The organism is Paenarthrobacter sp. 10L420 (genome assembly GCF_056395385.1).
On sequence record NZ_JBFTJK010000011.1, the window covers coordinates 114,435 to 171,957 of the forward strand.

52 protein-coding genes and 1 pseudogene (2 of these 53 only partly in view) are annotated in these 57,523 nt (G+C 61.6%); 32 read left to right on the top strand and 21 right to left on the bottom strand.

Annotated elements, in window-relative coordinates:
* Positions 1–442 carry the 5' portion of an ArsR/SmtB family transcription factor gene (locus AC1DD5_RS16375; RefSeq protein WP_477522132.1) on the bottom strand. It extends 194 nt beyond the left edge of the window, so only the first 442 of its 636 coding nucleotides appear in the window; the start codon lies at positions 440–442; its stop codon lies beyond the left edge, outside the window.
* A 95-nt stretch (positions 443–537) separates the two neighbouring features.
* Between AC1DD5_RS16375 and AC1DD5_RS16380 the strand changes: the two genes are divergently transcribed.
* The gene (locus tag AC1DD5_RS16380; RefSeq protein WP_477522146.1) at positions 538–1,467 is read left to right on the top strand and encodes a pseudouridine synthase; all 930 of its coding nucleotides are present in this window, start codon (positions 538–540) and stop codon (positions 1,465–1,467) included.
* Positions 1,468–1,546: 79 nt separating this feature from the next.
* On the opposite strand, the gene AC1DD5_RS16385 is transcribed toward AC1DD5_RS16380, so the two are convergent.
* Complete coding sequence (locus AC1DD5_RS16385) at positions 1,547–2,041, bottom strand: Lrp/AsnC family transcriptional regulator (RefSeq protein WP_477522133.1); 495 nt, start codon at positions 2,039–2,041, stop codon at positions 1,547–1,549.
* Between the two features lie 173 nt (positions 2,042–2,214).
* On the opposite strand from AC1DD5_RS16385, the pseudogene AC1DD5_RS16390 reads away from it, so the two are divergent.
* Positions 2,215–3,417, top strand: a pseudogene (locus AC1DD5_RS16390) (amino acid permease); the annotation flags it as partial.
* 86 nt (positions 3,418–3,503) lie between these two features.
* On the opposite strand, the gene AC1DD5_RS16395 reads toward AC1DD5_RS16390, so the two are convergent.
* Positions 3,504–4,073: an O-acetyl-ADP-ribose deacetylase gene (locus AC1DD5_RS16395; RefSeq protein ID WP_477522134.1), complete on the bottom strand. Its 570-nt coding sequence runs from the start codon at positions 4,071–4,073 to the stop codon at positions 3,504–3,506.
* A gap of 53 nt (positions 4,074–4,126) precedes the next feature.
* On the opposite strand from AC1DD5_RS16395, the gene AC1DD5_RS16400 reads away from it, so the two are divergent.
* Positions 4,127–4,759, top strand: a complete 633-nt coding sequence (locus AC1DD5_RS16400; protein WP_431118258.1) for a DedA family protein — start codon at positions 4,127–4,129, stop codon at positions 4,757–4,759.
* 7 nt (positions 4,760–4,766) lie between these two features.
* Here the strand turns inward: AC1DD5_RS16400 and AC1DD5_RS16405 are convergent, their stop codons facing one another.
* The 8 genes from AC1DD5_RS16405 to AC1DD5_RS16440 form a co-directional block, all read right to left on the bottom strand.
* Positions 4,767–5,072: a hypothetical protein gene (locus tag AC1DD5_RS16405; protein ID WP_477522135.1), complete on the bottom strand. Its 306-nt coding sequence runs from the start codon at positions 5,070–5,072 to the stop codon at positions 4,767–4,769.
* A 115-nt stretch (positions 5,073–5,187) separates the two neighbouring features.
* Complete coding sequence (gene ppc / locus AC1DD5_RS16410) at positions 5,188–7,986, bottom strand: phosphoenolpyruvate carboxylase (RefSeq protein ID WP_477522136.1); 2,799 nt, start codon at positions 7,984–7,986, stop codon at positions 5,188–5,190.
* 117 nt (positions 7,987–8,103) lie between these two features.
* Complete coding sequence (locus tag AC1DD5_RS16415) at positions 8,104–8,433, bottom strand: hypothetical protein (protein ID WP_477522137.1); 330 nt, start codon at positions 8,431–8,433, stop codon at positions 8,104–8,106.
* Between the two features lie 44 nt (positions 8,434–8,477).
* Positions 8,478–9,608 carry a hypothetical protein gene (locus AC1DD5_RS16420; protein ID WP_477522138.1) on the bottom strand — a complete coding sequence of 377 codons (1,131 nt, stop codon included), beginning with the start codon at positions 9,606–9,608 and terminating at the stop codon, positions 8,478–8,480.
* Positions 9,605–10,882, bottom strand: coding sequence for a glycosyltransferase family 2 protein (locus AC1DD5_RS16425; RefSeq protein ID WP_477522139.1), 1,278 nt, complete (start codon positions 10,880–10,882; stop codon positions 9,605–9,607). Before AC1DD5_RS16425 ends, AC1DD5_RS16420 begins: the two co-directional genes overlap by 4 nt.
* Positions 10,879–11,802, bottom strand: coding sequence for an ATP-grasp domain-containing protein (locus AC1DD5_RS16430; protein ID WP_477522140.1), 924 nt, complete (start codon positions 11,800–11,802; stop codon positions 10,879–10,881). Before AC1DD5_RS16430 ends, AC1DD5_RS16425 begins: the two co-directional genes overlap by 4 nt.
* Complete coding sequence (locus AC1DD5_RS16435; protein ID WP_442017392.1) at positions 11,802–12,716, bottom strand: PIG-L deacetylase family protein; 915 nt, start codon at positions 12,714–12,716, stop codon at positions 11,802–11,804. Before AC1DD5_RS16435 ends, AC1DD5_RS16430 begins: the two co-directional genes overlap by 1 nt.
* Positions 12,717–12,827: 111 nt before the next feature.
* Positions 12,828–14,423: an RNA polymerase sigma factor gene (locus AC1DD5_RS16440; RefSeq protein ID WP_442004682.1), complete on the bottom strand. Its 1,596-nt coding sequence runs from the start codon at positions 14,421–14,423 to the stop codon at positions 12,828–12,830.
* Between the two features lie 209 nt (positions 14,424–14,632).
* Here AC1DD5_RS16440 and AC1DD5_RS16445 point away from each other — a divergent pair, with 209 nt between their 5' ends.
* The 3 genes from AC1DD5_RS16445 (at position 14,633) to AC1DD5_RS16455 (ending at position 18,077) form a co-directional block, all read left to right on the top strand.
* Entirely contained in the window at positions 14,633–15,328 is a 696-nt protein-coding gene (locus AC1DD5_RS16445; protein WP_442004681.1) for a hypothetical protein, read from the top strand.
* Positions 15,329–15,419: 91 nt separating this feature from the next.
* Positions 15,420–16,958: an Ig-like domain-containing protein gene (locus AC1DD5_RS16450; RefSeq protein WP_477522141.1), complete on the top strand. Its 1,539-nt coding sequence runs from the start codon at positions 15,420–15,422 to the stop codon at positions 16,956–16,958.
* Between the two features lie 291 nt (positions 16,959–17,249).
* Positions 17,250–18,077 carry a DUF1684 domain-containing protein gene (locus tag AC1DD5_RS16455; RefSeq protein ID WP_442017396.1) on the top strand — a complete coding sequence of 276 codons (828 nt, stop codon included), beginning with the start codon at positions 17,250–17,252 and terminating at the stop codon, positions 18,075–18,077.
* Positions 18,078–18,104: 27 nt separating this feature from the next.
* Here AC1DD5_RS16455 and AC1DD5_RS16460 read toward each other — a convergent pair whose 3' ends face one another.
* Together AC1DD5_RS16460 and AC1DD5_RS16465 are read right to left on the bottom strand one after the other, a co-directional pair.
* Entirely contained in the window at positions 18,105–19,376 is a 1,272-nt protein-coding gene (locus AC1DD5_RS16460; RefSeq protein WP_442017447.1) for an acyl-CoA dehydrogenase family protein, read from the bottom strand.
* Positions 19,376–20,224, bottom strand: coding sequence for an SDR family NAD(P)-dependent oxidoreductase (locus AC1DD5_RS16465; protein WP_477522142.1), 849 nt, complete (start codon positions 20,222–20,224; stop codon positions 19,376–19,378). The genes AC1DD5_RS16460 and AC1DD5_RS16465 overlap by 1 nt, the downstream gene beginning before the upstream one ends.
* Positions 20,225–20,315: 91 nt before the next feature.
* Between AC1DD5_RS16465 and AC1DD5_RS16470 the strand changes: the two genes are divergently transcribed.
* The 4 genes from AC1DD5_RS16470 to AC1DD5_RS16485 all read left to right on the top strand — a co-directional run bounded on the left by AC1DD5_RS16470 (position 20,316) and on the right by AC1DD5_RS16485 (position 25,484).
* A complete protein-coding gene (locus tag AC1DD5_RS16470; protein WP_477522143.1) occupies positions 20,316–21,473 on the top strand; it encodes a glycoside hydrolase family 76 protein in 1,158 nt (385 codons plus the stop codon).
* A 183-nt stretch (positions 21,474–21,656) separates the two neighbouring features.
* Positions 21,657–22,715, top strand: a complete 1,059-nt coding sequence (locus tag AC1DD5_RS16475; protein WP_442017399.1) for an iron ABC transporter substrate-binding protein — start codon at positions 21,657–21,659, stop codon at positions 22,713–22,715.
* Positions 22,716–22,719: 4 nt separating this feature from the next.
* A complete protein-coding gene (locus AC1DD5_RS16480; RefSeq protein WP_477522144.1) occupies positions 22,720–24,321 on the top strand; it encodes an ABC transporter permease in 1,602 nt (533 codons plus the stop codon).
* A complete protein-coding gene (locus tag AC1DD5_RS16485; RefSeq protein WP_442004674.1) occupies positions 24,318–25,484 on the top strand; it encodes an ABC transporter ATP-binding protein in 1,167 nt (388 codons plus the stop codon). The genes AC1DD5_RS16480 and AC1DD5_RS16485 overlap by 4 nt, the downstream gene beginning before the upstream one ends.
* Position 25,485: 1 nt before the next feature.
* Here the strand turns inward: AC1DD5_RS16485 and AC1DD5_RS16490 are convergent, their stop codons facing one another.
* Positions 25,486–26,109 (bottom strand): YdeI/OmpD-associated family protein, encoded by a 624-nt coding sequence (locus tag AC1DD5_RS16490; protein WP_442017401.1) that lies wholly within the window; start codon positions 26,107–26,109, stop codon positions 25,486–25,488.
* A gap of 81 nt (positions 26,110–26,190) precedes the next feature.
* Here AC1DD5_RS16490 and AC1DD5_RS16495 point away from each other — a divergent pair, with 81 nt between their 5' ends.
* The 5 genes from AC1DD5_RS16495 (at position 26,191) to tgt (ending at position 30,805) form a co-directional block, all read left to right on the top strand.
* A complete protein-coding gene (locus AC1DD5_RS16495; RefSeq protein WP_442017402.1) occupies positions 26,191–26,904 on the top strand; it encodes a hypothetical protein in 714 nt (237 codons plus the stop codon).
* A 77-nt stretch (positions 26,905–26,981) separates the two neighbouring features.
* Entirely contained in the window at positions 26,982–27,521 is a 540-nt protein-coding gene (locus tag AC1DD5_RS16500; protein ID WP_442017403.1) for an NUDIX hydrolase family protein, read from the top strand.
* Between the two features lie 110 nt (positions 27,522–27,631).
* Positions 27,632–28,639: a DUF6707 family protein gene (locus AC1DD5_RS16505; RefSeq protein ID WP_477519205.1), complete on the top strand. Its 1,008-nt coding sequence runs from the start codon at positions 27,632–27,634 to the stop codon at positions 28,637–28,639.
* 91 nt (positions 28,640–28,730) lie between these two features.
* Positions 28,731–29,441 carry an SRPBCC family protein gene (locus AC1DD5_RS16510; protein WP_477519206.1) on the top strand — a complete coding sequence of 237 codons (711 nt, stop codon included), beginning with the start codon at positions 28,731–28,733 and terminating at the stop codon, positions 29,439–29,441.
* A 47-nt stretch (positions 29,442–29,488) separates the two neighbouring features.
* Positions 29,489–30,805: a tRNA guanosine(34) transglycosylase Tgt gene (gene tgt, locus AC1DD5_RS16515; RefSeq protein ID WP_477519207.1), complete on the top strand. Its 1,317-nt coding sequence runs from the start codon at positions 29,489–29,491 to the stop codon at positions 30,803–30,805.
* Positions 30,806–30,838: 33 nt separating this feature from the next.
* Here the strand turns inward: tgt and AC1DD5_RS16520 are convergent, their stop codons facing one another.
* On the bottom strand, positions 30,839–31,549 hold the full coding sequence (locus AC1DD5_RS16520) for a queuosine precursor transporter (RefSeq protein ID WP_477519208.1): 711 nt from the start codon (positions 31,547–31,549) through the stop codon (positions 30,839–30,841).
* Between the two features lie 291 nt (positions 31,550–31,840).
* Here AC1DD5_RS16520 and AC1DD5_RS16525 point away from each other — a divergent pair, with 291 nt between their 5' ends.
* Genes AC1DD5_RS16525 through AC1DD5_RS16535 form a run of 3 tightly spaced genes read left to right on the top strand, consistent with a single transcriptional unit; the run spans position 31,841 to position 33,812 of the window.
* Positions 31,841–32,503 carry a TetR/AcrR family transcriptional regulator gene (locus AC1DD5_RS16525; protein WP_477519209.1) on the top strand — a complete coding sequence of 221 codons (663 nt, stop codon included), beginning with the start codon at positions 31,841–31,843 and terminating at the stop codon, positions 32,501–32,503.
* Positions 32,503–33,399: a TIGR01777 family oxidoreductase gene (locus AC1DD5_RS16530; RefSeq protein WP_477519212.1), complete on the top strand. Its 897-nt coding sequence runs from the start codon at positions 32,503–32,505 to the stop codon at positions 33,397–33,399. The genes AC1DD5_RS16525 and AC1DD5_RS16530 overlap by 1 nt, the downstream gene beginning before the upstream one ends.
* Complete coding sequence (locus AC1DD5_RS16535) at positions 33,399–33,812, top strand: hypothetical protein (protein ID WP_442017409.1); 414 nt, start codon at positions 33,399–33,401, stop codon at positions 33,810–33,812. Before AC1DD5_RS16530 ends, AC1DD5_RS16535 begins: the two co-directional genes overlap by 1 nt.
* 25 nt (positions 33,813–33,837) lie before the next feature.
* Here the strand turns inward: AC1DD5_RS16535 and AC1DD5_RS16540 are convergent, their stop codons facing one another.
* Positions 33,838–34,092, bottom strand: a complete 255-nt coding sequence (locus AC1DD5_RS16540; RefSeq protein WP_477519213.1) for a hypothetical protein — start codon at positions 34,090–34,092, stop codon at positions 33,838–33,840.
* Positions 34,093–34,862: 770 nt separating this feature from the next.
* Here AC1DD5_RS16540 and AC1DD5_RS16545 point away from each other — a divergent pair.
* From AC1DD5_RS16545 to AC1DD5_RS16565, 5 genes are all read left to right on the top strand, one after another.
* A complete protein-coding gene (locus AC1DD5_RS16545; RefSeq protein ID WP_477519210.1) occupies positions 34,863–36,266 on the top strand; it encodes an MFS transporter in 1,404 nt (467 codons plus the stop codon).
* A 616-nt stretch (positions 36,267–36,882) separates the two neighbouring features.
* Positions 36,883–37,545: a response regulator transcription factor gene (locus tag AC1DD5_RS16550; RefSeq protein ID WP_477519879.1), complete on the top strand. Its 663-nt coding sequence runs from the start codon at positions 36,883–36,885 to the stop codon at positions 37,543–37,545.
* On the top strand, positions 37,542–38,957 hold the full coding sequence (locus tag AC1DD5_RS16555; RefSeq protein WP_477519880.1) for a sensor histidine kinase: 1,416 nt from the start codon (positions 37,542–37,544) through the stop codon (positions 38,955–38,957). Before AC1DD5_RS16550 ends, AC1DD5_RS16555 begins: the two co-directional genes overlap by 4 nt.
* Positions 38,950–39,915: a TAXI family TRAP transporter solute-binding subunit gene (locus AC1DD5_RS16560; protein WP_477519881.1), complete on the top strand. Its 966-nt coding sequence runs from the start codon at positions 38,950–38,952 to the stop codon at positions 39,913–39,915. The genes AC1DD5_RS16555 and AC1DD5_RS16560 overlap by 8 nt, the downstream gene beginning before the upstream one ends.
* Before the next feature lie 88 nt (positions 39,916–40,003).
* On the top strand, positions 40,004–40,837 hold the full coding sequence (locus AC1DD5_RS16565; RefSeq protein WP_477519882.1) for a hydroxymethylpyrimidine/phosphomethylpyrimidine kinase: 834 nt from the start codon (positions 40,004–40,006) through the stop codon (positions 40,835–40,837).
* On the opposite strand, the gene AC1DD5_RS16570 is transcribed toward AC1DD5_RS16565, so the two are convergent.
* A complete protein-coding gene (locus tag AC1DD5_RS16570; RefSeq protein ID WP_442017416.1) occupies positions 40,834–41,763 on the bottom strand; it encodes a cytochrome b/b6 domain-containing protein in 930 nt (309 codons plus the stop codon). The genes AC1DD5_RS16565 and AC1DD5_RS16570 overlap by 4 nt on opposite strands.
* 308 nt (positions 41,764–42,071) lie before the next feature.
* Between AC1DD5_RS16570 and AC1DD5_RS16575 the strand changes: the two genes are divergently transcribed.
* Positions 42,072–42,686, top strand: a complete 615-nt coding sequence (locus AC1DD5_RS16575; protein ID WP_477519883.1) for a TetR/AcrR family transcriptional regulator — start codon at positions 42,072–42,074, stop codon at positions 42,684–42,686.
* Between the two features lie 162 nt (positions 42,687–42,848).
* Here AC1DD5_RS16575 and AC1DD5_RS16580 read toward each other — a convergent pair whose 3' ends face one another.
* Positions 42,849–43,343 carry a MarR family winged helix-turn-helix transcriptional regulator gene (locus AC1DD5_RS16580; protein ID WP_442004659.1) on the bottom strand — a complete coding sequence of 165 codons (495 nt, stop codon included), beginning with the start codon at positions 43,341–43,343 and terminating at the stop codon, positions 42,849–42,851.
* A 77-nt stretch (positions 43,344–43,420) separates the two neighbouring features.
* Between AC1DD5_RS16580 and AC1DD5_RS16585 the strand changes: the two genes are divergently transcribed.
* Positions 43,421–44,308 (top strand): SDR family NAD(P)-dependent oxidoreductase, encoded by an 888-nt coding sequence (locus AC1DD5_RS16585; protein ID WP_442004658.1) that lies wholly within the window; start codon positions 43,421–43,423, stop codon positions 44,306–44,308.
* Positions 44,309–44,443: 135 nt separating this feature from the next.
* Here AC1DD5_RS16585 and AC1DD5_RS16590 read toward each other — a convergent pair whose 3' ends face one another.
* The gene (locus tag AC1DD5_RS16590) at positions 44,444–45,958 is read right to left on the bottom strand and encodes a helix-turn-helix domain-containing protein (RefSeq protein ID WP_477514445.1); all 1,515 of its coding nucleotides are present in this window, start codon (positions 45,956–45,958) and stop codon (positions 44,444–44,446) included.
* Between the two features lie 154 nt (positions 45,959–46,112).
* On the opposite strand from AC1DD5_RS16590, the gene aceA reads away from it, so the two are divergent.
* Both aceA and aceB read left to right on the top strand, forming a co-directional pair.
* Positions 46,113–47,435, top strand: coding sequence for an isocitrate lyase (gene aceA / locus AC1DD5_RS16595; RefSeq protein ID WP_224094253.1), 1,323 nt, complete (start codon positions 46,113–46,115; stop codon positions 47,433–47,435).
* A 239-nt stretch (positions 47,436–47,674) separates the two neighbouring features.
* Positions 47,675–49,327: a malate synthase A gene (gene aceB / locus AC1DD5_RS16600; RefSeq protein ID WP_477514446.1), complete on the top strand. Its 1,653-nt coding sequence runs from the start codon at positions 47,675–47,677 to the stop codon at positions 49,325–49,327.
* A gap of 667 nt (positions 49,328–49,994) precedes the next feature.
* On the opposite strand, the gene AC1DD5_RS16605 is transcribed toward aceB, so the two are convergent.
* Both AC1DD5_RS16605 and AC1DD5_RS16610 read right to left on the bottom strand, forming a co-directional pair.
* Complete coding sequence (locus tag AC1DD5_RS16605; protein WP_477514447.1) at positions 49,995–51,188, bottom strand: MFS transporter; 1,194 nt, start codon at positions 51,186–51,188, stop codon at positions 49,995–49,997.
* A gap of 85 nt (positions 51,189–51,273) precedes the next feature.
* A complete protein-coding gene (locus tag AC1DD5_RS16610; RefSeq protein WP_477514448.1) occupies positions 51,274–52,494 on the bottom strand; it encodes an ROK family protein in 1,221 nt (406 codons plus the stop codon).
* Between the two features lie 183 nt (positions 52,495–52,677).
* On the opposite strand from AC1DD5_RS16610, the gene AC1DD5_RS16615 reads away from it, so the two are divergent.
* The 5 genes from AC1DD5_RS16615 to AC1DD5_RS16635 form a co-directional block, all read left to right on the top strand.
* Complete coding sequence (locus tag AC1DD5_RS16615; RefSeq protein ID WP_442017425.1) at positions 52,678–53,418, top strand: sugar phosphate isomerase/epimerase family protein; 741 nt, start codon at positions 52,678–52,680, stop codon at positions 53,416–53,418.
* 32 nt (positions 53,419–53,450) lie between these two features.
* Entirely contained in the window at positions 53,451–54,572 is a 1,122-nt protein-coding gene (locus AC1DD5_RS16620) for a Gfo/Idh/MocA family protein (RefSeq protein WP_477522147.1), read from the top strand.
* Positions 54,573–54,614: 42 nt separating this feature from the next.
* Entirely contained in the window at positions 54,615–55,940 is a 1,326-nt protein-coding gene (locus tag AC1DD5_RS16625) for an ABC transporter substrate-binding protein (RefSeq protein WP_442017426.1), read from the top strand.
* A 64-nt stretch (positions 55,941–56,004) separates the two neighbouring features.
* Positions 56,005–57,018, top strand: coding sequence for a carbohydrate ABC transporter permease (locus AC1DD5_RS16630; RefSeq protein ID WP_442017427.1), 1,014 nt, complete (start codon positions 56,005–56,007; stop codon positions 57,016–57,018).
* On the top strand, positions 57,011–57,523 hold the 5' portion of the coding sequence (locus tag AC1DD5_RS16635) for a carbohydrate ABC transporter permease (RefSeq protein ID WP_442017428.1). The gene runs 327 nt beyond the window's last position; the window shows 513 of its 840 coding nt (coding positions 1–513); its start codon is at positions 57,011–57,013; its stop codon lies off the right edge, out of view. Before AC1DD5_RS16630 ends, AC1DD5_RS16635 begins: the two co-directional genes overlap by 8 nt.

Here is a 57,523-nt window from a genome sequence, read left to right on the forward strand (position 1 = left end):
AGCGGAAGGTAATTTCGCCGTCGATCGCGAAGCTTGCGAGCTTCTTCTTGGCAGCGGCCGCACCGGAAATAAGCTTGCCCATTTCCTGGACTGTGCGGGAGGCGAGCGCCAGGAGCCAGAAGGCGGAGAACCTGTCGGAGAAACGCTGCGGATCCGGGGCCACCGAAGCCAACGCGACGGGCGAGATCAGGTACGAGGCCGCCGTCGCCTGAAGAACGCGCTCCGTGACGTTGCCTTTCCGGCGTTCTTCCACAAGCTCCACCAAGCCATGCCGCTCGAGGGCTTTGAGGTGATAGTTGACCTTTTGCCGGGGCAAACCCACCTTGGCGGCCAGTTGAGTGGCCGAGCCCGGCTCCGCCAGCTCTTGAAGTATGCGTGTGCGTATCGGGTCCAACGAGGCCTCTGCCGCCGCTGCGTCCTCAATCACTTCGATGTCCAACATGCTTCAAGTATGCTCACCGACAGTTTTTATTGTCAAGAACTATTTTATCGTCGGCTAGAGTTGCGTTGTGGCAGCCACAGTAGAATTGTCCAGTGATGCAATCCCCCCTTCCCGTGCGCGACGGCGTAAACGCGACCCGCCTGCGCCTCCCCGAAGAGGGGCCGTGGGACACTGCGATGGACTACATGATGCATCGTTGGGGACACATCGACCCGCAGGGCATCGAGGACCGTTTCGACGCCGGCGAAATCGTGGGCGAAGGCGGCGTACGCCTGAACAGGAGCACAAAGCTCGAGGACCACACCTTCATCTGGTACTACCGCACGCTCCCCCCGGAATCGCGCCTGCCGGTGGAAATCAACATCCTGCATCAAGACGAACACATCCTGGTGGTGGACAAACCGCATTTCCTGCCCACGACGCCCGGCGGTACGTACATCCAGGAGTCCGCGCTGGTCCGGCTGCGGAACCTGCTGAATCTGCCGGACCTCATCCCCATGCACCGCCTCGACCGAATGACCGCTGGCATTTTGCTGCTCTCAACCAACCCCGAGACCCGCGGCCGGTACCAGGTTCTCTTTGAGAAGCGACAGGTCCAGAAGGAATACGAGTGCGTGTCCGCCGCGGCACCTGCGAAGGGCTATCCCGCCGTCGAATTCCCCGTGGTGGTCCGCAACCGCATGACCAAGTCCCGCAGCTATCTGCTCGCCGAAGTTATCGATGGCGAACCGAACGCCGAAACGCGTATCGAACAGACAAAAACGTTCGACGCCGGGACTCACCAGCGCGCGCTGTATCGGCTGGAGCCGCACACCGGAAAGACACACCAACTCCGGGTGCACATGGCATCGCTGGGTCTGGGCATCGTCAACGACGCCTTCTATCCGGACCTGTTGGACAAGGCCCCGGACGACTACAGCAAACCGCTTCAATTGTTGGCCCGCGGTATCACTTTCGTGGATCCCATCACCAAGGAGCGCGTGGAATACCGTAGCCAACTGGAGCTCAGCGAAGCCCACGGCTGACCCTTCGCGGAGTCCGTTCCTTCCGCTAGCACAGGGACGTCAGACCCGATCCAGCCTGACGTCTGCCACGGGCGGCACATCACTCCCCCGGCATTAGGTGGTCGAATACCAGATTCGTCTGCGTGTTCGCGATCGCAGGATCCGACGCCAAGTGCACAGCAATAAAGTCACGCAACTCTTTGGGCGTCCCACAGGCGACGTGCATGAGGAAGTCCTGATCGCCGGCCAGCAGGAACACGCTCTGAACATTGGGCAGTGCACGCAAGCGTTGACCAATGGCCAGCATCTTGTTCCGCGCTTGGGAGTTGACGCGCACCGAGATCAGCGCGTACACGAGGAGGCCCAACGCTTCAAGGTCCACTGACGCGTGGAAGCCCCGGATGATCCCGGCATCCCGCAGCGCCCGGACGCGGCCCAGGCATGTGGAGGGTGCAATTCCTGCTTTGGAAGCCAACACGTTATTGGGAATCCGGGCATCATCTATCAGCTCCCTGAGGATCAGTCGGTCTGTTTCGTCCAGCCGAACCCGATTCGAAAGTGCTCTTTGAGTTCGAGTGCTGAGTGAATCTGACACTAAGACTCCCCTGTTCTTTTTGTGATTCTTCAAAATCCTTGGCAGCGCTTTGTGCTGGATTCTATCTTGAAGCGATTTGCAGAATCGACGAGGAGGTCGTGATGGGCAGTTTCGATAAGATCCAACAGCGGGAGGGCGGGCTCAAAAGGCGGCTCACGTCCCGGCAAATGACCATGATCGCCTTGGGCGGTGCGATCGGCACGGGGCTGTTCCTGGGAAGCAAGTTTGCCATCGGGCTGGCTGGCCCCAGCGTGATCATCAGCTACGCAGTTGGTGGCTTCATCGCCCTGCTCCTCATGGGGAGCTTGTCCGAGATGACAGTTGTCCATCCCACCTCGGGCTCCTTCGGCGCCTTCGCCGAGCACTACGTCAGCCCCTTGGCAGGCTTTCTGGTCAAGTACATGTACTGGTCCTGCATCGTGTTGGCCGTTGGAACTGAGGTGACGGCCGTCGGTGAGTATATGAAACTCTGGTTCCCGGACGTGCCATCCCTGCTGTGGGTCATCTTCTTCTCGGCTGTACTCATCGGTGTCAACACCATGAACGTCAAGGTGTTCGGTACGCTTGAATACTGGTTCTCCAGCGTAAAAGTCTTCGCCATTATGGCGTTCATCGTTCTCGGGTCGTATATCGTTTTCGGCGCCCGCACCGACGGCACAGGTTTCCAGAACTACACCGCTGATGGTGGTTTCTTCCCCAACGGGCTGTCGGGAACGTGGTTCGCAGTGATCGTGTCGATCTTCAGCTACCTCAGCATCGAAATGATTGCCATCGCAGCCGGTGAAGCCAAAGACCCCACCGCAGCAGTGAAGAAGGCCTTCCGCACCACCATCGCCCGGCTGCTCTTGTTCTACATCGTCACCCTGGCCCTCATTTTGGCTATCGCACCCGTCAGCCAGATCCTTGCCGGTGGCAGCCCCTTCGTCACAGTGATGCAGAACCTCGGTATCCCCTTCGCAGACAGTCTCCTCACGTTCGTGGTGATCATCGCGGCGCTCTCGGCCATGAACAGCCAGCTCTACATCTCCGCTCGCATGATCTTCAGCCTTTCCCGCAGTGGCGATGCACCATCGATGTTCGGGAAACTTCGCTCCAACGGGGCCCCTGTGAATGCCCTGATCCTGTCCACCACGGGCATCGCGATCGCCACCGTTGTCTACGCGATGTTCCCCGAGACTGCCTTCACCTTCATGATGGCCATCTCCATGTTCGGCGCCATGTTCACCTGGTTCATGATCTTCGTGACGCACTGGTTCTTCCGCCGCAGCATGAAACGCTCGGGCAAAGAACTCACATTCAAGACCAGGTTCTTCCCCGCGGGCACTATCCTTGGCGCAGTACTCATGCTGGCCATTGCCGTCAGCACCCTCGGCACCGAAGCATTCAACATGACACTGATCTTCGGCCTGCCATCCCTTGCCCTCGTGACTGTCCTCTACTTCGTGGTGCAGCGACGCAGGCGTCAGTCGTCCTGCCCTGATTCGAGCCCCAGCGATGATTCAAACACAGACCGGAAGACCGCCGTCGTGTCCTCCGAAAACAGCACGAACTCCACCAACTCAAGTCCGGTGGTGGTCGTGGCACCAGCTGAAGACTCAGATGAGAACGACCTCACGGCGTCGAGCGCTACTTCGGCGACCTCGCGGGCGTCCCAACCATAGATCCCGGCGCTGATCGCGGGAAAAGCGACGGACCGCGCACCCACCTCCACAGCGGCTTTCAGGCTTTCACGGAAGCACGAGGCTAGCAGCGCGGGATCGGTTTGCCCGGCGTGCCGGTTGGGGCCCACGGTATGAATCACCCAGCGCGCCGGGAGCCCGAATCCGGGCGTCACGACGGCGGCCCCAACAGGCAGCCCGTCCGGCAGTTTGCTGCGACGAACCTCGCGACAGGCCTCAAGCAGTTCTGGCCCGGCGGCCCGATGGATCGCTCCGTCCACTCCCCCTCCACCAAGCAGTGACGAGTTGGCGGCGTTGACGATCGCATCGACGTCGCGCATGGTGATGTCCCCGTGCAAGATTTCGATCTGCATTGCGCCAGTCTCCCGCCGAGCGGCCGGAGCGGCAAGTGCGGTACCTTGTGCCAATGGACTTCATCGCCCCCGAGACGTGGGGATCCGCAATTTATTTGTGGATCGTTCCCATGGTGCTGGGCGATGCCATCTTCCCGCCGATCCCGTCCGAAATGGTGGTCATCACCGGTGGAGCTCTGGCAGCCGACGGACACGCCAATTTCTGGCTCATCCTGCTGCTCGCGGCCTTCGCGTCCTGGCTCGGAGACATGGCTGTCTACTTACTGTTTAAGCGGCGGGTGAGCCATGTACTGGATCGCTGGGCATGGGGCAGGAAAGTCCACCGTGGAATCCATGAGGCCATCGCCAAGGCAGGCCGATCCTCCACTTATGGGGCTATCATCGGCGCCCGTTTCGTCCCTGGCGGCAGGCTGGCAACCTCGTCCGCAGCCGGAATCGCCAACGTCTCAGTCCGCGGTTTCAGCCTCTGCGCCGGCTTGGGCGCCGTGCTGTGGGCCGTGTGGCAGGTGGGCCTGGGCTACTTCACAGGCTCCGCGACCAAACTGCCATTCTGGGCCAGCTCATTGATTGGGGTGGGCGTCGGCTTGGTCATCGGTGTGGTGGTCGGACTGATTGTCACACGACGGCGCGGGAGCCGCTCCCCAGTGGATGAACCCTTCGATGGGGACGTGCCCCAACCGGAATGACGTTCGCCTAGATCGGCGCCCAACGTCCACGGCTGCGACGCAGCACGTAAAGGCTCCCGGTCAGCGCAACGCGTTCGACGGCGTCGCGCATCATGGCAGCCGAGGTCCGGGCTTCGTAGTTCTCACCGGTATAGTCGCGGTCGTTCACGGTGAAGCGCAGGCTGAGCTGCGGGACACCGCCCACAATGTCCAGCTGGTTCGATTCCACATGATGGCGGGTTTCCAAAGCTTCGATGGCCGCCGCCATGACCGATTCGGGAGGGTTGCCAGGCTTGAGGCCAGTGATCTTTAACTTGGTCTGGAACGACGGCATCCAACAACCTTAACGCCCAAGCGCAGCTGCTTTAAGCCGGAACGCTCCCCCGCCCCGTTGACGCTTCGTGGGGCGAGAGAGCGATCCGGAAAAACCAGCCGGATGTGAGAGAGCGTTAGCCGGTGTTCCGCAGGCCGGCGGCTACACCGTTGACGGTGATCAGCATGGCGCGCTGGAGCCGTTCATCGATCTCCGCGCCGGACACCGATTCCTCGCGCACGCGGCGAAGCAGTTCCACCTGCAGGTAACTGATCGGATCCAGGTACTGATCACGGATTTCCAGCGATCGCTTCAGGGTGGGCTGCGCGTCAAGGAGCTCGAGCTCCCCGGTCAGGCGCTCGATTTCAGCAACTGTGAGCTCGTACTCGTCCCGGATCATGTGGAACAAGCGGTGCAGTTCCTCTGGAACCAAGGAGGAAACGTAGTGTCCTGCAATCTCCATGTCCGTCTTGGCCAAGGTCATTTCGACGTTGGAAATCACCGAACGGAAGAAGTGCCAACGGTCCATCATTTCCATGAGCTGGTCAGCGTCACCGGCTTCGCGTGCAGCCTTCAGACCCGAGCCCACGCCGAACCAACCTGGAACGATTTGGCGCGACTGCGTCCAACCGAACACCCATGGGATGGCCCTGAGGCCGCCAAGGCCAGCCCCGGAATCGGGACGCTTGGAGGGACGTGACCCGATATTCAAGGAACCCAGCTGCTCCACCGGTGTGGACGCCAGGAAGTAGGCCGGAAGATCGGCGTCGTCGATCAATGCCCGGTAGCGTGCAAAGGCAGCATCGGAAATGGTTTCCATGACGTTGGCGTAGCGCACGCGCTCATCTTCCGAGGTACGCGGAGTCCGGTGCAAGGCAGAACCCTGCATGACAGCTGCCAAGGACAGCTCAAGGTTCTCGCGGGCAAGCTCGGGAAGGGAGTACTTATCCGAGATGACCTCGCCCTGCTCCGTGAACTTAATTTCGCCCTCAAGCACACCATTGGGCTGGGCCATGATGGCGTCATACGTCGGACCACCGCCACGGCCCACGGAACCACCACGGCCATGGAACAAGCGGACCCTCACGCCGTGCTTGGCAGCCACATCACGCAGCTTTCGCTGGGTCTTGTGGATCTCCCACTGGCTGGTCATGACACCGGATTCCTTGTTGGAATCGGAGTACCCGAGCATGATTTCCTGGACGTCGCCGCGGAGACGGACCAAGTCACGGTAGGACGGATCAGAGAGCAACTGATCCACAATCTCAGCGGAGGCGCGGAGCTCCTCCACGGTTTCCAGCAGTGGAGCAAAGCCAATCTTGGCGTGCGGCTTGGCCCCGAAGAGGTCAATCAAACCGGCCTCGCGTGCCAGCACAGCGGCGGCCAGGACGTCATCGGCGCCCCGGGTCATGGAAATGATGTACGTTTCCACGACGTCCGGACCGTAAGTGTGCAGGGCCTGGCGGATGCTCCGGAAGACGTCGTAGGTGCCGTCCGCAGTGCCTTCGAGCTTGATCGGATGGCCGGAGAGCGGACGGCGTGAGGCCAACTCGGCACCGAGGAATTCGAAACGTTCCTCGCGGGTCAAGGAGGCGTACGGCTTCTCGGTACCAAGACGGTCCACGAGCTGTCCGACGGCGTCGTGGTGGTAATCGGCATGTTCACGGATGTCCAGGGTTGCCAAGTGAAGGCCAAAGGCGGCGATCGCACGGCGGACACGGGCCAAGGCACCGTCGGCAACAAGGCCCGCAGCATGGTTCCGGAGCGACTCTTCGAGCAGGCCGAACTCGGCCAACAGCTCACTTGTGGTGGCGTAGTCGCGGCCGGGCTCGTGATACGTCGAGGCGGAAACTCGGCGGCCCGTGTTGATGAGCTTGGCTTTGATACACGTGAGCTTGAGTCGATAAGGCTCCTGGGCATTGAGCTCCAGGATGCGCTTGTCCAGACCGGGCAGGTTCTTGAGATCCACGTCGATCGAGTCCAACAGCTCCTGGTCGGCCCCGAACAAGGCGGTGGAGTTGGACAGGACCGAGATCAGCTCGTCGATCAACGCGATACTGATTCGAACTGCGTTCTGGTTCTGCAATTGCAGGATTTCGCGCGTAACTGCCGCGGTGACGTTGGGGTTTCCGTCGCGGTCGCCACCGATCCAGGAACCGAAACGCAGCGGCGCGCTGGCAGCGGGCAGCACCACGCCGTGCTCGGCAAGGAGTTCGGAAAGGTCAGTCAGCATCTCTGGCATGGCATCGGTGAGGATGCTGTTCAGGTAGTAGATCGCGTTACGCGCTTCATCCACGGGCGTTGGCCGGACCTGGCGAAGCTCATCCGTCTGCCACATTTGGTCGATGATTTCCGAGAGCTGGCGATCCTGCCGGCGCCGGGCAGACGTTCCCTCTTCAGTGGGCTGGGCCAGTACGTCGGAGAGTTTGCGGACCTTGTCCAGCACTGAACGTCGGGAGGCCTCGGTAGGGTGTGCCGTGAAAATGGGCCGAACATCCAGCTCATTCACAACGTCCTGAAGGACCTGCGGCCCAGCTTGGCCGGCGATTTCCGTGACAGCCTTCGCAAGCCAGCCGTCCTTCTCCTGCCTGGTCCGAAGCCCGCGGACGCGGTGGACCTGCTCGGCCGCATTGCTGAGGTGGAAATAGAACGCGAAGGCACGAACCAGATCCGTCGCCTGGTCCAGAGGCAGGGAGGCGAGCAACTCGCGGACCTGGGCAACGACGTCGTGCGCGCTCCATGGACCGGTCGCGTCGGCTCCGCCCCGTGCGGCCTCTTTGGATTCCTTGGTCAGCAGGCGGACCTGCTCCACGAGCTGCAGCAGTTCCGGGCCGTGTTGGCGCACCAGTGACTCACCCAACAGGGTGGAAACGCGGCGCACATCGGCCCGCAGTTCTGCAGCGAGATCGGTGTCTTGATGGGCAGTGTGAACCATAGATACTTACCTTCGGGATCTGGTTTGGCTCGTACACTGCGCTGGATACTGTGAGCCGGGTTACTAATGTTTCCTACGGGATCTTACCCGCACAGGACTCCAGTGCGGGAATACGTCTCAGATTTTGGCGTCACCGGATTGCTGCTTCGCGATCATGCCGGCCGACGGCGGCAGGACCACCTTCCCGGTGAACAGGGCGGCCTCTGCGGTGCCCGGGCCGGCTACCAATTTCTCGTGCCTTCGCTGCCGCATTTCCTCCCGGGCTGCCGCCGCCTCCATTTTGGTCGGCGCACCTGTGGCTGGCTCGATCGTGGAGAGGACACTCCCGAGTGTGCCCGTTGCCCCCTTCGCCGAAACACCCTTCTGCACCAGTCGCGTGCCAGCCCAAACCGATCCCACAATCAGTGCCAGGCTCACTACTGCCGCCATCACGGATTCCATGCCCATGCGCTCAGGGTACGCCCCCGGGGTGAGCACCGGACAGCCCATAATTACCGGGCCCAGGCTTTCCGCAAGACCTCCCAATGCCCGGCGTCCATGAGGCTTGCGGGTGTCACCGACACGGATGTTGCCCCGCCCCGAACAGCCTCATGCAACGCCGTTCCGAACCTTTCCGCAGAGATCGTGCCGTCATCGGACCACAGCCCGATAGACAACGACATGCGGGAGCCCGCGCGGCGGGTCAGGGCTTCAGCGAGGTCCTTCGTCTGCGGCGAGCGCTCTGCATTGAGTCCTACGTACTCCCAAACGTGGAGCCGGTAGAGCTGCTTGAGCAAGAGGTCGTAGTCATGGCCGCTGTCAGCGCGATCCGCCGACGGTGAATCCCGCGGCGAGCGGACGTCCATTTCCAGTCGTACACTATAGGGTTCGACGGCGGCTCCCACCCTCCGCACAATGTCCGCCATGGCTTCGCTCCGCCACGTGTTGATCCGGGCATCTGACTGATCAATGCCACCTTCATGGTTCCGGGGCCAGTCACCTTCACCGGTGGTGGCTTTGAAGTCATCGAAGTCTTCACTGCCAAAGGTGAAATCATCAAACATCAATTCCGTGAGATTCACGGCTGTGGGCCGGTACTTCTTCGCGACGGCGGCAGCCAAGGAAGCCAAGCGGGCGCCTGCCTTGCCGTGCCGCAGGGACGACACACTGGCGAAGGACTTGGATGGCTCTCCAGCGATATTTCGTCCTGCCAGGGAGGGGTCCTCACTCAGCGCACGGTCCAACAGGACATCGATCGTGAGGATCACATCACGTTGCGTGCCGTTTTTCGCCACCCCCAATGCTGAGATCGACTCCCCCACGAAGTCTCTTTTCGTGCTGGAAACCTCATAAGATCTGGCCTCTGCGTGGCCGGACCAGGGAAAAGCCGTCCAGTCTGTGCGTCCTACGGAAATCGACACAGCTGTTGCGTTCACTGCATCCAATCGCTCCGCCAAGTCAACAAGGTGCGAGGTGTCCTCGTTGACGACGTCCTCAAAGCCAAGATTTACCATGCGGTCCACGGGACGATGCTCCGGTTCTCGTGCGCAGGCGGTGACGCCCGAGAATGCAACAACGAGGACCGAGGCCACCAACGAAGCAGTTAGCCTGGCAATGAACGTCGAAGGTCCAATAGTCTTCATACCCCTGCCTCGTAACGGGGGCTGGCCTCAGCGGCAGTTACGGAGATCACGCCGGTCCGTTGCAACTTGTTCCACAGGGCAGGGCTGCCGCGGATCTCCTTGACGATTGCGCTGGCTAAAGCCAGTCCAACGAATACCGAGTACAGGGGCCACAGTGGCAACGTCCACAGAAAACGAAGATCCTTCCATGACCTGTTGAGGCCAATGGAGAAGACGATCAGCGCAAGGGATACAAACAATCCCAACCAACCAAGAATGGCGAGGACTTCAGCGGGTACGGGACCTGAACCAGCAAGGTACAGGAAAGGAAGCACCGCCAAGATGGCTAGTTGCAGCATAGGGATCACCACCATGGTGATGGCGTTGAACAAAAGGAACATGCCAAACAAGCCGTAACGCCGCCGCCCAAGCATGCCCATATGCATCCGGAGCGTCTGCAGCAAGCCCCGCGACCACCGAACGCGCTGCCGCCACAACCCGCCCATCGTTGACGGCGACTCGGCATAAACCAGCGCTGAGGGCTGGAACCTTACCCGGTAGCCGGCCTTATAGACACGCCAAGTAAGCTCAAGGTCCTCACCGAGCGTGTCCTCGTGAAAACCGCCTACCAGCTGGACTACGTCACGGCGGAAGGCACCTATGTTCCCGGAGACGATTGGCAGGCAATGCAACAAGGACAAGGCTCTGCGGACCAGGCCGGTCCCGACATGGCTTAGAACGGCAAGCATCATCGTTTGAACGCGATTCAGGTTAACCGGCCGGTCGTCGCCGCACACCGCTCCCACCTTGGTGTGATCAAAACCCTCGAGCATGCGCATCAGGGTGTCGGGGGCAAAAATTCCGTCGGCATCGACAAACATCAGGATGTCGCCATTGGCCTTAGCGATGCCATAGTTGAGCGCAGCTCCCTTCCCCGCGTTCGTTTGGGAGAGAAATCGCACCCGATCATATTGATCTGCAAGCCCGGCCATGATGCTGGCGGTGGAATCAGTGGAACCGTCGTCCACCAGAATCACTTCCAGACGAAGGTAGCGGCTGGCAAGGATCGACTCCACGCAACTGGTGATCACCACGGCCTCGTTGTAGCCGGGCACGATCACCGAGACCAACGGCCGGTCAGTGATGACGGAATAACGATGCTTGGCAGAGTTGGAACGGTAAAGCCGATTGAAATACAAGGCCAGTGGAACATAGACGATTTTGACCACACCGAAACCGAGAATCAGTACGCCTCCAATCTGGACAAATGCCAGGGCAGCATCAAGAGGTGTCACGCAGGCCTTCCGGTCAATCGACCGGCCACATATCGGCCAAGAACGTTCTCCAGGAGTTCGGGGGCGAACGCACTGTTTGCGCCAAACCTCGCGTTAATTTCCAGTACCACCGGACTTCCGTCCTGCAGACGGCGCACGTCCACGTCGACAGGTCCAGTCAATCCGAGCGCGGTCACGGCTGAATCAGCCAATTGAGCCACGTCGGCACTCTCGGCTCCCTCAATCCTCCTGACGGACACGGCGTTACCCACCCGCCCCTCTTTGAGTTCTGTCTTCTCCAACACCACCACAAGATCGTCCTGACCCGGCTCCGGCCTGCTGTGGAGGACCACGGGCGCGTACTCCGTTCCAGGCGCGAATCGTTGCACGATCCAGGAATCGTCCAAGGAGGACCAGACGCGGGCCGCGTTCCGGCCGCCGTCGCCAGTCTTTTCCAGGATCTGAACCCCGCGTCCACCGCGCGAAATCCGTGGCTTGACCACCAGGGACCCCCCTAACCGCGCCATCGCCTCGTTGACAGAGGCGAAATCGCCGGGGAGCCCGAAATCGGGGACAGCGACGCCTGCATTGGCAAGGCACCTCATGGTGAGGAACTTGTCATTCGCGATTCGAACGGGTGCGGGTTCGGCAATGAGGACCTCGACATTAGGAGCGAACCCTTGCCGGGCTTCGGAAACGAGCACGAGTTCATCGCTGACGGTTGGCACCACGAGCTCGATGCCATGGGCGCCCACGAGTCCCCGCAATTCCCACAGGTAGTCGGGAGAACTGGAGGCCGATACCAAGGAGACCATGTCAGCCGCTGAACCGTGGACCGGTTGCATATCAACGCCCAGGACCCAGTGTCCCAGTTCCCTCAGCTGATCCGCCAAGGAGGAGCCAGCTGGCCCTCCAACGCCTGTTACCAGTACCCGGACCATCAGAACTCCCCTACCGCAGAGCCAAGTAGTCGAACAGGTTCGAAACCCTCTGCATATGTCGTCTTCACTTGCGAGCCCCTGAACGCTGCGAGGCTGCGGACTCTTTCTGCACTCATATATGGCTTGCCCTTTTGGTTCCGGTGCATGGCAACGGCGTGAATCTTCACGTCCACATACCCCGCGATATCCACGAAGACACTGGGATCGAACTGCCGTGTGGATGAAGGACTCTCGAAGCACAGGATGGAGGAGTGCTGGCGGGCGGCCCGCATAGTCGCACTGTGTACGGCCTGATGGTCCTGGTGGTAGTCGTTACGGGAATGGGTAATCACAACGTCAGGGCGAAAATCGGCCATCACGGCTTCAATCGCTTGGACCATTTCATCCCCATGTTCCGCGAGGCTGGTGTCCGTAAAGTCGTGGACATGGACCTTGGACGCACCCATGAAATCCGAGCCCGATGCGGCTTCGGTGAGACGGATGGCGCTGTCTCCTCCCTTTCCCCCCGAGCTCATAACCATGGTTCGGACTTCATGCCCGGCATCGGCCAATTTGGCGAGGGTGGCACCGCAAGCCAATTCCAGGTCATCAGGGTGCGCTCCTATGGCCAGCACCCTTCGAGGCTGAATGGCCACACCATGGTGAATCCTGAAGGCTGGCGCGACAAGAAAGCCCACAATCAACGCGGCTCCTGCGAGCAGGACTACAACCTCAAGCCATGGGCGCTGCGTCGGCCCCATTGCGCATCCCACCAGAGACAGCAGCAACAGGGCGCCCAAACTTGCCATGGCCCATCGGAGGCCATGCGGCGAGCTGAACCTGCGAACGAACCAGTTTTGACCGATCGGGAGCAAAGCCCAAACCGCCGCCAACGCGCCCAGCAAGCCCGCAGCGGCCAACAACGTCGCTTTCATATTTCCCCTAAATTGCACAGATAAATGGGCGACTGCCCTCTCGGGGCACCGCCTCTGAGGTAGTGGCCTGAGCAATAGGTTCGTGACGCTGTATCCAGCAGTGATTCGGGGTCAGTATTTGTGCACAAATTCGCCAGCTGCAAGACCACTTCCACTCAAGGAATATGTCAGGACACCGGCGCCCTTTTTTCGCTTGGACTGGGCTGAAACCTGAAAATGGAGGTCGCTCCGCCGTGCCGAACCTGTAATGCACGTGACGGCTGTCCGCCCCTCCATCGAGCACGACCACCCTTCCGGAGCAATCAATGAACTCTCCTGGATCCGTGCATCCGGCTCCACAGAGAACACGGCTTTGGCCGGTCCCAGGGACTGTGAACCGCCGATCCCAAAGTCCACCTCCATGGCCGTCATGCCGGAACCATGGTCCTTTGGTATCCGCACCGAGGCTGTCACCGCTACAAGTGACGCGGGAAGGGCAGTTGCCGCTGATGAGGCGGGGTCCGGCGAAGGAACAGATTGTTGCGAGGGCGGCTGGGATTCCATGCCGGAAGGTACCGGGGCGGCGACCAAGGGTTCGGCCCCAGCGTTTGAGCCCTCATGCCCGGCGCTTGACGGCGCTGGCTCAACTGCAGCTGGCGACGCCGGCGATGGCAGGCTCGGCATCGGCGTCGCTGTGGGAGTGGGGGCATGAGTCCCTACGAATGACTCCTGATGGGAGGAACTTGTCTCAATGGCCAACTGCTCCATGGGGACATCCGGCGTCAAGCGACCAACGATTCCAACCGCGCCTAGAGCCAGGCCCAATCCTGCTACCGCCACCATGGCCATTACCGCTGGTTGCCCGATAGCCGGGACCACTATCGCTGCCTTGATGGGGACCAGCCCTCCCAGGAAACCCAGTCCGGCACCCTTGGCTGCCAAGGTGGCGAGAGGTACGCCGGTCACCAGCGGAATAAGCACAGCCCTCATGGTTCCCTGAACGTCCTTTAGTTCCGAGAGAGCGCCGGTGCATTTCGAGCAACCATTAAGGTGTTGACGCATCTTGCGTTCAGCAATCCTTGAAAGTCCACCTCGAATGAAGGTACCGAGTTTCGACGCGAATCCAGCGCAGTCGCTGTCCGGTTCTTCCGCCACATGGGCCTGCAGGTATTGCCTCCTCAGGCCTTCCCGTGCCCTAAGCGCCAGTGCTGACACGGCATTCGCGGACAGACCCAGAAGCGGCGCCACCGCCGCTGGCTTCATTCTTTCCACGTCCAGATACCACAGCACGGCCTGCCACCGTTCGGGAAGGGCGCGAAATGCCTTTGCGACCGTATGGGATTCGAAGGCTTTGACTACAGCATCGGGATCCGGCAGCGTACGGTCAAGAATTGCGTCATCGCTACTGGGCAGCGACCTCCCGGCCTTCCGGTTCCGATGATGTGACAGACGGGTGACAGTGGACAGCAGATACGCCCTGAAGAAGGTGTCCGGCCCCCGTCCCGCAACCAGGCTCTGCAATACGGCTTGGAAAGCCTCGGCCACAACATCCTCGGCGTCACTTGGATTGTCCACGTTTCGCCGGGCCACTGTGGACGCGACGGACATGTGGCGTTCGTACAGTTCGTCGAATGCGGACATGTCACCGCCCCGCACCAACCCGATAAGATGACCATCGCTCTCAACTCCCGCGCTGGAAGCGTTGTCAGTACCTGTCCCGGATGCCATTTAAGGCAGCCCCACAACGTATAAAATCGTGCCCATATATACGCAGTGCGCATCAAGCTCAAGTCATGACGCGAATTTGTATAGGCTCTTTACCAAAGAGGTCCTTCCACCGCTTTTCGTCATGAATCCTTAGTCGGACGCACTATTCGGATATGACATCGTTCCGGACAAAATCATTCGCCGAATGTACATTTTCCCGACACCTGTTGATGCGCAGATGGCAGACCACCAGTTATCAGAATGGTTGGCGGTTCCCCGCAGACTGGTTCCTGCCCGAGGTCCGCACGGTGGTGACATCGCTGGCAACTCGAGCCAATGTTCCACCTCCTACAGCAAGATCCTTGGGCGCGGCGCGGGCTAGGAACGGCGTTGGAATCAGCGAAACCATGACGGACTTCCGCGCCCTCTTCCTCGCGGCAGACCGGAACATGGATATAGAGGCTCTCCAATCCTTGGCTGAGGGATGGGCAGAGGCCGCCGATTCTGCACCAGCGATTTCGTGCACGGACGTTGAGACGGGCCTGGCCACGCAAGCCCATTTCCAGCGACAAATCCACGAACTCTCCATTTTTGGAACGGCATGTTCCCACCCTTACGCCCTTGCGATCCTGTCACTGCCCCAGCCCCTTGAGAGCCGCAGTCATCGCTGGACCCTGCTGGCGCGGCTCGGAGAAACTGTTCAACGGCAGCTGCACGGGACAGGTGCTACTGCCATGTACAAGAATTCTGCTGTCCACGTGCTGTTACCTCTCTCGGCGAACAACCTTGGGCAACTGATGGAGTGCAGGACTGCCATGGAAAGCCTGGGCGAAGGAGCCCTGCGACCCGCGCGCATGCAGTTCTTCCCGTTGGCAAATGCCTCTTCAGAGCCCGCGCCTCAGGACTACATTCCCGAGGCAATGTGAGTGAAGCCTGTTGGTGCCGTCACGAACAGCGTTGAGCCGCCACTCACCATGCGACGAGACACGCTTCCGCATTCGAAGGACCATCCAACACATGAAGAATCAGCTCCATCTAAAGTCTGCCTCCTTGGTGGCCGCGCTACTGGCTGTTGTGGTGACAGCCTTCGGGCTCGCCTGGTCGGCAGGGCCAGCCAATGCTGCCGTGATCCCGGGTGCGGCGGTCACCATCAGCACGGATTCAGTAGTTACGAACCAATGGGACCAAGTAGACCTGACCTGTCAGTGGTCCGTTCCTGACAACTCGCAACCGGGCGATACCTTCAACCTCCAGCTACCACCAGAGCTTCGATGGTTTGGTGCCGCGTCATTTGATCTTGACAACGCCGACGGCGTAACGGTCGCCAAGGCAGCAGCGAACGATGCCGGACAAGTGGTCTTCACGTTGACCGACTTCGTGGCGGACCATCCCAACAATGTGGGTGGGACGTGCAATTTCAGTACGCAATATACTGTGCAGCCGGGCACCGGCGAAACGACGGAACTGAACTTCACCGTGGGATCCACAGTGGTACGCGTGCCTGTGAATGTCGATGGTCCATGCACCAAAGACTGCGATCCCGCTCCCCCTACTTCGGCGGGGAAGTCCATGTGGTGGGCCGACGCTCCCCAAACTGAACTTGAATCCATCTTTTACATGCCTCCGATGCCTTCAGAATCAAACGACGTCGTTGTCACCGACACGCCCGCCGCTGGCATGGAAATCGATTGTGACCACGTCACTCCGCGGGTGGGCAAGGTTGTCAGCAGCTCCGGAAACATCACCGAGCCAATGGACAACGAGCGATACCCCGCAACTGTCGAGTGCACTCCCCAAGAAGCAACGGTGCGATGGACGGGCCTGCCCAAGGGCGAACGGGTGGAGCTGTTCGTCGTCACCAAAGTGACCGACAAGAAGCTGGACGTCTACACCAACAGCGGAACCGTGACTATTGCAGGCGAGGAAACCCCCGTTGGGGCCGAAACCCGGCGGACGCGCGCTGACGGAACAGGCAACGGAACGGCAAGCCCGACACCGACGCCCACGCCGACCCCGAGCCCCAGCACCGCAACACCCACACCCACGCCGAGCCCCACCACCGCAACACCCACACCGACCCCGACACCCACACCCACGCCGAGCCCCACCACCGCAACACCCACGCCGACGCCGAGCTCCACCACCGCAACACCCACGCCGACGCCGAGCCCCAGCACCGCAACACCCACACCCGCGCCGAGCCCCAGCACCGCAACACCCAAGCCGACAACAACACCCACGCCGACGCCGAGCCCCAGCACCGCAACACCCACACCCACACCCACGCGGACGCCGACACCGAGCCCCAGCACCGCAACACCCACGCCCAGCCCTAGCATCAGCACCGCAACACCCAGCCCAAGCGCCAGCACCACAAGCCCGGTACTTGTAGCCACTGACGAGCCCACTCAGCCCGCAGAAGTTGCAGGACCAGAACCCCTGGCTACTACTGGCGCTCAAAGCCCAGCCTTCATCTACGCAGCCGCTGCACTGTTGGCCTTGGGATCGTTGCTCGCTTTCCTGGGCGTCAGGCGATCGGCTCGTCGTCAGCACTAAATAGCAAAAGGCCGAGTCGGATGGCCACGGACATCCCGATAGCCATGCAAGACCGCAAGGACTCATAGGCTCCACTGCGAATGGCGATCTCAAGCAAACGATGGGCCGCGCACACGATGCGCGGCCCATCGTTGCACGCATAGGGTTGCACTCATAGGGTTGCACGCATCCGGACGCATGGTCGGGGTTCCACGCTCAATGCTGCACGCTTCCGGGAATGCACCGGTGCGGCGCATAGTTGAGGAGATTGCAAAGCCGCCCAACCGTGGCTCACATCTGACGAGGAGAATCATGAGCTCGCCCACCACTGCAACAGATGCCCAGCTTGCCCGTTGGGAGCGGTTCCGAGCGTCTCGAAATGCAGCACTGGCCTCGGATCACGGCTGGCTGACGCTCACATCGTTTCAGTGGCTCGAGTCGGAGCCGGCAGAAGTCGAGTTTGCCCCGGGCCTGTGGTCAACGGATGGCAGGACTGCAACCCTCACGGCCACCAGCGAGGACGGCCTGACCCTCGTTGAAACCGGCGAAAGCGTTGATGGCACCGTGACGGCAACCCTGCAGGATGAAGAGTCCCTGATGTGGGTGCAGTACGGCGGCGAAGACGGCAAGCAGGTGGTGGTGGAGCTTGCGATGCGGGCGGACAAGTATGCCATCCGGACCAGAGATGCGGGCTCGCCTGTTTTTACGGACTTCACTGGGGTTCCCACCTACGATTACAACCCGGACTGGGTGATTCAGGGTCGGTTCGAACCCTATGACCAGCCGGTGGATGTACCCATCGGAACGGCCAACCCCTTGGTGGACGGCGTTCATCGTTCGGTCGGGGAGGTGGTGTTCCGGGTTCCTGGCGTTGCCCATGAAGTTCGACTCCATGCTGAGGAAGAGAAACTCGGCGCTTTGAACGTGACCTTCCATGATGAAACCAACGGCGACACCACGGACGAGTGGAGGAAGGTTTTCATTCCCCGCCCACGCCCTGATGGATCTGTGGTGATCGATTTCAACCGCGCCATCAACTACCCCAGCGCCTTTACCCCTTATGGCACCTGCCCGATGCCGGTCCGCGGAAATTCCATCGACGTCCGCGTTGAGGCTGGCGAAAAGATCCCTCAGGAGTAAAGCGCCGGGAACCCGGACAGCGGCTGGCTAGACGATCGCAGAGACACCCGTTACTGCACGGCCCACGATCAATGAGTTGATCTCGTATGAGCCCTCGTAGGTGAAGATGGCCTCAGCGTCGGCGAAGATCTTGGCAATTTTGTAGTCGGTGACGATACCGTTTCCGCCCAGGATGGAGCGTCCCAAGGCCACACTTTCACGCATGCGTGCACTGCAGTAGGCCTTTGCCAGAGCCACCTGTGACATGTCGGCACCGCCGTGCCGGGCACCTTGTGCGTCGCGGGAAATGCCCTCCTGAAGTTGGGCGATCCGCACCATCATTCCCATGCTGGCCACGGCGTTGCCGAGCATGTCCACCAGGTGCTGTTGGATCAGCTGGAACCGGGCAAGGGGTTTACCGAACTGCAGTCGTTCCACCGCATACTGCCGTGCGACATCGAAGGCTGCCAACTGCTGGCCGACTGCCTGCCAGGCAACCATGATCCGTGAGCCGCGCAGGAGGTGGTTCGTGTCCGCGAAACTGCTGATTCCTGCGAAACGGTCTGATTCCGTGACGTGGACGTCTTCGAAGAGAATGTCGGCATTCTGCACTGTCCGCAGGGCAATTTTGTTCTCTATCCGGCTCCGCGTGATACCCGGTAGTGAGGCGTCCACAATGAATGCTCGTACAGCACCATCGCTTTCATCTTTGGCCCAAACCAGCATGTAGTCGCAGAACGTCCCGTTGCCGATCCAGCGCTTGGCGCCGTTGATCACCCAGTAATCGCCGCCGTCGGACTCCGCCCTTTCCACACGGCGTGCTGTTGTCTGCATACCGCCCGCGACGTCGGATCCGTGCTCTGGTTCGGTGAGCGCGAAGGCGCCCGTTGTGCGGAGGTTTGAGGCGTCGTCGAGGTATTTGTCCTGCTGGACATCGCTGCCAAAGTCGTAGAGCGACTCAACGAAGAGATCATGATGGACCATGAAGAACGTCGCGATGGAGGTGTCCACCCGTGTCATCTCGGCAATGACCAGCCCGGCGAACAAATGTGTGTAGCCGCGCTGGGCGGGAGCACTGAGCCGGAGGGCCGCGAGCTTGGGCAGGATGTGTTCGGGGAACTCGGCTTTGTCCCACCACTGTCCGGCGTAGGGCGCGATCTCGGCGGCAAGGAAGGAGCGGAGCTCGTTGAGTTTCCGCTGTTCCTGGACACTCAGGAGAGACTCAAAGTCGAAGAAGTCGGCCTTGGGCAGGTCCGCCACAGACGCCGGTATGTAGCGCCCCGAACCCGCGGGAGCCGGCCCTCCGCTGTAGTCCCCCATCATTTCAGGCCCATGCGGATGGCGCCGTCCAGCCGGATCGTCTCGCCGTTCAGCATCGCATTCTCGACGATGTGGGCGGCAAGATTGGCGTATTCGGGCGCGCGGCCGAGCCGCGCAGGATGGGGTACTTGCTGGCCGAGCGACTCCTGGGCAGCTTGGGGCAATCCGGCCATCATCGGAGTCTCGAAGATGCCGGGGGCAATGGTAGCAACCCGGATCAGGGAGCGGGCGAACTCGCGCGCCAGGGGCAGTGTCATCGCCGCAACAGCACCCTTGGATGCGGCATAGGCTGGCTGGCCGATCTGCCCTTCGAAAGCGGCGACGGACGCCGTATTGATGATGACTCCGCGTTCCGGGCCGCCTAATTCGGTAGTGACCGGCTCATTTTCCACCATGGCTGCAGCTGCCAGGCGGATGACGTTGAAGGTTCCAACGAGGTTGATCTGGATGACTTTGTTGAATGCCTCGAGCGGCAGGACACCATCACGGCCCAGGACCTTGCCCGGCGTGGCAATGCCTGCGCAGTTAACTACGATCCGCAGGGTTCCCAACGAAGCGGCGGCGTCGACGGCGGCCTGGACCTGGGCTTCGTTGGTCACGTCTGCGGGGGCAAAGACAGCCCGTGGAACTGAATCCCCACCAGCGGAACCCGCGGCATTCGAGCCAGCTCGGTTCGAGCCAGCCGCCGAGCCAATGGTGTTCAACTCCGCCGCGTAATCCTCCCCGGCAGAATTTGGCAGGTCCACCAGCACCACCGACGCTCCGCCGTCGAACAAACGCTTCGCGGTTGCCGCGCCCAAGCCTGACGCCCCGCCGGTGACCAGCGCGACCGTGCCCTTGATGTCCATCCATCCTCCTTGATGCAGAACTCAAATCCGTTAATGCATGTTAACTGGAATTGTGATCGAGCGCACCCCGAGCCCCGGATAGGCTGGTTCCATGCCCACCGAAAGCAGTCCCGCCGGCCAGCAACCACCCGCAACGGAGGCGGCAATGTGGGCCATTCGCGCAGATGAGGCCGCCCGTTCTGTCACACGCGCCTTCGGTCGACGGCTGCTTTTCCTCCCAGGCACCCACATCGGCGCCATCAGCACCCCCTCCAGGGGCATCCGCAGCCTTCTCGGTCCATGGCACTACTGGTGGCAGGCGCACTACGTCGACTGCTTGGTGGACACGGGTCGGCGGGAACTGGCCGCCAAGAGAAAGTTCGACGGCGACTCCCGCCCGAGCGCGGGACGGCTCGCTTCCCGGCTGGTCACCACCATCCGGCTCAGAAACTTCTTCCGGTACGTCAACAATTACTACGACGACATGGCCTGGCTGGCATTGTCCACGCTTCGGCTGGAAAAGCTGGCCGAGGAGACGCGAAAGCCCGGACGTCGCCGGAATGCGTACATCCGCCGGAAGCTGACGCTTCAATTCGACTCAGCCTCCACGGACGACCTGGGTGGCGGAGCATTCTGGAGTACCAAGAGGGACTTCAAGAACACCCCGGCAACGGCCCCTGTGGCCCTCTACTTCGCACGAACCGATCACCGTGAGAGGGCTCAAGCCCTGGTGAATTGGCTGAACGGTAAGCTCCTTCACCCCGATCGAGGCCTTTATCTCGACGGATTACGGCTGCGCAAGGGGCAAGTAATCCTCGAAGATGCGATCTACACCTACAACCAAGGGCCAATCCTTGGGGCACTCCTGGAACTGGGCGGAGTGGAGAACCTGGACCGCGCCGCCCATCTGATCGAAGCCGTTGCAAGGGAGCTCACGATGCCCGGCACGCAAGTAATTCACGGTGATGGAACCGGGGATGGGGGCCTCTTTACCGGCATCCTGATCCGTTACCTTGCACTCGCCGCGAGGGATCAGCGCCTCCCGGAAACCACGCGCAAGGCAGCCAGAGGCCTTGTATTCAGCACAGCCGGGGCCTTCTGGGATGGCCGCTGGGAGTCCACCAGTGATCCCAAGTATCCGGGTCCCACCTTCTCCCCCAACCCCCTGCGCCCGGCGAGGGAGACGTATCCAGCGGGGACCGCCGTCGAGCTTTCCACCCAACTGCAGGCATGGATGACACTGGAGGCGGCAGCCACGCTGGCGAGCTAGCAATTAGGGCACGCAACAGTTACGTAATTGTTGTGATCCTTGTCACATAAGCCCTTCAGGCTTTGGAAGCATAGGTTTGCCTAACCTACGCTTTTCTCAGCGGGTTCCCCCAAACCTTCCCGCTCACACGGAACAAGCCCAAAGCTTGGCACTCTGTGTCTTTGTTCGCAGAAAGAAGCCCTTATGAAGCTCTCCAAAAACGCGCTGGCGGGCATCGCCCTGCTCGCATCCGCCGCCCTTGGCCTCACCGCCTGTGGCTCCAACGCCAGCACGCCTGCCGCCTCCGGTTCGCCGTCGGATGCGGCTGCTTCGGGCGAAGGCATCACGGTCTACAACGCGCAGCATGAGAGCCTGACCCAGGAATGGGTGGACGCCTTCACCAAGGAAACCGGCATCAAGGTCACCATGAGGCAGGGCTCGGATACCGAACTTTCCAACCAGATTGTCCAGGAAGGTGCAGCTTCTCCGGCAGACGTATTCCTGACAGAGAACTCCCCCGCAATGGCGCAGGTTGAGAATGCCGGATTGTTTGCCGACGTAGACAAGGCCACACTGGACCAGGTCCCCGCTGAATTCCGTCCTTCCACGGGCAAGTGGACCGGCATCGCAGCCCGCTCCACCGTCCTGGTGTACGACAAGAACAAGATCAGCGAAGACAAGCTGCCCAAGTCGATGCTGGACCTGGCGAACCCGGAGTGGAAGGGCAAGTGGGCCGCTTCACCGTCCGGTGCTGACTTCCAGGCGATCGTCGCAGCGCTGCTCGAACTCAAGGGCGAAGCCGCCACGGAAGAGTGGCTCAAGGGCATGAAGGAAAACTTCAAAGCCTACAAGGGCAACAGCACGGCCATGAAGGCCGTCAACGCTGGTGAAGTGGACGCCGCCCTGATCTACCACTATTACTACTATGGCGACCAGGCCAAGACCGGCGAGAACTCCAAGAACGTCACACCGTACTTCTTCAAGAACCAGGATCCGGGCGCGTTCCTTTCGGTCTCCGGTGGCGGTGTCCTGAAGTCGTCCAAGAAGGCAGCAGATGCCCAGGCATTCCTGAAGTTCATCACCGGCAAGAAGGGACAGGAAATCCTGAAGACCGGTACCTCGTTCGAGTACGCCATCGCCTCGCAGGTAGATGCCAATGACAAGCTTGTGCCCATCAAGGAGCTGCAGGCACCCACCGTTGACCCGGCCAAGCTGAACTCCACAAAGGTCACCGATCTGATGACCAAGGCAGGACTCCTGTAATTCTGTGAGCACTGATCTTTCGGCTCCCGACATTCCACAGTCGGCAGGGAGCACGACGACGGCGGGCAAGGGCAAACGCCCTCGCCCGCCATTCGGCGTTTCCACGGTGTCCTTGCTGGCGGTGTTGATCGCGCTGTTTTCCCTGATGCCCTTGGGCTACGTCATCTTCATGACGGCAACGACAGGCTGGGACACCGCCGTCGAACTCATTGTTCGCCCCCGCGTGGGCGAACTGCTGTTGAACACCATCATGTTGACGGTCTTGACGGTGCCGTTGTGCCTCATTCTTGGGGTGGGCGGCGCTTGGCTGGTTGAGCGCACCAAGCTGCGAGGGAGCCGCTGGTGGGCCGTTGCACTAGCGGCACCGCTTGCCATTCCCGCCTTCGTCAACAGTTACGCGTGGGTATCGGCCGTACCTTCCATGGAGGGCATCTGGTCCGGCGTGCTGATCGCCACCCTCTCCTATTTCCCTTTGGTTTACATTCCCGCCGCCGCCACGCTGGGGCGCTTGGATCCGGCGATCGAACAATCCGCCGCGTCGCTCGGCTTGGGTTCCTGGGCCGTGTTCTTCCGAGTGGTGCTCCCCCAGCTTCGTATCGCAATGACCGGAGGTGCATTGCTGGTCGCCCTGCACCTCCTTGCGGAGTACGGCGCTTTCGCAATGATCCGCTTTGATACCTTCACGACGGCGATCATGGTCCAGTTCCAGTCGACGTTCAACGGTGCCGCTGGAAACATGCTGGCCAGCGTCCTGGTCTTCCTCTGCCTGCTTCTTCTCCTTGCCGAAGTCAAGAGCCGAGGCACCGCCCGCTATGCCCGGATTGGCTCAGGTGCCCAGGCCAAAGCAACACGGGCGCCTCTGGGCGGATACCAAGCTCCGGCGCAGCTCGCTTTGCTTGCCCTGACAGGGTTGGCGTTTGGGCTTCCTGTCTGGTTCGTCCTGCGCTGGCTTTTTGCCGGAGGTGCTGAGGTATGGGCCGCCGACGAATTCATGCCCGCGCTGCTGCAGACCCTCGTGTACGGCGCTGCCGGCGCGGCAGTTACCACGATCGTTGCCTTTCCCATGGCCTACTTGGCGGTTCGGCATCCCAGCTGGTTCAGTAAGATGCTTGAACTGTCCAACTACGTCACCAGCTCCCTGCCCGGAATCGTGGTGGGCCTCGCCTTCGTCACCGTCAGCATCCGCGCAGTTCCCGGCATCTACCAAAGTGCCAGCGTGCTGGTGGCCGCCTATGTTCTCCTCTTCCTTCCCCGGGCGCTGGTCAACATCCGCTCCGGACTGGCCCAGGCCCCCAAAGAGCTCGATGAAGCCGCTCAATCCCTTGGCAAAGCTCCGCTGGTGTCCTTCTTCAGGGTGACCTTGCGGCTCACCGCACCGGCGGCAGCAGGCGGGGCTGCGCTTGTCTTCCTGGCCATCGTCAACGAACTCACGGCCACGCTTCTTCTCTCGCCCAATGGAACCCGCACCCTGGCAACGGAGTTCTGGAGCAAGAGCAGCGAGATCGACTACACAGGCGCCGCACCCTATGCGCTGCTGATGATCGTGCTTTCCGCCCCGATGACCTACCTTCTTTTCCAACAGTCCAAGAAAGTGGCCGGACAGTGACCGAACAATCTCCACCCAGGCTCCCGTCACCCCGCGTGGCGCCGTCCATTGTGCCCACCACCAACACGCACTTGGACATCTCTGAGGTCACAAAGAATTTCGGTTCCCAGGCTGTGCTGAAGGGGGTCAATCTTTCCGTGGCCAAGGGCGGAACCACCGCCATTGTGGGTCCTTCCGGCTCCGGCAAAACCACGCTGCTTCGCTTGATCGCAGGCTTCGAGCACCCAGACACCGGGACCATTTCCCTGAACGGCTCAACGGTTGCGGGCAATGGAGTGTGGTTCCCTGCGCACAAACGGCAGGTGGGATACGTCGCCCAGGATGGAGCGCTTTTCCCGCACCTGACCGTGGGACAGAACGTCGCTTTTGGCTTGGATTCCGGAAAGCTCGACGGCGGCCGCCGGGCCGTTGCTTCCCGCGTCCAGGAACTGCTCGAAATGGTGTCCTTGGACGGCTCCATGGCGAAGCGGCGTCCGCACCAGTTGTCGGGCGGCCAGCAACAGCGCGTTGCCTTGGCACGTGCCCTGGCCCGCGAACCGGAGCTCATGTTGCTGGATGAGCCGTTCTCGGCTCTCGACGCCGGGCTCCGCGTAGCTACGCGCCGGGCTGTGGCCAAGGTGCTCAACGCTGCAGGCGTCACAACCATCCTCGTAACGCACGACCAAGCCGAAGCTCTTTCCTTTGCCGACCAAGTGGCCATCATGCGCGGAGGAAAACTGGCGCAGATTGGCAACCCATTCGTGGTCTATACGCGGCCAGCTGACCGCGCGACGGCCGAATTCCTCGGCGACGCCGTGATCCTGGACGCTTGGATGGAAGGGTCCCTGGCCACGTGTTCACTCGGCGGGATTCCCGTCCGCCGGCCACCAGCACAGGGCAAAGTGCAGCTCATGCTCCGCCCGGAGCAGATACGCATCGCACCCGACGGCCCGATCCGGGGCGTCGTTGTAGACACGGACTACTTCGGTCCCGAAACGACCGTCCGGATACGGCTCGGCGCTTACACCGCGGCTGACGGCGTGCTCTCCGGAAATGGCCACCGCTACCCCGGCGGAGGAGAGATCATCACCATCAGACACTGGAACGCTTCCATCACCAAGCCTGGCACCGAACTCTGCCTTCGCGTCGTGGGCGAAGGCGTGGCGTTCGCACCCGAGGCCTGAGCTATCCGGATTGGGAAGCCTGCCTGGGCTCCGAAGCCGGACGCTTCTTCTGCGGGTATGGCGCCTCGTGCCGGGCAAGCATCTCCACGAAACCAGCGATCTTCCGCTCCCTCGTCTCTGCCCTTTTGACCAGGTTGGTCCGGTGTATGAGGGCGAAGCGGTTCTGGGACGTCAGGACGTCGAACATGGCCTGTGCCTCCGGGACAGCGGCGATGGCAGCAGCGAGATCATCAGGAACCACGGAATCCGCAGGACCGGCGTAGGCAGCTTCCCAACGCCCATCGGCTTTGGCGGCGTCGACGGCGGCCCATCCCGCGGCGGTCATCTTGCCTTCCTGGTCCAAGCGGGCAATATGCCCAACGTTCCGTGCTGACCAGATGCTCCGGCGCCCCCGGGGTGTCATGCGCTGGAAGTAGCTGTCGGCGTCGCGGCTTTTTGATTGGCCGTCGATCCAGCCGAAGCACAGCGCCTCGTCCAGCGCGGCGTCGTAATCCAGCTCCGTGACGTTCCCACCCTTTTTATGCAGGACCAACCACACACCCGGGCTGTCGGCAGCGTACGCCTCAAGCCACGCACGCCATTCGGCCGCGTCCTTGACGATCAATTCTTCGAGCTCGATGGGCATGGATTCATTCTGCGGCAAACCCGACCGCATAGTGTGGAGGTCAGAAGCCGGAGTGCCAGCGAAGCCAGCCCAGGAGGACCCATGTTGCGAGCCCGCCCCATCCACTACACATCGCACTTTGAGCAGTGGACCACGCTGCTGCAGGCGCTGGGTTTGGTGAAGACGGTGGACGACGGCGACTGGCAAGAGTTCGACGCCGGCTCGGGTCGCCTCGCGATGGGCCGGCTGGAGCACGGCCACCCACTGGATGGTTACACGATCTTCAGTGTGGAGGTAGGGAATATGGAGGAGTTCGCACGCCGTACTGAGGAAGAGGGCAGCCAAGCAGAGCTCCATGAGGCCTCCTACGGGCCCACGGTGCGGATCTCGGCCGATGACGGTTTCGAGTTCTTTGCTTTCCCCGCGCGACGGGCAGCAGATGGCAGCTGGGCCACATCCACTGATGCCGACCCAGCACTCACGGTGGCAGGGACGTGGGTGAGCCCTTTGGTGGCGTTCTCCGCAAATGTTTTGCGCAACATCGGAGCCCGGCCACGCACGGAGGACGACGAATCGGCGACCTTCACCACCAAGAACGGCGGCATACTGCGCATCATCCACGGTGCGGACGCCACCAACGGGGACCTCGCGTTTGAGTACGACGGCGATTTGGAACCACTGCTGGAGCGCCTCAAGGCTGCGGGCATCGAGGCCAGGATCACCGAAGACGTCCTGTACGTCGCCAACCCGGATGCTGTGAGCGGCGCGGCGCCGGCGTCGGTTGTCGTGGAGAAGTCACCAGTCCCGGCCGCGTAATACAGCCGAGAGCGTAACCCCGCAGCCACGGCGCCGCTGCCACCAAACTTCGGCTGGGGATGCGGTAGAACTTAACCATGAGCGTACGTACACCCGACCCGTATCCAGGCTGGCTTTCCGACGAAGACCTGTTCGAAGCCCGCGGCCGCCTTCCCATGGTCTACGTGGAGGCAGTCCCCGTTCGCCTGGATCCGCTCGGGTACGTCAATGAAGTCGGTTCCCTCCTGCAGGGCGACGCCGACGGCAACATGGTTCGCTACCTCGTCTCCGGCCGCGTCCTTTACCGTGAAACCATCCGGGCAGCCCTGCTGCGGCACATGGAAAAGGACCTCGGCCCCCTCGCGTTCCCGCAGCTGCCCATCAGCCCCGTTCCCTTCACGGTGGCCGAATACTTCCCCGCACCGTCCCAGACAGGCTTCACCGACGACCGTCAACACGCGGTGTCGTTGGTCTTCATCATCCCCGTCACTGGCGAATGTGAACCGCGCCAGGACGCCCTGGAACTCACGTGGATGACGCCGCAGGAAGTCCTGGGTGACGACGTTCAGCAGGAGTTCGAGGGCGGCCGCGGCAACCTCGTGCGCCAGGCGCTGGCTTTCTCGGGCATCGTCCTCTAGTTCGGGCATAGTCCCATAGTTCGGCATCGTCCTTTAGCGGGTCCCGCGTCCTGCGGCGGCTGGAGTTTGTAGACTGGACGGCGGACCGCAAGAGAACCAAAGGACTTCCGATGACTCACAGCCCAGCCTCACAGCAATACCGCGAAAAGCAGGCTGGGGACCTGCAACCCGGAGACTTTGTGTTCCTGCCCGGAGACGGGCCTGCCGAGGAGATCGGCAGCGTCGAGGTCCAGAACGATGATTATGGCGTTCCCGCGCTGCTGCTGGTGACAAGGGTCGACGGCGGGACGGTGCGGATCGCTGTTGGCTCCAGTGTGCCAGTGGGTGACGGAGCTTCGGCTGGCTCGGCCGCACCCGAAGCCGCCGTCCGCCAGCCTGAATCTGAAGATGACGCGGAGTCCAGCACCTCGCTGGAAGGCGACTCTGACGCAGCAGCGGGTTCCGCCGTCGTCGTTCCCCCACGCCCGGAAACGCCGCCTGCGGTTACCACGCCTGTCCCCGAAGAGCTCGCGCTGATCCCCGAGCCGGCCGGAACGCCTGAAGCCGTAGTGCGGGCCGCCGTCGCCAATCACAAGGGCAAGAACGGCGTTCAGGTGCTCGCCGAGAGGTTGGCGAAGGGCATCAACACCAAATCCGGCAGCTGCCTTCGGGACCTCAGCAACCTGGCGTTCGATCTCTGCATTGTGCTACGCGATCCGGACAACGCCTTGGCCGTGGCGGATCTCCTGAACGTGCTTCCCTTTGACGGCAACCCCGATCGCTGGGCGTCGATCGAACGCGCGCTGGCGCTCTCCAGCTTCATCTGCCGGGAGGGCGGACAGACCGAACGCGCGGCCGTCTACGAGAAATTGCTGCGCGCCCACGAGTCGGAGGAAACGGACCCCTTCAAGGCCCGAATCGCCGCGAAGGTCCGCCAACGCGCCCTGAACGAACCGAACTTGTACGACAAGGAAATCTTCCGCGCAATCGATAACGGCAACCATGAAGCCGAACGCGACTGGCGGTTCCTCCGTCTGGAGTCGCTGTTGTTCCTGCGGGCCCACGGTGGATCCGAGACCCTCGGAGAAGAGGAACTGGGCCGGCGCATCGGCATGGAACTGGATGCTGTGCGGGCCTGAAGGAGCGGTGTCCTGATGCAGCCGCCTAGTCCCGGCACTTGTAAACTTCAAGACCTGTATTACGGACGCGAACGGCGGTAGATTCGGGGCCATGACGAACAATCTGAGCGTTGTGATTAATGCCGACGCGCAGCAGGTTTGGACAATGCTGCGCGAACCCTCCCTGGTGGCTCAATGGCACGGATGGGAAGCCGATGACCTCGCCGATGAAATCAAACAGATCTACTTTCACCCGGATGTTGTGGAAAATGCGGATCACACCAAACTGACTGTCCACGCCGGGGATGAGTTTGAGCTCCACCCTGTTTCCGGCGGCACCGAAGTCAAAGTCACCCGCGCCGCGCTGGACCATGACTCCGAGTGGGCGGAATGGGACGAGGACATCACGCAGGGCTGGCTGACCTTCCTTCAACAACTCCGTTTCGCCCTCGAGAGACACCCCCATGGTCAACGGCGCACCCACTTCGTGTCCCTTCCGGGAAGTGGTGGCCTCGCCATCGAAAAGCTGGGGCTTGGCGACCTCCCGCCGGTCGGGGATGAGTATTCGCTCAAACTTTCCACCGGTGAAGAGATTTCGGGCAAGGTCTGGTTCAAGAGCCGGCACCAGGTGGGGCTCACTGTTCACAGCTACGCAGAGCACGGCGATGGATTGCTGATCGTTGCCGAGCAACTGCCGATCCCTGACAAAAGGCCCGACGGCGGTTCCATGGTGATTGCCTCCACCTACGATCTGGGGGCCCACACCTTGGCGGATATCAGGTCATCCTGGGACAAGTGGAAGGATGAGAACTACAGCTCGTAGGAAGGGTTCCGCAGGTTACCCGGGGTAAAGCTGGCACACTTGTTAGCGTGCCAGCTTCCGCTTTCCTGCCCTCGTCTCCTCCGTCCACAGCCTTGCCGGGTCTTTCTTCACGGCAAACCGAGTTCTCGTTTTCGGTGGGCCAGCGCCTGACCGAAACGTGTTCGCCGTCGGACGCCTTGATCGAAGCCAATGGCGGCACTTTCCTGGGCCGGACCGGAACCATCACCACGCCGCACGGAACCATCCAGACGCCCGCGTTCATCGCCGTCGGAACCAAAGCAACAGTCAAGGCCGTGCTGCCCGAGTCCATTGCCGGGCTCGGTGCGCAGGCAGTGCTGGCCAACGCCTATCACCTGTACCTGCAGCCGGGCCCTGAGATCCTCGACGCCGCTGGCGGGCTGGGGGCCTTCATGAATTGGTCCGGCCCGACGTTTACGGATTCCGGCGGATTCCAGGTGATGAGCCTGGGATCGGGGTTCAAGAAGGTCATCGACATGAAGAATGTGGACACTTCCGGCCCTGATGATGCGGTGGCGCCAGGCAAGGAACGGCTGGCGCACATTGATGACGACGGCGTGTGGTTCAAGTCGCACCTCAACGGGGACCGACACCGCTTCTCCCCCGAGATCTCCATGCAGGTCCAGCATCAGATTGGGGCTGACATCATGTTCGCGTTCGACGAGCTGACCACGTTGCAGAACTCGCGGGCCTACCAGGAGGAGTCGCTGGAACGGACCCGTCTCTGGGCCCTGAGGTGCTTGGAAGAGCATGCCCGTTTGACTGTTTCCCGAGTCGGGAAGCCGTACCAGGCCCTGTTCGGGGTGATCCAGGGTGCGCAGTACGAGGATCTGCGCCGAAAGGCCTGCCAGGATCTGGGGGCAATGCCTTTTGACGGGTACGGGATCGGTGGTGCGTTGGAGAAGGAAAACCTGGGCACGATTGTGCGCTGGTGCAACGAGGAACTCCCCGAGGACAAGCCACGGCACCTGCTGGGCATTTCCGAGCCGGACGATATCTTCACGGCAATCGAGAACGGGGCCGACACGTTCGACTGTGTCTCACCAACCCGCGTGGCCCGAAACTCAGCTTTCTATACGCCGTCCGGTCGGTTCAACCTCTCCGGGGCGCGCTATAAGGCCGATTTCGGACCACTGCAGGACGGCTGCGACTGCTACACGTGCGGAAACTACTCGCGCGCGTACATCCACCATCTGTACAAGGCCAAGGAAATGGTCTCGGCCACTCTGATCTCCATTCACAACGAGCGCTTCGTGGTGAAGATGGTGGACGATGCGCGGTTGGCCATCGAGTCCGGGGACTTCTTCGAGTTCAAGGCGGAGACGCTGGGCCGGTACTACTCCTAGCTGTGGTTGGCGTGGCAGGTCTCGCGGGGTTCCCTAGGCTGCGACTGGCCCGTAGCTCGGCTCACGCTTCTTGATATAGCCGACCACCAACACCGTGATCGGGACGAACAGGAACTCCACGCCAGTCTTGTAGACGAAGCCCACCAGGACATAGTTGGCGAACATGCCGAAGTCCGTGATGCCGATGACCGAGGCCGCGATGCTGCAGAAGATCAAGGTGTCCACGAATTCGCCCACAACGGATGAACCCATGAGCCGCGCCCACAAGGTCTTCTCGCCCGTGCGCTCCTTCATTTTCACCAGAATCCAGGAGTTGATGGTCTGACCGGCCAGGAAGGCCAGAAGCGAAGCGAGCACGATCTGCGGGACCGGGCCCAGCGCGCCCTCGATGGCTGCCTGCTTGGCGGTTCCGTACTCATCCGTGAAGCCAGGCAGCACGATGATCACCCAGTAGCAGAGTGAAGCGAAGGCTGAGAGAGCGAAGGAGGTAATGATGGCCTTGCGTGCCACCTTGAAGCCGTAGACCTCACTCATGACGTCGCCCAGGATGTAGGCCAGTGGGAACAGGAAGAATCCGCCATCAGTGATGATCGGACCAAGCACGACGCCCTTCGATGCGCCGATATTGGACAGGATCAGCACCACGGCCATGATGGCGAGCATGATGCCAAAGTACGGGGATCCGATCGAAGCGAAGCGGGGTGCAGGCTTGCTCAGGGTGCTGGAGCCGGAAGGCGAGGGCATGGGTCATCCATTTCGTAGTGGTTCGCGCGGGCGCTGTTGGTTCAGGCACCCGGCTGTATTAGCACTGTTGTTGGTGGGGCTCAGCCCGACACCAGCTTTATTGTCCCACCCACCAACGCTCTCTCACATCCTGACCGGTTTCCACCGATCTTCTCTCACATCCTGACCGGTTCCCACCGATCTTCTCTCACATCCTGACCGGCTCCTTTCCGGACGTTTTCTGAACGTGTTCAAATATGCAGCTATACTCGTTATTGAACACGTTCAAAACTCGGTTCGAGGAGCAACACCATGGCAACAAAAAGCGAACAGACCCGGCAGCTTGTAGCCGACGTCGCACTAAGAATGTTCCGTGAAATCGGCTTCGAGAAGACCACCATGCGCGCGATTGCACAGGAGGCGGGAGTTTCCGTCGGCAATGCCTACTACTACTTCGCCTCCAAGGATGAGCTCGTCCAGGAGCTGTATATCCAAGTCCAGAACGAGCATGCGGAGGTTGCGGCACAGGTTCTCAACGACGTCCACGATCTCGCCGGTCGACTGAAAGCCGTGCTGCACACGGGCGTCGACGTCATGGCGCCCTATCACCAGTTCGGCTCAGATTTCATCGCAACCGCGATCCGGCCGACGTCGCCAGTCAATCCATTTGGCGAGGCGTCCACCGCCGCCCGCGAGGCTTCGCTTGCGATCTTCCGGTCCGCCGTCGACGGTTCCTCCCCCGCCGTCGCCAAGAAACTGCGCGAAGATCTACCGGAGCTGCTGTGGCTTGCATATATGGGTGTCGCCCTTTTCTGGGTCTACGACAAATCCGAGGGCCAACGCCGAACGCGGAAACTGATCGACGGTGCCGCGCCCTTGGTAGCGAGGGGGTTGTCGCTGGCGAAGATTCCTGGCGTCGGCAAGGTATTCGACGACGTTCTGGGACTCGTCCGCAGCGTGAAGGAAGGCTCGTGATGGAGCGGACAGTGGCACTTGCGGGCGCTACCGGGTTCATCGGCACCTACTTCAGGCATCGTTTTGTTGCTGAGGGTTGGCAAGTTCGGACGGTCGGGCGGGATGCTTCAACTGATGCTCCATGGAACGACGACGGCGCCATCGCCAAGGTGCTGAACGGCGCCGAACTGCTGGTGAACCTCGCCGGACGATCCGTGAATTGCCGCTACAACGACCGGAACCGCCGGGAGATCGTGGACTCCCGGGTTTTGACAACTCGTGTCCTGGGTCGAGCCGTTGCTCGATGCGCCTACCCGCCTGGGACGTGGATCAACGCCAGCACTGGCACGATCTATCGGCATGCGGAGGACGGCCCACAATCTGAAGCATCGGGTGAGCTGGGCAGCGGGTTCTCTGTAGACGTGGCCCGTGCGTGGGAGGACGAGTTGGCTGCTGCCCATGTTCCGGGCACTCGAAAGGTTCCCCTTCGCATTGCGATCGTCCTCGGTCCGGGCGGTGGCGTGATGACTCCTCTGCGGATTATGGCCCGGCTTGGTTTAGGTGGGCGGATGGGGCCGGGCACGCAGAAGTTCAGCTGGATTCACGTGGAGGATCTGTTCCGCGCGGTGGCATTTGTCCACGGGCAGTCTGCACTTACTGGTCCAGTAAACGCAGCAACGCCATATGCCGTGGATAACCGCGAACTGAATTCGCTTATTCGGCAGAGTATAGGTGTCCCGTTTGGACTCCCGACGCCAGCTTGGCTGCTCGAAGCCGGAGCTGTCCTCATCCGGACACAGGCGGAACTGGTGTTGAAGAGCCGGTGGGTCGAACCCCGGAAGTTAGTCGATGCGGGTTTCACCTTCTCCTATCCGGCTCTGAGCGGCGCGCTCAACGCGATCGCGGGGGGCAAGTGATGAGTCTGACCGCCCGTTCGGAAGTCTGGATCTACGGACCAAAGGATCGAGTGGTTTTGGGCTGGAAGGCCCTGATCATCGGGATCTTGATGTCACACCTTGTCTTTGGCGTCCTCCTAGCCCTATCAAACCCAGCATGGGGCGTCGTCTTGTTCGCCTTCAGTGCCCCGCCAACATGGGGAGCCGCTGCTGCGGTCGGCTCACTGTTGGGCCTGGCACTGCGACGCATCCGAAATCAATGGATTCATGTCGCTGCCTTCTTTGCGACCCCGGCTCTTGTGAGTGTCCCCTTCGGAGGGTTTTGGAATCCCTCAGCATGGGCCTTTCCCTTGAGCATTGCCGTCGCTGCAGGAATCGCGCGCCTTTCCGTTTGGAAAATCGTCCGGATCAACGACCTGCCTTCTCTCACATAATCACCGCCTTCCGGGCAACGTTCTCTCACATCCCGACGCTTTCCGGGCAACGTTCTTTCACATCCCGCAGTGCACGAGCGGTCATCGGCGTCGTGATCTTGTGCCTAGGTAGCGGTGAACCCTTTTCTCGTATTCCGCGTAGGGCCGCCCAAAGGCCAGCCTCTTCACGCAGCACGCCCAAATGGTCCATGAGCATTCCGACCGGCAGGGTCACCACCACCCATGATGAACCGGCGAGTGTCCCCGCGCCCAAATGGATGAGCCACCACCTCACGTACATAGGATGGCGGGTCAATGCATAAGGGCCGCTTGTCACGAGTTCCTCAGCCTCTCCAAATTGAAACTGCCCGTCGAGCGGCGACCTCGTTCAGCCAAGGCCCAGGCATTCAGCCCACCGCCAATCACCAGCAGCCCGGAACCCACCATCCGGTGAAGCAGGTCAGGGCCGGGCAAGGACCGCGGACTAGTTCTTCCGAGAAAGAACATCACGGCCACTCCGGTCACTTGGCCCGGCGGCAGGGGCAGGTTTCCGAATAGCCTCCTCAAGGTGAGCCGAGGGGTCGGGGATGGCTGAGAAATAGTCGCCATGCCTGAACAGTAACCCCGCGATCCGCTCTTGTCCGCAGCAAGGAAACAGGACGTGACAGAGCATCCGCCGAAAGCGGTCAGCATGTGAGAGAACATCCGCCCAAACCGATCAGGACGTGACAGAGGAACCGCCGAAAGCGGTCAGGACGTGAGAGAACATCCGGAAGGGACCACAGCGCGAAGGCGGGATCAAAGCAAAAGCCGCGCACCGCCGTCGTGCGTTCAGGCTGTTCAGGGCGTTCAGGGGCCTCGAAACCTAAGGAAGTGTTAGGAAATCGCTTCCGGCGTTGGCTGTGCCCTGCATCACCAATAGTTTGGATTATGTCCTCTTCACCCATGGAGGACCTTTCTTAGTCGACGAAGAGCCATGCGCAAGGACGCCATGAGCAAGAGCTTCATGGACAGAACGAACTCATGTAAGACACGGCTGCCATCGCAGGCGCCGTCCAGGAAGGTTCATTGATGAGCACCCAACAAGTTGCGCCCCTCAGCGAGGCCGCACAGACACGCAAGGCCGTGAGCAACATCCTCAAAGGCTCCGCGGGCAACCTCGTGGAGTGGTTCGATCTTTACGTCTATACGGTTTTCGCGGCGTATTTCCAGTCGCACTTCTTCAACTCCTCGGACGATCTGCAGGCTGGCCTCGAAGCTATGGCGGTCTTCTCGACGTCGTTCCTCATGCGTCCAATCGGCAGCTGGTTCTTCGGCCGCTACGCCGACCGCAAGGGCCGCAAGGCTGCGCTGACCCTCAGTGTGACCATGATGTCGGCCGGTTCGTTCGCCATCGCGGTACTGCCAACCCAGAACGTGATTGGGCTCTGGGCATTGATCCTGTTGGTCTTCATCAGGGTTGTGCAGGGCTTCTCAGTCGGCGGCGAATACGGCACCAGCGCCACTTACATGTCTGAGGCTGCCACTGCCAAGCGCCGCGGCTTCTTCTCCAGCTTCCAGTACGTAACACTCATTGGCGGGCAGATGCTGGCCCTCCTGGTGCTCGTGATCCTGCAGAACACCATGAGCAAGGAAGACCTGACTGCTTGGGGCTGGAGGATTCCTTTCGCGATCGGTGGCGTGGCTGCATTGGTTGTCCTCTGGCTTCGCCGTTCCATGGAAGAAACGCTGTCCGCGGATCAGCTCCGCGCCGCGCACGTGAAGGTTGATGGCGAGGCACAGCCGGGGACCATGAAGCTGCTGTTCACGAAGCACTGGAAGCCGCTGCTCATCTGCATTGGCATCACGCTCGGTGGCACGGTGGCGTTCTACACGTACACCAACTTCATTCTTAAGTTCATGAACGATACGTCCGGCATCGCCAAGACCGATACCTCCGTCATCAACTTCTGGGCTTTGTTCATCTTCATGCTGCTGCAGCCGGTCTATGGCTTGATTTCGGACAAGATTGGCCGCAAACCGCTGCTCATCTGGTTCGGGGTCACGGGCGTACTGTTCACGTGGCCGTTGCTCTCCACGCTGTCCGGAACCAAGGATCCGTTAATGGCGTTCCTGCTCATGCTAGGCGGTCTGCTGATGGTGGGTGGCTACACATCGATCAATGCGCTGGTGAAGGCTGAGCTTTTCCCGGCATCGATCCGCGCCCTGGGTGTTGGTCTTGGATACGCGATCGCGAACTCGCTGTTCGGTGGCACGGTCCCGCTGATAGGCGCCGCTCTGCAGAAGGCTGGGCAGGTGGACATGTTCTTCACCTACGTGACTGCCGCGATCTTCATCTCGCTGCTGGTGTACATCTTCGCGCTGAAGAACAAGAAGGCCACGCACTTGGACGCCGAGCAGGGAAGCGCATTCGCCGCGAAAGGCTCTGATTCGCGCGACGCCGACGAGGACAAGAAGGATCTCGCCAAGGCCTAACCCTGCCGCTTGTGAGGCCCGTTCTGCGCTCTTTGGTCACTCCGAGGGGCGCAGAGCGGGCCTCGCAACGTTAACCCGGCGGCCGCGGGACGTGAGAGAGCGTCCTGCCAAACGGCGCGGGACGTGAGAGAGCGTCCTGCCAAACGGCGCGGGACGTGAGAGAACGTCCTGCCAAACGGCACACGACGTGAGAGAACGTCCTGCCAAACGGCACACGACGTGAGAGAACGTTCCGGCAAACGGCGCACGACGTGAGAGAACGTCCTGCCAAACGGCACACGACGTGAGAGAACGTTCCGGCAAACGGCACACGACGTGAGAGAACGTTCCGGCAAACGGCGCACGACGTGAGAGAACGTCCTGCCAAACGGCGCACGACGTGAGAGAACGTCCGACGGCGGGTTGGGAACCGGGGGCGCGCCGGCGCTGGAAGGCGGATCGGGGAGGAAGGGAGTAATCTCCAAGACGGACCATCGGGCCTCCAACCGCCAACCGCCAACGTCAACCACGCAACCGTCAACCGTCAACCGCCAACCGCCACCGTCACCCGTCAACCAACCCCGTCCAACCATCGGGCACAAACCCACCAACAACCCAAGCGGCAAAGGATCACACAGTGCACGTGCTCATCGTCGAGGATGACGACGCGATGGCGTCCGCTTTGAGCGCTGCCGTTGCATCCGCCGGCCACAAAGCCACCAGGGTATCCCGCGGCGAGGACGCACTCCTGGGGCATCGGCACCACGAGGTGATCCTGCTGGATCTCGGTTTGCCGGACTTGGACGGCCTGGACGTCCTGCGGAAACTGCGTCAGGTCACGCAAATTCCCATCCTGATCCTCACGGCGCGCGACGACCAGCGCAGCGTGGTCCTGGGTCTGCGTTCCGGGGCAGATGACTATCTGGTCAAACCTGTGAAGCTCGTGGAATTGCTGGCGAGGATCGAGGCTGTGACGCGTCGTACCAACCGTGCCGGGCAGTCGGCGCCCCACAACATCCAGGTGGGAGACGTCAGTGTGGACCTGGACCGCAGGACGGCATCTGTTGGCGAAAGGGAGCTCTCCCTGACCGCAACAGAGTTCGAACTCCTCAGCCTCCTGGCAAGGAATGCGGGATCAGTAGTGACAAGGGAACAGATCCTCGATGCCCTCTGGGGTGATGCTTTCCTCGCAAATTCCCGCTCGCTGGATGTGCACCTCACAGGCCTCCGGTCCAAGCTCCAACTACCCGGCTTCATCATCAACGTCCGCGGGGTCGGTTACCGCGTCGAGCAGCCGTGAAAATCCGTGTCCTGGCCATCCTGAGCGTGATCGCGGTGCTCATCGTGGTCACGGTATCCAGCGTGATACTGACATCGGCCGGCAGGGAGCTTGCCCAGGAACTCCAGATCAACCGGGTCACGTCTTTGAACCGATTCGCCCAGCTCGCAAATGACGCTTCATCGGACAACGACACCACCCAACTCCAACGCGAAATGGATCGCTATTCCGAGCTCTACGGCGAGGGGATCCTGATCCGCCTGCAGCAGCAGACAGTCCGCTCGGGCAATCTCAACGAGGACCGTGCCGAAGTCCGTGACGCACTGAACCGGGCCAGCCTGAACCTCAGCGACACCACCCTCAGCCCGCTCAGGCCCTTCGGATCCGGGACGGAGGTTATCTCGAGGTCCTTCGGCACAGCCAGCCAGGTACTTGGTGAGGCCGTCCTTGAAGTCAACCCCGAAGCGGCCCGGCAGAAACTACGGGAGCGGTGGCTCGTCGTCGGGCTTGCCGCAGTGGCGCTCGGTGCTCTCCTCCTCCTGGCAGCGGCCCGCCTCACCGGCTGGGTCCTGCGGCCGGTCCATCGCCTGAGCAAAGCCGTCCACGAACTTGAGACGACGGGCAAAACGACCCATCTTCCCGACGCCGGCCCACCCGAGCTGAGGGAGCTGAGCCGTTCGTTCACCGCGATGGCCAACACTGTCACTGAGAGCATCGATTCGCAGCGCCAACTGATCGCCGACACATCGCACGAACTACGGAATCCAGTGGGTGCCTTGCGGCTCCGGATCGATCTGCTGCAGCTGGCACTGAAGTCCGAACCCGAAAAAGCCGCGGCTGCCGGCGTGGTTGCTGAGCTTGAGCGTGTGGAGGCAATTCTCGACGGCGTGCTGAAGCTGGCGACCGCGGAACACCGCGCCTTCGAGGGTTCGGCGCGCGTGCAGCAGGAAGCTGAGCACAAACACCACACCGTCATCGACCCCTTCCCTGTCCTGCAGGGAGAGGTGGAGCGGGCGATGCCGGCTGCTGGACGCGCTGGTTCGACGATCACGCTGGCGCAGCCGGAGCAACCGCTCCACCTCGCCTGCAATCCGGACGAGCTGGCACACATGGTGGGTGAGCTTCTGGCCAACGCCATCAAATACGCCCCCGGGGCCCGGATCACGGTGGCAATGACGCGGACGCGAGGAGGGGTCGCCGTCGAGATTTCCGACGACGGTCCCGGGCTTTCCGCCGAGCAGCGCACCGCGTCCACAACGCGGTTTTGGCGGGCGCCGCAGCACAGCAAGATCGCAGGAAACGGTTTGGGCATGACGATCGTGGACCGTTTGGCGCATGCGAACGGCGGTGAGCTTATGCTCGAGGGAAAACAACCACACGGATTGACGGCACGGCTTGAATTCCGGCAGCCTCAGGGTGATCAGGATGAGTAGCAGGATCCTACCAAGGCGGGCTGTTCTCAGAGCCGGACTGTCCGCTGGTTTGGCTGGGCTACTGCTGCCGGTCTGGACCGCTTGCACCCCTGAGGAGAAGCCGCAAAAGCTAACGGTCGCCGGCGGTGAACCAGGTGGCTTTTACCTGGAGTTCGCAACATTGTTCGCGGAGTTGCTACAACGCGAGGGTGTGGCCGAAGCCGCCGTGCCACTGACCACCGGCGGAAGCCTGGAAAACATCCGGCGGGTATTGTCCGGCGAGGCAACGTTCGCCGTCGCGCTTGCGGACGCAGCTGCCCAGGCTGCGGCCACCCGACAACCCGGCGGCAATCTTGTGGCGCTCGGAAAGGTGTACCAAAACTACGTTCACTGCATCGTGCGGGAGGACAGCGGTCTGCGCTCCTTCGCCGACCTGGCCGGGAAGACAGCCGGTGTTGGCGAGGTGGGCTCCGGGACGTCGCTGACCGTTCCGCGCATCCTCTCCGCGGCGCCGGCCAGCATGGGCCTCAAGCAGGTGAACCTCGGCTTGAATCAAGGGTTGGCGGCGTTACGCGACCGTTCCATTGACGCCCTCTTCTGGTCCGGCGGTGTGCCAACCGCTGCCATCGCATCCACTGCCAATGACATTGGCCTTCGACTGATCGACCTCTCCGAACACATCAAGGCCATGCGCGAACAATATGGCGCCTTCTACGATCGCGTCCTGATCCCCGCCAAGAGCTACGGGGACGCAGCTGCCACCTGGACCGTGGGCGTAGCGAACCTGCTCCTTTGCCGCAGCGACCTGGCCGATCACCTGGTTTCGGAGGCCGTGAGGCTGTTGGCAGAGAAGGCTCAGGACCTGGTACCGAAGACGAGCACGGGCGTGCAGTTCCTCAGCCCTGAGACGCTCATCAACACCGCCGGCGTGCCCCTGCACCCAGCCGCCGAGGCAGCTTACCGCCGCTTGCACGGCTAACGGCTACCTGCGGCGGCGGCTCGTGGCGCGGGCGTTACCGGCGCCGTCGAAATCGGCTCCCCGTCGGGCAACTGGCAAGATGGAAGACATGACTTCAGCCGTTGCCCCTGCCATTGCACTGACCATCGCCGGCTCCGAAGCGACCGGCGGTGCCGGCGCGCAGGCCGACCTCAAGACCTTCCAGGAACTGGGAGTGTTCGGCATCGCGAACCTCACGTGCATCGTTTCCTTCAACCCCCAAGACAGCTGGAAACACCGCTTCGTGCCGGTTGACCAGCAGGTCATCGCGGACCAATTGGAAGCGACGACGGCGGCATATGGTGCCGCTTCCGGCGCACCCTCGGTTTTGGACACGGTGAAGATTGGCATGCTCGGAAGTCCGGCAACCATCAGCACAGTGGAGAAGGCGTTGGCCGACGGCTCTTTCGCGAATGTGGTCCTTGACCCTGTCCTGATCTGCAAGGGACAGGAGCCGGGCCACGCCTTGGACACTGACCAGGCCTTGAAAGCGCAGATCCTGCCTCTGGCTACTTTCGTCGCCCCGAATCACTTTGAGGCCGAGTCATTGTCCGGACTGAGCATCACGGACGAAGAATCGTTGAAAGCCGCTGCCATTCGCATTCACGAGATCAGCGGCGCAGTAGTCCTCGCCAAGGGTGGAGTGAGGCTGGAAGGCCCTGACGCCGTCGACGTTTACTACGACGGCGAAACGCTGGAAGTCCTGCGCAGTCCTAAGGTTGGCGACGTGGCTGTGTCGGGTGCCGGTTGCTCCCTGGCTGCTGCCGTGACTGCTGAATTGGCCAAGGGCGCCACGCCACTGGAAGCTGCCCGCACCGCCAAGGCGTTCGTAACGGCCGGCATCAAGAACCGCGTGTCCTCGGGTGCTCCGTTTGATGCCCTATGGCAGGGCGGAAACCGCTAGCGCGAGACCTTGCCCATCAGCGAGGCGACCGGGCGCAGGAACAGCGGGCGGGCCAGGAACCAGGCGGCCGCTGTGAAGACGATTGAGGCGGCGAAAATGCCGAAGCCCCACCAGCTGTAATCGTTGTTCGAGGCGTACATGTGGTTCAGGTTGTTCAGCGCACCGGTGGCCAGGACCAAGGTGACGTGGACGATCACGAACGCCACGAAGTAGATCATCACCGGGAAGTGGATCTGTCGGGCGAGCTCGATCGGGTAGAACTTGTTGATCGCCGCCTTTTTCGGCCACGCACCGGACATCCGCAAGCCCGTGATGATGGCCAGCGGGGCGGCGATGAAGACGGTGACGAAGTACGTCAGGAGCTGAAGGCTGTTGTAGTTGTTCCAGCCGTTCTCAATGGGCCAGTTCAGCGAAGCGTACTGTAGGGCTGCGGAAAGAGCGTTGGGGAAGACGTCCCAGTTGGTCGGGATGATCCGCAGCCATTGGCCGGTTGCGAACAGCAGGACGATGAAGATGATGCCGTTCAACACCCACAAGGCATCCAGCGTGAGGTGAAACCAGAGATCAAGGCTGATCTTGCCCGGTGCGTTCTTGGTCTTGATGAAGCCTTTGTTGTTCCGGGTCCAATAGGCCGGCGGCCTTGTGGTGGTCCGGACCTGCCAGCCAGAGCGGATGATCAGGACCAGGAAGAACATGTTCAGGAAGTGCTGCCAGCCGAGCCATGCCGGGAAGCCTGTTGGGGTGCCTTCGGGGATCGCTGAGTGTCCGGGGTAGTCCACCAGGAACTGCTGGACGGGTTGCATCGTCCGGAGCCACTGCGCGATAAGCACCAGGACCAGCGCCACCACCAAAGCTATGGCGGTAACGACGACGGGTTTGAACCACCTGTTCGACGTGATCCCGGACGACTTGCTTGAAACGGACATCAGGCCGCGTTCCTCTCTGGCTTTGTTTGGCGTGCGACCAGTTGGCGCTCTCTCATAGCGATTCAACCAGTTGCAGCGCGACGGTGAAAACGGCACCCGGGTTTCGGAGCGTTTGACGTCAAAAATCGCAGCATTCGGATACATACCGCAACACATATTTCTAGAACGAGCTTCTAAGATTGTTCCTTTACTTGATTGATGGTCAAGGGGTTTGATTGCTGTAAGTTTCGGACTGGGTGAAGGTACGATTCCAGAAAGAAGCCCGACGACACTCCGGCAAACAGCATGTCGCGGCGAAGGGAGCATCCTTGGTTCGCAAAACCTCCAACGCGGCAGTCCATGCCGGCTCGTGGCAATGGACCCGGACAGCCGCCACCCGAAGAAACCTCCTGGATGCGGCCAGGGAAGTTTTCTGTGAGCACGGCTTCACCGATGCCAGCATTTCCGACGTCGTAGCCCGTTCCGGGTCAAGTGTTGGCAGCCTCTATCACCATTTCGGCGGCAAGACCGAACTCTTCCTGGCGCTCTGGGATGATTACCAAAATGAACATGAGAGGCTCGTCGCCGCGGCTGTAGCAAAGGCCAGGAAGTCAGGCGAAAACGATCCGTTGGCACTGTTCAACGTGGGCAGCCGCAGCTACTTCGACTACACCTGGACACACCGCGCATTGGAGCGGGTGTTCATCGAGGGCGACACTCCCCCGGGATTCGAGGTACTGCGACGTGAACGTGGACGCGAGTGGGTCCGGCAAAACTCCGTGCTGCTGGGAGCCAGCGACGACACCCTGGGAAAGCTCACGGTCGCTGTCATCACGGACATGATTACTCTGGCCGGACACGAGGTCGCCCTGAGTTCGTCCAAACGGCAGGCGGACGACGTCGTTGAGGCTGCGGCAGTGCTGGTAGGACGGCTGGTTCGCTAGCCATCGCTCTCTCACATCGTGATGCCTTTTCCCTGATGCTCTCTCACATCCCGGCCCGTTCCGGCCGATGCTCTCTCACATCCGGGCGCGTTCCGGCCGATGCTCTCTCACGTCCCGGCCCGTTCCCGCCGATGCTCTGTCACATCACTCCTATAGCGAGCGCTACCAATCTTCTGCTGAGCTCTTGCCGGATGGGTGATTAAAGGCGTGGAGTAGTCTGGCGAGGGTCTCGACGTCGGCGTCGTTCCAGTCCTTGATTCGGTCGAAAAACGAAGTTCCACGCAAATCCAGGGCTTTCTTGACCCGGGCTTCTCCTTCAGAAGTGAGCGACACGATGACGGCTCGCTTGTCACTGGGGTCAGGCGTGCCTTTGAGCAGGTTGAGTGCTTTCATGGATCGGATCAGGCTGCTGGTGGAACTTCGGTCCATCCCAACGGACTCTGCCAGGGTGCTTGGCTTTACCGGCCCGTAAGAGAAGAGCCATCGAGCGAGATGAAACGCAGCAGGCTGGAGATCCGGGTGAAATGCCGCAGCACTCCGCTCGGTAAGAACCCTTGATGCGCTCAGAAGGGCGCTCAATTCTGAGCCGAGGGCGAGTTCGAGATCGCGGCGGCCTGAATTCTTGTCGTCGTTGGGAACACTAGAACTGATGGACATTTCCACATTAACTCCTTATGGTTAGGAAATCCCCACTATATCCCAGCCGCCTCGAAGCCCTGCCGAAGGAGAAACCTTTGCGTTCCACACCTCTGATTGTCATGACAGGAGCAACAAGCGGCTTGGGCCGCATCGTAGCCATCGAATTGGCCAGACGGGGCGCCCGTCTGGCGCTGACTACCCGGGATGCCGAGCGCGCAGCCGCAGTCTCGGCCGAAATCGAACTCTCGGCACCTGGGACTTCAGTGGATTTCTTCACAGCGGACTTCTCGCGCACGGGAGACGTCCGACGCGTCGGCCGTCAGATGGCACAGCGGTACCACCAGATCGACGTCCTGATAAACAACGCTGGCCTCCACGCCTTCGAGCAGCGCATCACGGCGGATGGGTTTCCGGAGATGATGGCCGTCAACTACTTGGCACCGTGGATACTTACGCAGGAACTGCTTCCCTCCCTCAAAGCCACACCGAATGCTCGGATCGTGAATGTCGCCTCGGAGGCGTCACGTCGGCATGGATCCCTGGCTCTCCCTGGGGATCTCACCGATACTTCCCCTTTTTCCGCGCGAGGCTCTTCTGCGGTGTATGGGAAAAGCAAACTTTTGGACATCATGTTCACGTTGGAATTGGCCCGACGTCTGGAGGGGACCGGAGTCAGTGCCAACTGCGTAGACCCTGGCTTCAACGTCACGGGCCTAGGGCGGGAACTCAGGTTCGCGCCACTGATGGAGAAGATCCTCGCTCACCTTCATATTGGGGATCCCGAACGCGGCGCAGGCCTCACCATCAAACTTGCCAGCGACTCCACATTCTCAGGAAAAAGCGGCGGCTACTACACAAGGCGGAACACGAAGCGCCTCACGCCGGTTCACCCGGCAGATGACCCAAACTTGTGCAGGCAGCTATGGGAGCACACGGAGCAGTTGCTTGCCGCATCACGTGACGGTGATGTCGCCAGCAGGTGAGAGAACATCCCGCCAAAACGGTCGGGAAGTGACCGAGCATCGGGGAAAAACCCGCAGGACGTGATAGAACATCCCGCCAAAACGGTCGGGAAGTGACTGAGCGTTGGGGAAAAGCGGGCAGGACGTGAGAGAGCATCAGCGCTCGGAGTGGGCCGCCAGGAAGCTGTACACCTCGGTCTCGTCCACGCCGGGGAACGCGCCCGGAGGCATCGCTGCGAGCAGGTGCGAATGAGCCCGCGCCGACGGCCAGGCGTTGCCGGACCACTCCTTCGCGAGTGAGGCAGGTGGCCGCTTGCAGCAGTTCGGGTCAGGGCAGGTCGAAGTGGCACGGGCCGTCGTCTCGCGCCCACGGAACCATTTCACATGCTGGTACGGCACGCCAATACTCAAAGAGAATTCACCAGCAGCCGAGCGCTCGGTTCGGGCCGTGCACCAATAAGTACCGGAGGGCGTGTCCGTGTATTGGCTGTACGCGCTGAACTTGTCCGGCACGTCGAACACTGCCCGCGACGTCCAGGCCTTGCACGACGGCTGCCCCTCGATGGCGCCCGTGTGATCCTGCGGAAAGGTCACGCCGTCGTTCTCGTAGGCCTTGTAAATGATGCCGGACTGGTGCGTCTTCTGGAAGTGCGTGGTGATGCCCAGGTGTTTGGTGGCCAGGTTGGTGAAGCGGTGGGCGGCGGTCTCGTAGGACACAGCGAAAGCATCGCGGATGTCCTCCACAGCGATTTCCTTCGCTGCCTTGGCTTTTTGGAGGAATTCAACGGTGGCATGCTCGGGCAACAGCAGAGCCGCGGCGAAGTAGTTGGTGGCCACTCGCTGTGCCAGAAAATCGCCGTAGTTCCGCGGAGTTTCATGCCCCAGGACATAATGGCCAAGCGCCTGCAGCAGCACCGAACGCGGATCGTGATCCTGGCGCTGGTTCTGCGTTAGGTAAATTCTGCGGTTCTTCAAATCCGTCACGGACCGGGTGGAATGGGGCAAATCGCCCACGTGGTGCAACGAAAATCCGAGGTTCTCCGCGATGTCCGCAATGACATGCTGGCTGAGCGGCCCAGTGGTGTAGCCCACCCCTTTGAGGACCTTCTGTGCCTCGGCCTCATACTCCGGGAAATAGTTACCGCGCTCGCGCATCATGGCACGCAACTCGCCGTTCGCGCGGCGGGCTTCTTCCGGCGTCGCGACCTGCTCGTTAAGTTTGCGTTCGAGCTCCTGAAGCAGCCCCACTTGCGACTCCAGCACATCCAGCGGAAGCCGCGAGCTGATGCGGATTTTCGGCAGGTTCAGGGACTCGTACAGGGGTCCGCGTTGGTATCGTTCCAGCTCGATTTCCAGGGCCGCGCGGCGGCTGGGCGGCTCGGCCCCCAACAGCTGATCGATGCTCACGTTGAGGGCCGCGGCGAGCTGCTGAAGGAGCCCCAATTTGGGTTCGCGTTTACCGTTTTCGATCAGGCTCAACTGGCTTGGCGCGGTCCCGACGGCGGCACTCAAGTCGTCCAGCGTCAGGCCGGCTTGCTTGCGCAGATGGCGCACGCGGCGGCCGAGGCTAATGACGTCCAGTTCGGGGGACGTCGTGGACGACGACGGCGGCGCGACTTCGCGATTCCAGCTCACAGGGGACATTTCTTGAGAATACGCGAAGAAGTGCATTTCTTTCCATAGTTCTCCTCTAGAAAGCCTGTTGTAAGTGCAGAAAAGTAGGTCTTACGAAAAAGAAATACAGACCCCGGGTGAGCCGGCCGATGCAGCAAAGGCGCAGCGGAGGCCGGCCCGGGGAGCCCCGCTTGGATATTAGGAGAATGCAATGACCGCATCATTTGAACCAGCAGAATCGGCACAGACTGCAGAGCAGCAGGCAGCAGCGCTGGAACTTGAATGGTCCGCCAACCCGCGTTGGGAAGGCGTCACCCGTGATTACTCGGCCACCGACGTCGTCCGCCTCCGTGGTCGCGTCTCCGAAGAGCACACCCTGGCCCGTCGCGGTTCGGAAAAGCTCTGGAAGCAGCTCACCGAGGAAGCTCCCACGGGTGGCTACACCAACGCTTTGGGTGCCTTGACCGGCAACCAGGCCGTTCAGCAGGTCAAGGCCGGCCTCCGGGCTATCTACCTGTCGGGCTGGCAGGTCGCCGCTGATGCGAACCTTTCGGGCCAGACCTACCCGGACCAGTCCCTGTACCCGGCCAACTCGGTACCCCAGGTTGTCCGCCGCATCAACAACGCCCTGCTCCGCGCAGACCAGATCGAATACGCCGAGGGCGTCAAGACCGTTGAAGACTGGCTCGTCCCGATCGTCGCCGACGCCGAAGCCGGCTTCGGTGGCCCGCTCAACGCCTACGAACTCATGAAGTCCATGATCACCGCAGGCGCCTCGGGCGTTCACTGGGAAGACCAGCTGGCCTCGGAAAAGAAGTGCGGCCACCTTGGCGGCAAGGTCCTGATTCCCACCCAGCAGCACATCCGGACCCTCAACGCAGCCCGCCTCGCGGCCGACGTCGCCGGCACTCCGACCGTCGTCATCGCCCGAACCGACGCCGAAGCCGCCACGCTGATCACCTCCGACGTCGACGAGCGGGACCAGGAGTTCATCACTGGTGAACGTACGGCAGAGGGCTTCTACAAGGTCCGCAACGGCATCGAACCCTGCATCGCCCGCGCCAAGGCCTACGCGCCGTACTCCGACCTCATCTGGATGGAGACGGGCACCCCGGACCTGGAACTGGCACGCAAGTTCGCCGAATCGGTCAAGGCCGAGTTCCCGGACCAGATGCTCTCCTACAACTGCTCCCCGTCCTTCAACTGGCGCAAGCACCTGGACGACACCACCATCGCCAAGTTCCAGCGCGAACTCGGTGCCATGGGCTTCACGTTCCAGTTCATCACCCTGGCCGGCTTCCACGCCCTGAACTACTCGATGTTCGACCTCGCCCACGGCTACGCCCGTGAAGGCATGAGCGCCTACGTCGAACTCCAGGAAAAGGAATTCGCCTCCGAGTCCCGCGGCTACACCGCCACCAAGCACCAACGCGAAGTCGGCACCGGCTACTTCGACGACATCGCTACAGCGCTCAACCCGAACGCATCCACCCTCGCCCTCGTGGGATCCACCGAAGAGGGCCAGTTCCACTAACCAACACGCCCAGGTGAGCTGTTCGCTTCGCTCACCACAGGGCACGACGGCGGCACTCACCGCCATCGGCCGGGAAGGGGAATCCGGAAGCGTGCGTAAAAGGGGCCCTGTCCCGGACGTCGGCCGAGCCCCGCGAGGCCATGCGGCCGGGACGGGGAATAGCACGCGGAGGATTTCTCTTCCCGGCCCCACCAACCCAGGCAAGTGCCGCCGTCGAACCTTTTCTTAGGAGTTTTGAAATGAACAGCTTCACTGACAACTTCACTATTAATGGCATCACGATCACCGCTCAGCCCATTTGCCGGCAGAACGAGGTCCTCACGCCGGACGCCCTTGAGTTCATCGGCAAGTTGCACCGGGCTACGGCTGATCGTCGTCAGGAGCTGATGCAGGCACGGCACGCCCGCCGGAACCAGATTTCCAGCGGCCAGGATCCGCGGTTCTTGCCGCAGACCGAGGGCATCCGCAACGATCCTTCCTGGCGCGTTGCTCCGCCGGCTCCGGGTTTGGAGGACCGTCGCGTGGAAATCACGGGCCCCGTGGATAAGAAGATGACCATCAACGCCCTGAACTCTGGTGCGAAGGTCTGGCTGGCTGACATGGAGGATTCCTCGACGCCGACGTGGCGCAACGTCATCCAAGGCCAGCTCAACTTGACCGATGCTTTGGAACGTCGCATTGATTTCACGTCCCCGGAGGGCAAGGAGTACAAGCTCAAGGCTGCCGAGGACCTGCCCACCATCGTGGTCCGTCCGCGTGGCTGGCACCTTCCCGAGAAGCACATGCTGATCGACGGAAAGCCGATCGCCGGTGGCATCGTGGACTTCGGGCTGTTCTTCTTCCACAACGCCCGCCGCCTGCTGGCCCAAGGCAAGGGCCCATACTTCTACCTGCCTAAGATCGAGAACCACCTCGAAGCTCGCCTGTGGAACGACATCTTCGTCCTGGCGCAGGATCTGCTCGGCATTCCGCAGGGCACCATCCGCGCCACGGTGCTGATCGAAACCATCACGGCCGCGTTTGAGATGGAGGAGATCCTGTACGAACTCCGCGATCACGCCTCGGGCCTGAATGCCGGTCGCTGGGACTACATCTTCTCCCTGATCAAGAACTTCCGTACCCGCGGACCGCGCTTCGTACTCCCGGACCGCGGCCAGGTGACCATGACGCAGCCGTTCATGCGCGCTTACACCGAGCAGTTGGTCCGGGCCTGCCACCGCCGCGGGGCCATGGCGATCGGTGGGATGGCTGCCGCTGTTCCCAACCGCAAGGACGAAGCCGCCAACCAGGCATCGTTCGAGAAGGTCCGTGCGGACAAAACCCGTGAAGCCAACGACGGCTTCGACGGTTCATGGGTGGCCCACCCGGACCTCGTGCCGGTCTGCCGCGAAGTCTTCGATTCAGTTCTCGGAGACCGTCCCAACCAGCTGGACCGCTCCCGCGAGGACGTCACCCCCGATGACCGCGCCCTGATCGACATCGCCAGCACCGAGGGAACCATCACTGAGGCCGGCGTCCGCCTGAACATCGAGGTAGGCATCCGCTACATCGAGTCCTGGCTCCGCGGCAACGGAGCCGTGGCCATCCACAACCTCATGGAAGACGCCGCCACCGCCGAGATCTCCCGTTCCCAGCTCTGGCAGTGGATCCACTCCCACGCCATCACCGATCACGGCGACATCATCAGCCGCGAATGGGTTCAGGACATGCTGGACGAGGAATTCGCCCGGCTGGAACGCTTCGACGGAGACCGCTTCGCTGACGCCCGCGCCATCTTCGAAGAAGTCACCCTGGCCGAGGAATTCCCCACCTTCCTGACCATCCCGGCCTACGCCCGCTTCCTCACCGAGGCCCGAGAAGAGGCCACGGCGGAGGAACTCGTCGCCGCCTAGTGCATTTACCTGAAAAGGTAGCGACAAACCAAGCCCCGACGCTGGGCTGCCTGCACTCTTCGCAACAAGTGACCCCGATGGTCGGGGAGGCAGCCCAGCAGCGGGGCTTCTCCATGCCACCTGCGGTCAGCTCACTCCATTTCGATGGTTGGCTGCGCACCATGCCGTGCGCACGGCACGTCTCGCAGCGCACCCCCGAAAGGGCCAGCGAACGGAGACCGGCCCGCCCATTCGATGGCATGCTGCGCGCTAGACGATTCCTACCGTCTAATGCGCAGCCAACCCCCGAATCGGGCACGCGAACCCGACACACCCCGACGGCGGCACGCAGCTACCGCTGCGAACTCGCTCCGTTTCGATGGTTGGCTGCACAACATGCCGTGCGCACGGCACGTTCGGCAGCGCACCCCCGAAACGGGCAGCGAACGGAGACCGGCCCGCCCATTCGATGGCTTGCTGCGCGCTAGACGATTCCTACCGTCTAATACGCAGCCAGCCCCGAAACGGGCAAGCGCACCGGACACAGCCCGACGGCGGCACCCAGCTACCGCTGCCAACTCGCTCCGTTTCGATGGTTAGCTGCACACCATGCCGTGCGCACGGCACGTCTCGCAGCGTACCCCCGAATCGGGCAGCGAACCCGACACACCCCGACGGCGGCCCGCACCTACCGCTGCCGGGCCACCCAGCGCACGGACAACGTAACGCACACACAGAACGCGAGCACCGAACCCAGGAGCACCAGCAGCGGCACGGTCCAGCCGCTGGACACACCATGGACGTAGCCGATGACCGTTGGCGCCAAGGCTGCAACCAAGTAGCCCACACCCTGCACAACTGCGGACATCTTCCCCGCGGCCGCTTGGGAGTGCGCGAACTTGATGATGGCGATGAACACGACCGTGATGCCGCCACCCTGCGCAACGCCGCCCATCGAGGACCACATCCACCACAAATCAGGTGCCAGCAGCAAGCCCACGGGAACCGTTAGCCATAACGCACTCAAGGTGACGGCAACCGTCGTCGTACTGGCAAAGCGCGCCAACAGAGGTACGCCCAATCCGCCTACGATCGCGAAAATCTGGAACAGTGATGATCCGGCGCCAGCCTCGGCGGTGCCCATGGCGAGCTCGTCGGACAGGAAGCTCGGCAACCACGCGGTTATGCCGTAATAGGAGAACGCCTGGCCCGCGAAGCCAATCGTCAGGCCGACAGTCAGCCAGCCCACTCCCGTAACCGCAGCGGATGCAGAGCGGTCGGGCGCAGGAACCGCAGCCGGAACCAGCGCGCGCCGGAATCCTACAGTCGGTACCCAGAACAGGATGGCTGCCAACGCCAGAAGAGCACTCGCGGCCAAGGAAAGCCGCCAGCCCAACCATTCAGCGAGCGGCGCAGTGGCCACGGATGTAAGGAACGATCCGATATTCAAGGCGGCCGTATAGACGCCCATCGCGGTGGCTTGGCGCCGTGGGGCGAAGTCCCTGCGAATGATGAGCGGCACGGCGATATTGCCGATCGTAATAGCCACGCCAATGATGACGGTCCCCACCATCACCGGCACGCCGTCGCCGCTGGACCGGATCACGACGCCGGCCAGTACGCCAAGCAGCGTAAGCATCACCGCGAATTCGGCACCGAGGCGCCGGCCCGCCAAGGAGGCCAACGGCGAGGCCAGCGAAAAACAGAGCACAGGGATGCCGGTCAACAGGCCGAGTTCAACAGGTGAGAATCCCAGGTCGGCCTGCAGCGAACCCACCACGGGGGCAACCGCCACAAAGGGCCCACGCATGTTGAGCGCGATCAGGCCAATGCAGGCCAGGATCAACCATCCCCGGGGAACCTTGGCGAGGAACTGGCTCATGGGGTGCGCTGGAAGGTGGCGGGAAACGTTTTCATCACCTTCATTGCTATCACGCCATCACCGGCCATCCCGTCACAAAAGGCGTCTATCCCGCTGCTTGGAGCGTGGCTTCAATCACTGCCGGCGAGAGCACGTACTGCGTCACCATCTGACTGGCGCCCAGGATTGCAGCGCGATCACCGGCCATGGAAATACCGATCCGCAGGTGCGTGGTGGCCAACGGGAGCGAACGCCGGTATACAACTTCGCGAATGCCGGCAACGAGGTGTTCGCCGGCCTCTCCCACGCTGCCGCCGATGATGATCATGGACGGATTGAGCAGGTTGACCACGGTGGCCAGCACATCGCCGACGTCCCGCCCCGCCTGCCGCAGCGCCTGGATGGCCTGCAAATTTCCTTCCCCCACCAGACGTAGAACGTCAGCGCCCGTGGCGGCTTCGAGACCTTGGGCCTTGAGTTGACGTGCGACGGCGGGACCTGAGGCGAGCGCTTCGAGGCACCCGTAGTTGCCGCAACGGCAGAGGACGTCGTCGCCACGGGGCACGCGGACGTGGCCGAGGTCCCCGGCAGTGCCATTGGCGCCGCGCTGTAGCTGACCACTGCTGATGATGCCTGCGCCGATGCCAGTGGCCACTTTGATGAACAGGAAATTCTCGTGGTCGGGCCAGTAAGCGGTGCGTTCGCCGAGCGCCATGATGTTGACGTCGTTGTCCACCAGAACTGGAACGGGCAGCGAGCGCTGGACGTAAGGGACGACGTCGAATCCGTCCCAGCCAGGCATGATGGGCGGCTTGACCGGCCGTCCGGTGGCGTGTTCCACGGGGCCGGGCAGTCCGATGCCAATGCCGGCGAGGTCGCCAAGTTCGCGCCCGGCTTCGGTCAGCAGCGCACGTCCGGCGTTGATGACCTGGCCAAGGACGACCTCGGGGCCCTCGGCGACTTCCTGCGTCAGCCTGCGTTCGGCCAGGACGCTTCCACCGAGGTCGGTGACGGCAACAATCACGTGGGTCGCTCCGACGTCGACGGCCAGGACCACGCGGGCGGCGGGGTTGAAGGCAAAGCGGGACGGCGGCCTGCCGCCACTGGATGTGGCCTCCCCGGCAGGCCCTACGAGGCCGGATCCGATCAGGGCGTCGATGCGGGAAGCGACGGTGGAGCGGGCGAGTCCTGTGGTGAGGGCAAGTTCAGCACGAGTCCGGGCTTGGCCGTCCCGGAGGAGCTGGAAGAGGTCCCCGGCACGTGAAAGGTTACCGGCGTCCTGCGCGGGGGCGTCTTTTCCGCCGTGGTGTCCGGGTGCTGAGGTCATGCCATTAGTGAAGCACGATTGCTTATGCGTGTCATGCAGCAGAAGTTTATCGGCCATATTTCAACTTTTGCTTGACGCTCGGCAAAAGTCCCCCTAGGTTGTGAGGAGCAGCACATCAATCCCCTTGAATGCCGGAAATCAACGGCATCAATTTGCCTCCACACACAACGACGAGGAGAGACAGTGTCATATTCGATCCAGCTCTACACGGTCCGAAAGGCCCTTGAAGAGGATCTGGCGGGAACCATCCAGCGCTTGGCCGAGATCGGCTTCACCATGGTTGAGCCATACCGTTTCGTTGCCAAGGCCGAAGAACTCAAGCAGGCATTGACGGAGAACAACCTCACCGCTCCGTCCGGCCACGCTCCTTTGCTCAGCGATGACCAGGACGCAATCTTTGCTGCTGCAAAGCACTTGGGCATCGGAACTGTTATTGACCCGCATGTCCCGATCGAGCGCTGGAACACGATCGAAGACATCAAAGCAACCGCGGAACAGCTCAACGCGGCTGCCGCCAAGGGATCCGAATACGGTGTCCGCGTCGGTTATCACAACCACTGGTGGGAAGTTGAGTCCGTCATTGACGGCAAAACGGCAATCGAACACTTGGCCGACCACCTCAACCCCGAGGTCGTCCTTGAATTGGACACGTACTGGGCTGCAGTCGGTGGTCAGAATCCCGCCGAACTCCTGGCCCGGCTTGGTGATCGGGTCAAGTTCATCCACATCAAGGACGGTCCCGTAACCCCCGATCCGTCGAGCCAGCTCGCCGTTGGTGCTGGCCAGATGCCTATTTGGGACGTACTGAACGCTGCCGGATCACTTGAAGCAGCGGTCGTGGAACTGGACGACTTCCAAGGCGACATGTTCGACGCCGTGGAAGACAGCTACAACTACCTCAGCGCCGGGAAGGTGTCCGCATGAGCCACGCAGCAGGAGCGGCCTTTGGTTCTCTGATGTCAACCCCCTTAGGTTCAGGTCCCGTGGGCGTGGGCATCATCGGCGCAGGTGTCATCAGCAAGCAGTACCTCGACAACCTCACAAGCTTCCCCGATGTTCGCGTTGTGGCGATCGGTGACTTGTTCGAAGAGGCCGCAGCCACCCGAGCCAACGAGTACGGCATCCCCGTACACGGTGGCATCGATGCTGTCCTCGGCCACCCGGAGGTGGAGATTGTCATCAACCTGACCATCCCCGCCGCTCACGTGGAAGTTGCCACGCAGGCTGTCAACGCAGGCAAGCACGTTTGGAGCGAAAAGCCCTTCTCCTTGGACCGCGAAAGTGGCTTGGGCCTGCTGAAGGCCGCGGACGCAGCCGGCGTCAGGCTCGGTTGCGCACCGGACACGTTCCTCGGCGCCGGCCTCCAAACTGCCCGCCGGATGATCGAACGCGGTGACATTGGCACTCCCCTGACTGCGCTGACCTTGATGCAGTCCCCGGGCCCGGAATCCTGGCACCCGAATCCTGCTTTCCTCTTCCAGGACGGCGCCGGCCCTCTGTTCGACATCGGCCCCTACTACCTGACCACGCTCGTGCAGACCTTTGGCAGCATCCGCAAGGTAGGCGCTTTCGGTTCCAAGTCCCGCGAAACACGCGTGATCGGCTCGGGTCCCAAGGCCGGCGAGACGTTCGACGTCACAGTCCCTACGCACGTCAGCTCCATCCTGGAGTTCGAGAACGGTGAGTCTGCCCAGAGCATCTTCAGCTTCGATTCCCCGCTCAAGCGCGCAGGGTTCGTGGAGATCACGGGTTCCGAGGCCACCATCGCTTTGCCGGACCCGAACAACTTCGACGGCGACATCAGGATTTGCGCGCTCGGTTCCGACGATTGGACAACCGTCCCTTCAATTGGCTCAACTGCCAGCCGTGGCGCGGGCGTCCTGGAAATGGCCCGCGCCATCCGTGAGGGCCGGCCGCACCGCGCCCAAGGTGAACTTGCGTTCCACATCCTGGACACCATGGCCTCCATCGCAGAGTCAATCGACAACCGGGCCTTCGTGGATGTGGAAAGTTCCGCAGCACAGGTCCCTGCGCTGCCCGAGGATTGGGATCCCACGGCAGCAACGCTTTCAGCCTAGTTTCAGCCAGCACCAGCTCGACGACGAGAAAACCGGAGCATCATGAAGAATCCCCTGAAAGTCCTTTCGGCGGTTGCCGCGACGGCAGCCTTGGCACTGGGTCTCAGCGCCTGCGGTGGCGGTAGCACCCCACAGGCAAGCAGCGACACCATCACCTACTGGGCATCGGACCAAGGCAACAGCCTGGACGACACCGCAGCCAAGCTGAAGCCCACGCTCGACCGTTTTACGGAAAAGACGGGAGTAAAGGTACAGCTGGAAGTCATCAGCTGGACTGACCTCTACAACCGCATTCTCACTGCCGTCACCAGTGGCGACGGCCCCGACGTCCTCAACATCGGAAACACGTGGGCTGTGACCCTTCAGGAGACGGGCGCCTTTGAACCCGTGGAAGGTGAACTTCTGGAGGCCGTTGGCGGCAAGGACCGCTTCCTGAAGACCAGCTGGTCAACCGGTGGCGCGGAAGGCAAGACCCCCACGTCTGTGCCGCTCTACGGCTTGGCCTACAACATGTATTACAACACCAAGCTGTTCAAGGAAGCCGGCATCGAGAAGGCCCCCACGACGTGGGACGAGTTTGTAGCCGATGCCAAGAAGCTCACCAAGGACACCAACGGTGACGGCAAACCTGATCAGTGGGGCTTCACCGCAGCCGGGGCATCCGTTTCCGCCAACTCGCACCAAGCGTTCGTTCGTGGCCTGCAAAACGGCGGCACCTTGTTCGACGGTGACGGAAAGCCCACCTTCGACAGCGATCCCCAGGTAGAGGGAGTCAAGCAGTTCGTGGACTTGATGGCCACGGACAAGGTGATGTCGCCGTCGGACGCTGAACTGAGCCAAGGCAGCCAAAAGGTGGACAACCTCATCAACGGCAAGGCCGCCATGATGTTCGACCAGAGCCCGCTGAAGAACTTTGCGGCGCGCGACTTCAAGGACTGGGGCGTAGCCCCGATCCCCATGATGACCGCCGGAGCTACCGGTGAGCGTGGCACACAGAGCCACGTGGCCGGTATCAACCTCAGCGTCTTCAAGAACAGCGGCAACAAGGCAAACGCCATCAAGCTTGCCGCGTTCCTGACCAGCGACGAAGAGCAGATTGCCCTGAACAAGGCCTATTCCTCGCTGCCGGTAGTCACTGCGGCGTCGAGCGATGCAGCCTTCCAGACTGAAGAAGTCAAGGCCAAGAACGACGCCCTGGCCAACCACTCCCTGCCCATGCCGCTGATCGCGAAAGAGGGTCAGATGGAGACCCTCACCGGCACGGCAATCAAGAACCTCTTTGCCAAGGCGGCAACGGGAACTGTTTCCGAAGACGACATCCGGGCGGCCCTCAAGGACGCCAACAACCAGATGGCCGCGGCCCAGTAACCAAGCCTCATGAGCGGGGACGCCACCACAACGTGGGCGTCCCCGCTCCGGCAAAGGAGTTTCCATGTCCCATTCAGCATTGGACAGCGGCCCGGCCGCTGCAGGCAGCCCCGCTGCCATTGATCCCGAGCCCGGCCAACCACGGGCCGCAAGCACACCGCCGGTACGTAAACGGCGTCGCTCATTCCTCCCCTACGGCTTGATCCTTCCGGCCGCGATCCTTGAGCTCCTGATCCACATCGGACCGATGCTCCTTGGCATCTGGATCGCGTTCATCTCCCTGACGCAGCTCAACCTCACCAACTGGCTCAACGCACCGTTCGTTGGGCTCCAGAACTTCATCAACGGCCTCAACCCGGACAGCACCATCGGTCAGGCCTTCTTCAGCACGGTTGGCCGCACGCTGGGGTACACCATCCTGGTGGTCGGCTTCTCCTGGGTGCTCGGCATGGCAGGCGCGGTTTTCCTCTCCTCCAACTTCAAGGGACGCGCTCTTCTTCGCACGTTCTTCCTGGTCCCCTACGCACTCCCGGCCTACGTGGGAACCATTGCCTGGGCCTTCATGTTCAACCAGCGCGACGGCGCAGTGAACCAAATCCTCGTGGACACCCTCCACCTCTTCGGCGACGAACGCCCCTTCTGGCTGCTGGGCCAGAACTCCTTCGGAGCCATGGTGATTGTGAACGTGTGGCAGTTGTGGCCCTTCGCGTTCCTCATGCTGATGGCGGCCCTGCAGAACGTTCCCACTGACGTCTATGAGGCAGCGGCCATTGACGGCGCCACACTCTGGCAGCAGTTCCGGCGCATCACGTTGCCCATGGTCCGCCCGGCCAACGGTGTGCTGCTCATGGTGATGTCGCTGTGGACCTTCAACCAGTTCAACGTCCCCTTTGTCCTGTTTGGAGCCACGTCTCCCAAGGAAGCCACCCTTATTTCCCCTTTGATCTACCAAAACTCCTTCGGCAGTTGGAACTTCGGTCTGGGCGGCGCGATGAGCGTGCTCCTGCTGATCGCCTTGTTCATTGCCTCCGCTTTCTACATCCGCATGGTGCTGCCCAAGGGAGCCGACAATGATTGAGACACGCAACTTCCGGATCCTCAGGAACATAGTCCTGACCATCCTGTCCCTCTGGGTGGCGGTCCCGCTCTTCGTCGTGGTTTCCACATCGCTGAAACCCCTCAAGGACGTCTCCGGACTCTTCCAGTGGATTCCCCGCGAAATCACGGCATCACCATATCTGGACATCTGGACCACGGTTCCGCTGGCCAAGTACTTCCAGAACAGCCTCATCATCACCGTCTGCGCAACAGCGTGCTCAGTGACAGTCGCCGTCCTTGCCGCCTACGCCATTGCGCGCTTGCAGTTCAAAGGAAAGCGCGCTTTCAGCCTGACTGTCCTCTCTACCCAGATGTTCCCTGGCATCCTGTTCCTCCTGCCGCTGTACCTGATCTTCACGCAGATCCGCAACATGACCGGCTTGCAGCTGCAGGGCTCCTACCTCGGGCTGATCATCACGTACATGACGTTCACTCTGCCTTTCGCCATCTGGATGCTGAGCGGCTACTTTGCCTCGATTCCCAAG

Coding starts and splice junctions, on each gene's coding strand:
- AC1DD5_RS16380 (WP_477522146.1), top strand. CDS start 538: ATGCAATCCCCCCTTCCCGTGCGCGACGGCGTAAACGCGACCCGCCTG.
- AC1DD5_RS16395 (WP_477522134.1), bottom strand. CDS start 4,073: ATGCAGATCGAAATCTTGCACGGGGACATCACCATGCGCGACGTCGAT.
- AC1DD5_RS16400 (WP_431118258.1), top strand. CDS start 4,127: ATGGACTTCATCGCCCCCGAGACGTGGGGATCCGCAATTTATTTGTGG.
- AC1DD5_RS16405 (WP_477522135.1), bottom strand. CDS start 5,072: ATGCCGTCGTTCCAGACCAAGTTAAAGATCACTGGCCTCAAGCCTGGC.
- ppc (WP_477522136.1), bottom strand. CDS start 7,986: ATGGTTCACACTGCCCATCAAGACACCGATCTCGCTGCAGAACTGCGG.
- AC1DD5_RS16415 (WP_477522137.1), bottom strand. CDS start 8,433: ATGGGCATGGAATCCGTGATGGCGGCAGTAGTGAGCCTGGCACTGATT.
- AC1DD5_RS16420 (WP_477522138.1), bottom strand. CDS start 9,608: ATGAAGACTATTGGACCTTCGACGTTCATTGCCAGGCTAACTGCTTCG.
- AC1DD5_RS16430 (WP_477522140.1), bottom strand. CDS start 11,802: ATGGTCCGGGTACTGGTAACAGGCGTTGGAGGGCCAGCTGGCTCCTCC.
- AC1DD5_RS16435 (WP_442017392.1), bottom strand. CDS start 12,716: ATGAAAGCGACGTTGTTGGCCGCTGCGGGCTTGCTGGGCGCGTTGGCG.
- AC1DD5_RS16440 (WP_442004682.1), bottom strand. CDS start 14,423: ATGGCATCCGGGACAGGTACTGACAACGCTTCCAGCGCGGGAGTTGAG.
- AC1DD5_RS16445 (WP_442004681.1), top strand. CDS start 14,633: ATGCGCAGATGGCAGACCACCAGTTATCAGAATGGTTGGCGGTTCCCC.
- AC1DD5_RS16450 (WP_477522141.1), top strand. CDS start 15,420: ATGAAGAATCAGCTCCATCTAAAGTCTGCCTCCTTGGTGGCCGCGCTA.
- AC1DD5_RS16455 (WP_442017396.1), top strand. CDS start 17,250: ATGAGCTCGCCCACCACTGCAACAGATGCCCAGCTTGCCCGTTGGGAG.
- AC1DD5_RS16460 (WP_442017447.1), bottom strand. CDS start 19,376: ATGGGGGACTACAGCGGAGGGCCGGCTCCCGCGGGTTCGGGGCGCTAC.
- AC1DD5_RS16465 (WP_477522142.1), bottom strand. CDS start 20,224: ATGGACATCAAGGGCACGGTCGCGCTGGTCACCGGCGGGGCGTCAGGC.
- AC1DD5_RS16470 (WP_477522143.1), top strand. CDS start 20,316: ATGCCCACCGAAAGCAGTCCCGCCGGCCAGCAACCACCCGCAACGGAG.
- AC1DD5_RS16475 (WP_442017399.1), top strand. CDS start 21,657: ATGAAGCTCTCCAAAAACGCGCTGGCGGGCATCGCCCTGCTCGCATCC.
- AC1DD5_RS16490 (WP_442017401.1), bottom strand. CDS start 26,109: ATGCCCATCGAGCTCGAAGAATTGATCGTCAAGGACGCGGCCGAATGG.
- AC1DD5_RS16495 (WP_442017402.1), top strand. CDS start 26,191: ATGTTGCGAGCCCGCCCCATCCACTACACATCGCACTTTGAGCAGTGG.
- AC1DD5_RS16500 (WP_442017403.1), top strand. CDS start 26,982: ATGAGCGTACGTACACCCGACCCGTATCCAGGCTGGCTTTCCGACGAA.
- AC1DD5_RS16505 (WP_477519205.1), top strand. CDS start 27,632: ATGACTCACAGCCCAGCCTCACAGCAATACCGCGAAAAGCAGGCTGGG.
- AC1DD5_RS16510 (WP_477519206.1), top strand. CDS start 28,731: ATGACGAACAATCTGAGCGTTGTGATTAATGCCGACGCGCAGCAGGTT.
- AC1DD5_RS16520 (WP_477519208.1), bottom strand. CDS start 31,549: ATGCCCTCGCCTTCCGGCTCCAGCACCCTGAGCAAGCCTGCACCCCGC.
- AC1DD5_RS16525 (WP_477519209.1), top strand. CDS start 31,841: ATGGCAACAAAAAGCGAACAGACCCGGCAGCTTGTAGCCGACGTCGCA.
- AC1DD5_RS16530 (WP_477519212.1), top strand. CDS start 32,503: ATGGAGCGGACAGTGGCACTTGCGGGCGCTACCGGGTTCATCGGCACC.
- AC1DD5_RS16535 (WP_442017409.1), top strand. CDS start 33,399: ATGAGTCTGACCGCCCGTTCGGAAGTCTGGATCTACGGACCAAAGGAT.
- AC1DD5_RS16540 (WP_477519213.1), bottom strand. CDS start 34,092: ATGTACGTGAGGTGGTGGCTCATCCATTTGGGCGCGGGGACACTCGCC.
- AC1DD5_RS16545 (WP_477519210.1), top strand. CDS start 34,863: ATGAGCACCCAACAAGTTGCGCCCCTCAGCGAGGCCGCACAGACACGC.
- AC1DD5_RS16560 (WP_477519881.1), top strand. CDS start 38,950: ATGAGTAGCAGGATCCTACCAAGGCGGGCTGTTCTCAGAGCCGGACTG.
- AC1DD5_RS16565 (WP_477519882.1), top strand. CDS start 40,004: ATGACTTCAGCCGTTGCCCCTGCCATTGCACTGACCATCGCCGGCTCC.
- AC1DD5_RS16570 (WP_442017416.1), bottom strand. CDS start 41,763: ATGTCCGTTTCAAGCAAGTCGTCCGGGATCACGTCGAACAGGTGGTTC.
- AC1DD5_RS16580 (WP_442004659.1), bottom strand. CDS start 43,343: ATGTCCATCAGTTCTAGTGTTCCCAACGACGACAAGAATTCAGGCCGC.
- AC1DD5_RS16590 (WP_477514445.1), bottom strand. CDS start 45,958: ATGCACTTCTTCGCGTATTCTCAAGAAATGTCCCCTGTGAGCTGGAAT.
- aceA (WP_224094253.1), top strand. CDS start 46,113: ATGACCGCATCATTTGAACCAGCAGAATCGGCACAGACTGCAGAGCAG.
- aceB (WP_477514446.1), top strand. CDS start 47,675: ATGAACAGCTTCACTGACAACTTCACTATTAATGGCATCACGATCACC.
- AC1DD5_RS16605 (WP_477514447.1), bottom strand. CDS start 51,188: ATGAGCCAGTTCCTCGCCAAGGTTCCCCGGGGATGGTTGATCCTGGCC.
- AC1DD5_RS16610 (WP_477514448.1), bottom strand. CDS start 52,494: ATGACCTCAGCACCCGGACACCACGGCGGAAAAGACGCCCCCGCGCAG.
- AC1DD5_RS16620 (WP_477522147.1), top strand. CDS start 53,451: ATGTCAACCCCCTTAGGTTCAGGTCCCGTGGGCGTGGGCATCATCGGC.
- AC1DD5_RS16625 (WP_442017426.1), top strand. CDS start 54,615: ATGAAGAATCCCCTGAAAGTCCTTTCGGCGGTTGCCGCGACGGCAGCC.
- AC1DD5_RS16630 (WP_442017427.1), top strand. CDS start 56,005: ATGTCCCATTCAGCATTGGACAGCGGCCCGGCCGCTGCAGGCAGCCCC.